Source organism: Streptomyces luteosporeus, assembly GCF_039532865.1.
In the GTDB taxonomy this organism is placed as follows: domain Bacteria; phylum Actinomycetota; class Actinomycetes; order Streptomycetales; family Streptomycetaceae; genus Streptomyces; species Streptomyces luteosporeus.
Genome location: NZ_BAAASL010000019.1, coordinates 1 through 57671 on the forward strand (window position 1 = coordinate 1; position 57671 = coordinate 57671).

At 73.1% G+C, this 57671-nt stretch carries 49 protein-coding genes (1 of these 49 running past the window's edge); 31 read left to right on the forward strand and 18 right to left on the reverse strand.

Going from position 1 to position 57671, the window contains the following annotated elements; genetic code table 11:
• Positions 1-249: 249 nt before the first annotated feature.
• On the forward strand, positions 250-1929 hold the full coding sequence (locus ABD361_RS22935; protein WP_344437397.1) for a bifunctional 3'-5' exonuclease/DNA polymerase: 1680 nt from the start codon (positions 250-252) through the stop codon (positions 1927-1929).
• Between the two features lie 26 nt (positions 1930-1955).
• Positions 1956-2201, forward strand: coding sequence for a hypothetical protein (locus tag ABD361_RS22940; protein WP_344437398.1), 246 nt, complete (start codon positions 1956-1958; stop codon positions 2199-2201).
• A gap of 310 nt (positions 2202-2511) precedes the next feature.
• On the opposite strand, the gene ABD361_RS22945 is transcribed toward ABD361_RS22940, so the two are convergent.
• Positions 2512-2979, reverse strand: a complete 468-nt coding sequence (locus tag ABD361_RS22945) for an RICIN domain-containing protein (protein WP_344437400.1) — start codon at positions 2977-2979, stop codon at positions 2512-2514.
• An 835-nt stretch (positions 2980-3814) separates the two neighbouring features.
• Here ABD361_RS22945 and ABD361_RS22950 point away from each other — a divergent pair.
• Genes ABD361_RS22950 through ABD361_RS22960 form a run of 3 tightly spaced genes read left to right on the forward strand, consistent with a single transcriptional unit; the run spans position 3815 to position 5960 of the window.
• Positions 3815-4405: a hypothetical protein gene (locus ABD361_RS22950; protein WP_344437401.1), complete on the forward strand. Its 591-nt coding sequence runs from the start codon at positions 3815-3817 to the stop codon at positions 4403-4405.
• A gap of 7 nt (positions 4406-4412) precedes the next feature.
• Complete coding sequence (locus tag ABD361_RS22955) at positions 4413-5480, forward strand: RICIN domain-containing protein (RefSeq protein ID WP_344437402.1); 1068 nt, start codon at positions 4413-4415, stop codon at positions 5478-5480.
• Positions 5481-5501: 21 nt separating this feature from the next.
• On the forward strand, positions 5502-5960 hold the full coding sequence (locus ABD361_RS22960) for a hypothetical protein (RefSeq protein ID WP_344437403.1): 459 nt from the start codon (positions 5502-5504) through the stop codon (positions 5958-5960).
• A 159-nt stretch (positions 5961-6119) separates the two neighbouring features.
• Here the strand turns inward: ABD361_RS22960 and ABD361_RS22965 are convergent, their stop codons facing one another.
• On the reverse strand, positions 6120-6545 hold the full coding sequence (locus tag ABD361_RS22965) for a lamin tail domain-containing protein (protein WP_344437404.1): 426 nt from the start codon (positions 6543-6545) through the stop codon (positions 6120-6122).
• 1658 nt (positions 6546-8203) lie between these two features.
• Between ABD361_RS22965 and ABD361_RS22970 the strand changes: the two genes are divergently transcribed.
• From ABD361_RS22970 to ABD361_RS22990, 5 genes are all read left to right on the forward strand, one after another.
• The gene (locus ABD361_RS22970; protein WP_344437406.1) at positions 8204-8545 is read left to right on the forward strand and encodes a DUF6083 domain-containing protein; all 342 of its coding nucleotides are present in this window, start codon (positions 8204-8206) and stop codon (positions 8543-8545) included.
• Between the two features lie 222 nt (positions 8546-8767).
• Positions 8768-8926: a hypothetical protein gene (locus tag ABD361_RS22975; RefSeq protein ID WP_344437407.1), complete on the forward strand. Its 159-nt coding sequence runs from the start codon at positions 8768-8770 to the stop codon at positions 8924-8926.
• Positions 8927-8931: 5 nt separating this feature from the next.
• Positions 8932-9216, forward strand: a complete 285-nt coding sequence (locus tag ABD361_RS22980; RefSeq protein ID WP_344437408.1) for an FtsX-like permease family protein — start codon at positions 8932-8934, stop codon at positions 9214-9216.
• Between the two features lie 27 nt (positions 9217-9243).
• Positions 9244-10050 (forward strand): FtsX-like permease family protein, encoded by an 807-nt coding sequence (locus ABD361_RS22985; RefSeq protein WP_344437409.1) that lies wholly within the window; start codon positions 9244-9246, stop codon positions 10048-10050.
• A gap of 61 nt (positions 10051-10111) precedes the next feature.
• Complete coding sequence (locus ABD361_RS22990) at positions 10112-11497, forward strand: erythromycin esterase family protein (RefSeq protein WP_344437410.1); 1386 nt, start codon at positions 10112-10114, stop codon at positions 11495-11497.
• Positions 11498-11566: 69 nt separating this feature from the next.
• On the opposite strand, the gene ABD361_RS22995 is transcribed toward ABD361_RS22990, so the two are convergent.
• From ABD361_RS22995 to ABD361_RS23010, 4 genes are all read right to left on the reverse strand, one after another.
• A complete protein-coding gene (locus tag ABD361_RS22995; RefSeq protein ID WP_344437411.1) occupies positions 11567-13099 on the reverse strand; it encodes an AMP-binding protein in 1533 nt (510 codons plus the stop codon).
• 90 nt (positions 13100-13189) lie between these two features.
• The gene (locus ABD361_RS23000) at positions 13190-14224 is read right to left on the reverse strand and encodes a M4 family metallopeptidase (protein WP_344437412.1); all 1035 of its coding nucleotides are present in this window, start codon (positions 14222-14224) and stop codon (positions 13190-13192) included.
• A gap of 186 nt (positions 14225-14410) precedes the next feature.
• On the reverse strand, positions 14411-15094 hold the full coding sequence (locus ABD361_RS23005; protein WP_344437413.1) for a UdgX family uracil-DNA binding protein: 684 nt from the start codon (positions 15092-15094) through the stop codon (positions 14411-14413).
• 247 nt (positions 15095-15341) lie between these two features.
• Entirely contained in the window at positions 15342-15872 is a 531-nt protein-coding gene (locus ABD361_RS23010; protein ID WP_344437414.1) for a TerD family protein, read from the reverse strand.
• Positions 15873-16064: 192 nt separating this feature from the next.
• Here ABD361_RS23010 and ABD361_RS23015 point away from each other — a divergent pair, with 192 nt between their 5' ends.
• A complete protein-coding gene (locus ABD361_RS23015; protein ID WP_344437415.1) occupies positions 16065-17096 on the forward strand; it encodes a hypothetical protein in 1032 nt (343 codons plus the stop codon).
• A gap of 51 nt (positions 17097-17147) precedes the next feature.
• The gene (locus ABD361_RS23020; RefSeq protein WP_344437416.1) at positions 17148-18305 is read left to right on the forward strand and encodes a methyltransferase; all 1158 of its coding nucleotides are present in this window, start codon (positions 17148-17150) and stop codon (positions 18303-18305) included.
• A gap of 55 nt (positions 18306-18360) precedes the next feature.
• On the opposite strand, the gene ABD361_RS23025 is transcribed toward ABD361_RS23020, so the two are convergent.
• A complete protein-coding gene (locus ABD361_RS23025; protein ID WP_344437417.1) occupies positions 18361-19353 on the reverse strand; it encodes a trypsin-like serine peptidase in 993 nt (330 codons plus the stop codon).
• 331 nt (positions 19354-19684) lie between these two features.
• Between ABD361_RS23025 and ABD361_RS23030 the strand changes: the two genes are divergently transcribed.
• Together ABD361_RS23030 and ABD361_RS23035 are read left to right on the forward strand one after the other, a co-directional pair.
• A complete protein-coding gene (locus tag ABD361_RS23030) occupies positions 19685-20671 on the forward strand; it encodes a GlxA family transcriptional regulator (protein WP_344437419.1) in 987 nt (328 codons plus the stop codon).
• A 56-nt stretch (positions 20672-20727) separates the two neighbouring features.
• Positions 20728-22062, forward strand: a complete 1335-nt coding sequence (locus ABD361_RS23035) for a flavin monoamine oxidase family protein (protein ID WP_344437421.1) — start codon at positions 20728-20730, stop codon at positions 22060-22062.
• Positions 22063-22256: 194 nt separating this feature from the next.
• Here ABD361_RS23035 and ABD361_RS23040 read toward each other — a convergent pair whose 3' ends face one another.
• Entirely contained in the window at positions 22257-22871 is a 615-nt protein-coding gene (locus ABD361_RS23040) for a TetR/AcrR family transcriptional regulator (RefSeq protein WP_344437424.1), read from the reverse strand.
• 114 nt (positions 22872-22985) lie between these two features.
• Between ABD361_RS23040 and ABD361_RS23045 the strand changes: the two genes are divergently transcribed.
• Positions 22986-23855, forward strand: coding sequence for an NAD(P)-dependent oxidoreductase (locus ABD361_RS23045; RefSeq protein WP_425583297.1), 870 nt, complete (start codon positions 22986-22988; stop codon positions 23853-23855).
• Between the two features lie 197 nt (positions 23856-24052).
• The gene (locus ABD361_RS23050) at positions 24053-25303 is read left to right on the forward strand and encodes a cytochrome P450 (protein ID WP_344437426.1); all 1251 of its coding nucleotides are present in this window, start codon (positions 24053-24055) and stop codon (positions 25301-25303) included.
• Positions 25304-25307: 4 nt separating this feature from the next.
• Here the strand turns inward: ABD361_RS23050 and ABD361_RS23055 are convergent, their stop codons facing one another.
• A complete protein-coding gene (locus ABD361_RS23055) occupies positions 25308-26054 on the reverse strand; it encodes an acyltransferase (RefSeq protein ID WP_344437428.1) in 747 nt (248 codons plus the stop codon).
• Between the two features lie 142 nt (positions 26055-26196).
• Here ABD361_RS23055 and ABD361_RS23060 point away from each other — a divergent pair, with 142 nt between their 5' ends.
• From ABD361_RS23060 to ABD361_RS23080, 5 genes are all read left to right on the forward strand, one after another.
• Positions 26197-26745: a L,D-transpeptidase gene (locus ABD361_RS23060; RefSeq protein WP_344437430.1), complete on the forward strand. Its 549-nt coding sequence runs from the start codon at positions 26197-26199 to the stop codon at positions 26743-26745.
• Positions 26742-27335 (forward strand): TIGR03086 family metal-binding protein, encoded by a 594-nt coding sequence (locus ABD361_RS23065; RefSeq protein ID WP_344437433.1) that lies wholly within the window; start codon positions 26742-26744, stop codon positions 27333-27335. Before ABD361_RS23060 ends, ABD361_RS23065 begins: the two co-directional genes overlap by 4 nt.
• A 118-nt stretch (positions 27336-27453) precedes the next feature.
• On the forward strand, positions 27454-28416 hold the full coding sequence (locus ABD361_RS23070) for a hypothetical protein (protein ID WP_344437435.1): 963 nt from the start codon (positions 27454-27456) through the stop codon (positions 28414-28416).
• 8 nt (positions 28417-28424) lie between these two features.
• Complete coding sequence (locus ABD361_RS23075) at positions 28425-29144, forward strand: hypothetical protein (RefSeq protein ID WP_344437438.1); 720 nt, start codon at positions 28425-28427, stop codon at positions 29142-29144.
• On the forward strand, positions 29125-30018 hold the full coding sequence (locus ABD361_RS23080; RefSeq protein ID WP_344437440.1) for an inositol monophosphatase family protein: 894 nt from the start codon (positions 29125-29127) through the stop codon (positions 30016-30018). The genes ABD361_RS23075 and ABD361_RS23080 overlap by 20 nt, the downstream gene beginning before the upstream one ends.
• Positions 30019-30176: 158 nt before the next feature.
• Here the strand turns inward: ABD361_RS23080 and ABD361_RS23085 are convergent, their stop codons facing one another.
• A complete protein-coding gene (locus tag ABD361_RS23085) occupies positions 30177-31349 on the reverse strand; it encodes an ArsB/NhaD family transporter (protein WP_344437671.1) in 1173 nt (390 codons plus the stop codon).
• A 119-nt stretch (positions 31350-31468) separates the two neighbouring features.
• On the opposite strand from ABD361_RS23085, the gene ABD361_RS23090 reads away from it, so the two are divergent.
• On the forward strand, positions 31469-37468 hold the full coding sequence (locus ABD361_RS23090; RefSeq protein WP_344437442.1) for a WD40 domain-containing protein: 6000 nt from the start codon (positions 31469-31471) through the stop codon (positions 37466-37468).
• Positions 37469-37483: 15 nt separating this feature from the next.
• Here ABD361_RS23090 and ABD361_RS23095 read toward each other — a convergent pair whose 3' ends face one another.
• Complete coding sequence (locus ABD361_RS23095) at positions 37484-38719, reverse strand: glycoside hydrolase family 183 protein (RefSeq protein WP_344437444.1); 1236 nt, start codon at positions 38717-38719, stop codon at positions 37484-37486.
• 200 nt (positions 38720-38919) lie between these two features.
• Here ABD361_RS23095 and ABD361_RS23100 point away from each other — a divergent pair, with 200 nt between their 5' ends.
• From ABD361_RS23100 to ABD361_RS23115, 4 genes are all read left to right on the forward strand, one after another.
• The gene (locus ABD361_RS23100) at positions 38920-39321 is read left to right on the forward strand and encodes a hypothetical protein (protein WP_344437446.1); all 402 of its coding nucleotides are present in this window, start codon (positions 38920-38922) and stop codon (positions 39319-39321) included.
• 239 nt (positions 39322-39560) lie between these two features.
• Complete coding sequence (locus tag ABD361_RS23105) at positions 39561-40094, forward strand: hypothetical protein (protein ID WP_344437448.1); 534 nt, start codon at positions 39561-39563, stop codon at positions 40092-40094.
• A 154-nt stretch (positions 40095-40248) separates the two neighbouring features.
• Positions 40249-40530 (forward strand): hypothetical protein, encoded by a 282-nt coding sequence (locus ABD361_RS23110; protein WP_344437450.1) that lies wholly within the window; start codon positions 40249-40251, stop codon positions 40528-40530.
• Between the two features lie 102 nt (positions 40531-40632).
• Positions 40633-41622 carry an alpha/beta fold hydrolase gene (locus ABD361_RS23115; RefSeq protein WP_344437452.1) on the forward strand — a complete coding sequence of 330 codons (990 nt, stop codon included), beginning with the start codon at positions 40633-40635 and terminating at the stop codon, positions 41620-41622.
• Between the two features lie 6 nt (positions 41623-41628).
• On the opposite strand, the gene ABD361_RS23120 is transcribed toward ABD361_RS23115, so the two are convergent.
• The 7 genes from ABD361_RS23120 to ABD361_RS23150 form a co-directional block, all read right to left on the reverse strand.
• Positions 41629-41778: a hypothetical protein gene (locus ABD361_RS23120; RefSeq protein WP_344437454.1), complete on the reverse strand. Its 150-nt coding sequence runs from the start codon at positions 41776-41778 to the stop codon at positions 41629-41631.
• Positions 41779-41934: 156 nt separating this feature from the next.
• Entirely contained in the window at positions 41935-42579 is a 645-nt protein-coding gene (locus tag ABD361_RS23125; RefSeq protein ID WP_344437456.1) for a response regulator transcription factor, read from the reverse strand.
• Entirely contained in the window at positions 42570-44300 is a 1731-nt protein-coding gene (locus tag ABD361_RS23130; protein WP_344437458.1) for a sensor histidine kinase, read from the reverse strand. Before ABD361_RS23130 ends, ABD361_RS23125 begins: the two co-directional genes overlap by 10 nt.
• A 40-nt stretch (positions 44301-44340) precedes the next feature.
• Positions 44341-45354, reverse strand: coding sequence for an ArsR/SmtB family transcription factor (locus ABD361_RS23135; protein ID WP_344437461.1), 1014 nt, complete (start codon positions 45352-45354; stop codon positions 44341-44343).
• Between the two features lie 99 nt (positions 45355-45453).
• The gene (gene phsA / locus ABD361_RS23140; RefSeq protein ID WP_344437463.1) at positions 45454-47241 is read right to left on the reverse strand and encodes an O-aminophenol oxidase PhsA; all 1788 of its coding nucleotides are present in this window, start codon (positions 47239-47241) and stop codon (positions 45454-45456) included.
• A gap of 101 nt (positions 47242-47342) precedes the next feature.
• Positions 47343-48806 (reverse strand): glycoside hydrolase family 47 protein, encoded by a 1464-nt coding sequence (locus ABD361_RS23145; RefSeq protein WP_344437465.1) that lies wholly within the window; start codon positions 48804-48806, stop codon positions 47343-47345.
• Positions 48807-48933: 127 nt separating this feature from the next.
• The gene (locus ABD361_RS23150) at positions 48934-51249 is read right to left on the reverse strand and encodes an MMPL family transporter (protein ID WP_344437467.1); all 2316 of its coding nucleotides are present in this window, start codon (positions 51247-51249) and stop codon (positions 48934-48936) included.
• 252 nt (positions 51250-51501) lie between these two features.
• On the opposite strand from ABD361_RS23150, the gene ABD361_RS23155 reads away from it, so the two are divergent.
• The 5 genes from ABD361_RS23155 to ABD361_RS23175 form a co-directional block, all read left to right on the forward strand.
• Positions 51502-51882, forward strand: a complete 381-nt coding sequence (locus ABD361_RS23155; RefSeq protein ID WP_344437470.1) for a VOC family protein — start codon at positions 51502-51504, stop codon at positions 51880-51882.
• A 104-nt stretch (positions 51883-51986) separates the two neighbouring features.
• Positions 51987-52382 (forward strand): rodlin, encoded by a 396-nt coding sequence (locus tag ABD361_RS23160; protein ID WP_344437472.1) that lies wholly within the window; start codon positions 51987-51989, stop codon positions 52380-52382.
• A gap of 326 nt (positions 52383-52708) precedes the next feature.
• Positions 52709-54187 carry an amino acid permease gene (locus ABD361_RS23165; RefSeq protein WP_344437474.1) on the forward strand — a complete coding sequence of 493 codons (1479 nt, stop codon included), beginning with the start codon at positions 52709-52711 and terminating at the stop codon, positions 54185-54187.
• Between the two features lie 319 nt (positions 54188-54506).
• Complete coding sequence (locus ABD361_RS23170) at positions 54507-55148, forward strand: hypothetical protein (protein WP_344437476.1); 642 nt, start codon at positions 54507-54509, stop codon at positions 55146-55148.
• A 523-nt stretch (positions 55149-55671) separates the two neighbouring features.
• Positions 55672-57671: the 5' portion of a phosphocholine-specific phospholipase C gene (locus tag ABD361_RS23175; RefSeq protein ID WP_344437478.1), read on the forward strand. The gene runs 58 nt beyond the window's last position; 2000 of the gene's 2058 nt are visible here — the first part of the coding sequence; the start codon lies at positions 55672-55674; its stop codon lies beyond the right edge, outside the window.

The window sequence follows — 57671 nt, forward strand, 5'->3', positions numbered from 1 at the left end:
TCATCCAACGCCCGCCCCGGCCGACGTTCTTCGGCAAGCAGGGCTCCATCCGAGCCCATTCTTCGTTTGATAAGTCACCCCGCCCCACACGGACCGGAACGATCACCACTGCTCGGCAGTCACGCGATCCGTCGGACAGGCCCTAAGGGCGCAGCCCCGCTGGGGGACGGGGAGAGGGCGGGGCCGGGGAGCAGCCCGCCGTAGGCGCATATTCGTGGCGATGTCAGACCCCAGTGCGAAACTCGCCCCATGAGATGGGTGGTGGCCGACGCACGCGACGGGGGCGTGCACCTGTGCCCCGTCGACGACGCAGGGCACCCCGCCGGTCCCACCCTCCGCGAGCCCTCGCTCGCGCAGGCCGTCGGGTCCCGGCCCGCCGTGGAGCGGTGGATCTGGCGGTCCACGGCCGACTCCTACGGCCCCCTCCTCGCCGCCGGCCTGCACGTCGAGCGGTGCTACGACGTGGAGGCCGCCGAAGCCCTGCTGATCGGCCACGAGGAGGGGCAGTCCGGGCAGCCGCGGTCGCTGGCGGCGGCCTGGGCGCGGCTGCACCGCCTGCCCGTGCCGGAGGACGCGCCCGTGCGGACGGCGACGGCCGGCGGGCAGCCGTCGCTGTTCGAGCCGGGCCCGGTGCCCCTGCCGCCCGGTACGGACGAGCTGACCGCCCTGCGCGAGGTGTACGCCGACCAGCTGGCCCGTACCGCCCGTACCGCGCACCCCGACCGCATGCGCCTGCTGGCGGCCGCCGAGTCGGCCGGCACGCTGGTGGCGGCCGAGATGGGGCGGGCCGGGGTGCCCTGGCGTGCCGACGTGCACCACGAGTTGCTGACGTCGTTGTTGGGCGAGCGCTATCCCGGCGGCCAGGAGACCCGGCGCCTGGCGGAGCTGGCCGAGGAGGTCTCGCGGGCGTTCGGCCCGGGGGCGCGGGTGCGCCCCGACCGGCCCGCCGACATCGTGCGGGCCTTTGCCCGGGAGGGCATCGCCCTGTCCTCGACGCGTGCCTGGGAGCTGCAGGACATCGACCACCCGGCCGTGCCGGCCCTGCTGGAGTACAAGAAGCTCTACCGCCTGCACACGGCCCATGGCTGGGCCTGGCTGCAGGCGTGGGTGCACGAGGGCCGCTTCCGGCCCGAGTACCTGCCGGGCGGCACCGTCACCGGCCGGTGGACGACGCGCGGCGGCGGGGCGCTGCAGATCCCGCGGGTGGTGCGGCGCGCGGTGGTCGCCGATCCGGGCTGGTGCCTGGTCGTCGCGGACGCCGACCAGATCGAGCCCCGCGTCCTGGCCGCGATCTCCCGGGATCCGGGGCTGATGGAGGTGGCGGGCACCGGGCACGACCTGTACGCGGGCCTGTCGCAGCGGTTGTTCGCCGGTGACCGGGATCGTGCCAAGCTGGCCGTTCTGGGGGCGATCTACGGGCAGACGTCCGGCGACGGCCTGCGGCACCTGGCCGAGCTGCGCCGCCGTTTCCCGCGGGCCGTGGCGTACGTGGACGACGCCGCGCGGGCGGGGGAGGAGGGCCGCCTGGTCCGTACGTGGCTGGGCCGCACCTGCCCGCCGTCCTCGACCGCGCTGGCCGAGGAGGCGGGCCTGCCGCAGGACGAGGAGCCGGCCGCCCCCGGCGGCACGGCGGGCGCCCGCAGACGCGGCAGGTTCACCCGCAACTTCGTCGTCCAGGGCAGCGCCGCAGAGTGGGCGCTGATCGTGCTGGCCCTGGTGCGCCGGGCGACGGCCGGGCTGAAGGCGGAGCTGGTCTTCTTCCAGCACGACGAGCTGATCGTGCACTGTCCCCGCGAGGAGGCTCCCGCCGTGGTGGAGGCCATCCGCTCGGCCGGCGACCACGCCGGCCGCCTGGCCTTCGGCGCGACGCCGGTGCGGTTCCCGTTCACCACGGCGGTGGTGGAGTGCTACGCGGACGCCAAGGGCTAGGCGGCTGAGCGGCTCTGAATGATCGTTTGGGAGAGATTCGGGAGTACGACCCCGGCATCGAAGCCATCCACGACGCACTGCCGCAAAGCGTCAGCCAAGAACTGTCCATCGCCCTCGCCGCAGCCTCCGACGATCCCCTCGCCGCCACCGACCCCCGCGGCGTCGACGACCCCTACAACCGCACCATCGTCACCGACCACGTGCATGTCCTGCTGTACGTCAGCCACACACGCAAAAGCATCGACGTCCTCCAGATCCACTACCTCGACTGACCTTGGCGGAGTACACGCCTAGCGCGCCTGCGTAGACCCGGCGATTGGAGCAAGCGTTTCCCGGCTCGTCCGCGAAGATGGAAGGTGAACTTCAGCGGCATATTGACGCGGCGGAGAGCCTCTGACACGAAACTGCTTGGCCATACTCACGCTTGCAAGGCCGCGTAGCGGTGCTGGCGCGTAGGAGCGTTGAGCGATGGCCAGAACAGAGCCCCGCACCCTCGGGTGCGGGGCTTTCGGTGTTTCTAGCATGCGAGGCGGACGTAAGAAGATACCGGCCGCCCCTGGAGGCGAGTCGAACCGCCCGGCGTCACTTCCAGAACTGATACTTATTGCCCGCATCGCACGGAAGTGTGCGGACGCTGCCGCTGGAGGTAGCCGACAAGCATCGTCCTGTAGCGACGTTCTTGAGAACCCAACCGCCGTTCCACTGCTCCTCGGACCAGAACTGGTACTTGTTATACCGAGACGCGGGGGTGCACGGATTCAGATAGACGCTTCCCGAGTTGCTGCTGTCGAGACATTTTTTGTAGCCAGAGGGCGTGAAGTACTGGATCCAGTTATTGCTGTGCTCGGGATGAATTTCGTCATACCAGCGCTTAGAGGTGCAGCCGCCCAGGCCCACAGAGTTGTCGTCATACGCGTCAAGGCAGGAGTTCGTTACCTTGTTCTCCCAGTTGACCGGGCCGTTGGCCGCTGCCGGGCTGGCGGTTGCAATGCCGATTGAGGCTGCGGCTGCCGCGATAGCGACGAAACGGCCCACGACGGTTCTTTTCATCTTGCCCTCCAGTCCCCCCGGGCCCACTCACTTCGTGAGCCCTGCCGTCTGGTTAGAAGTGCGACGTCAGTGGTTTGTCGCTTGACATCAATTTTGTGTTCGAGGAGACCTCTTCGTTCGGCGGCTATATCTGACCCGTAGGCGCATGTGCACGTCAACGGTTCCCCGGTTGCCTATGTGCGGGACAACCGGGGAAACCGTGCCTGACCTGCTACTACTGTCGGGCGCTGCGGGGTCTCGGCCGTCTTGGAGTCTTCATGGGCTGAGCCACCTCGCCGACGCGCAGGAGAGCCGCAGGCGCCCCAGGTCGAGATGGCAGCAGGGAATGTCCAAAGGTCGTGCGGTGGCGTCAGCCGGTCCGTGGACGAGGTCGAGTTGGGGCGGGCCGCCGACAGCGAAGCGGTGCAGCAGCTGGATGGTGGCAAAGTGAGGCTGGAGCTGCGTGGGCCGGCTGCGGCGGTCGCGCGGGTTCGTGGGTGGCTGCAGGGTGGCGCGGCCTTCAGCGGAGCCACGATCGATAGTTGGTCGATGTCAGGCATTTTTCAGACGTAAGAGCAGCCCTTCTCGCCTAGCTGATGCTGTTCCCGCTGTGATTGGTCGGGTCGGCGGTGCGCCGGCTGACTTTGGCCAGAAGGGGTGGGGAAGCATGAGACTCGGGAAGGCCCGCTTACGGGTTGGTGGGGTGCTTGCCGTCATGGCGCTGGGAGCCTTGGCACCGGCACAGCAAGCGGCGTCGGCCGACGACTCCATAACGCCCGATCAGAGCGTCGCCACGTTTGTCACGCCGGTGAGTGCCAGGACGCCTTCGCTTGAGGACCTCAAGCGGGGAAGAGGCATGAAGGAGCTCGAAGCGGCCGCCAGAGAAATGGGCTCTGGGCGGGTGCCGCAGGAAACCGTTGGCCCTGCTGCCGCGTATGCGGCGAAGGTGAATTCGCCTTCGGTTACGTCTTCGCAGGTTGGAAAAGCAGGGCAGGGGTTCGCAGTTGGCGCAAGTTATCCAGACCCAGTTCGCGCGATGTCGCTTGATGAGTGCAAAAGTAAAATGGTGGACGGTGTGGTCTACCTGAAGTCACGGTTTGCCGTGTGTACCGCAGTCAAGGTCAATATGGTATGGCTGAAAAAGCGGGGACCAGTAGGGTTCAGCTCTTTCAGCATGTACCTCCGTGGATCGGTACCCGCTCGCGATCGCATGATCGTGTTCGACTACGACTTCGCAGACTTCGTAAGGAAGGACACCACTGAGACTGTGGGGCAGATGGAGACGTTCAAGTACGACATGCCCAGGGTGGAGCCTGCTGGCGCCAAAGTGATCACTGGCGGGAATATGCCGCAGATGCCCATGAGCTTTGATCAGCTGGCTGGCATGGGCGGGGCATATTTCCGTCACACCCTGACGGTGCCCCCCCGGGCAGGGGAAGGGACGTGACGACGTTGTGTTCGGCGTCTACTTGCCTTCCATCAGAACCGACGTGCCGCCTGGCTGGGTTCAGAGCCCGAACAACGTTGCCATGCCCTTCGTCCTGGCCCCGCGTTGGGATGCGGCTCCGTACCTGGCGAATGCTTCGGGACCAAACCGCGGTGGCGCTGCCTTCAGCTTCGAGCCCGAGCTTCGCTTCAGCGCCAGTGACAGCGCGCCGGAGAAGGGAGTAGCCAGGCATATCAGGGACGCCTACGAAAACCCGTCGCAAACGCGGCCCCTTGCGCCCAGTAAGGACATTCCCGGACGAGAGGCTAAGAGGCCCCTCCACCGCCTCTATTACGACAAGGTTCGCAGTGACAGGAATCGTGCAGTAGCAGTTGAAAACTGCAAGGCGTATTTTGGAGAGAATTACGCCAAGGGTGAAATACCTGGCCACAGTAATCACTGTGACGAATTCCCTTTCGCCAGCACTTATGAGGGGGCGGCGCAAAAGGAGTACGAGAGTGCGGCCCCGGTCAACAATTTCTCCGTGAGGTCGATATTTGATGATGAGAATCGGGCCGGAGGGTCGCTTCAGGTAAGCTTCTACAACAAGACTCGACTCCTGGATGGTCAAGACGACGGATTCTTGGTGTCGGTGAGCAATGATCCGTCAGACTATGAATACAAGCTCACCAACCGGGCGAGCGGGAAGTGTCTGGAGATCGAAAACTCCAGCGTCGAAAACGGTGCCCGAGCCCAGCAATGGAGCTGCAACGGCCAGCCGGGTGCCGGGGGGCTCATAAAGCCGGACGGCGGCGACTATCGGATCATCAACGCGAACAGCGGTAAGTGTCTTGAAATCGAGAACTCGCGCACGGACAACGGGGCGCCAGCCCAGCAGTGGAATTGCGTCGACCTCAAGACGCAAAAATGGGACAAGCTGACGCTGCCGGACTCCGAGTGCAGCGTCTTCTACAACGCCAACAGCGGTTTGAGCCTTGAAATCGAGAACGCAAGCGCATCCGACGGTGCGCGGGCTCAGCAATGGAAATACGGTGGGGGAAACGGCGCCAGGTGGCTGCAGTCGACCGTCGACTAAGCGCAACGAGCGAGGAGTAAAATGAAAGGGCCGCTGCACGTCCAAGATCTTGAAGTGCGAGTAGAGTTCCATAGCTTCAGCATCCAAGAGGACGACGACCTGAAAGTCCCCATCCCCTACCCCGACAACAGCGAATACAGGGTATTCCTCAAATCATTCCCAATGCGTCTAGACTTCGGAAGCGCAGGGCACACCCACACCGCGTCCTTGCGCGCTGAAATCTGGGAGCATCAGCCCGACGCCGACAGCCAGCCGAAGTGGGACGAAGTCGCCTACGCCGACATCGAGACGATCACCGGCAGGCTCGGCATCTGGGAAAACGGACGTACACCCGATGTCATCAACCTTGGCGCTCCCGGTGTCTGGACCGTGCGGGCAACGGCACGCGGTCGGGAGAGCGTGCGGCAACTTGCAATCGATGTTGGCCCGGTAAAGGGCGTAGAGCAGTGGCTCCTCCAATTCTGGCCGCTTGAAACATGAATCGGTGACCTGCCGATGAGGGGCTCAGCTCAGACGCTGAAGCCCCTCATCGTTTTCCGCCGTCGCGGTAAAGCTTCCACGCTGGCCGGCGCCTCCAAGCCCTGCATCTCTCTGGCGCATCACCACCGACCGCCACCGACCTGGGAGACCAGGAGTCCCTCACCTCCAGGACTTCGTCCCCACCACCCGCCCCCGACCGTCCCGCAGCGTTGCCGTGTCCCGATCGTTGTTCCACACGTAGGCCCGCGAACCCCAATACACGTCCGACACCGTGTCCCGGCCCGTACCTGTGTGCACCCTCACCGACCGGTGAGCCCCCAACTTCAGGTGGAACCGGTACGTGTGCCGCGACGCATCCGACAACGTCCAGCCAGCCAAGTCGACAGCCCGACCCGAGCCGTTCGTGACCGTCACCCACGCCGCGTTCAACGACGCATTCGGCCGATCGTCCTTCCCCGGACTGTCGTACTGGACCGCACCGAACCCCACGGCCGACGAGGACGCGGACGCCGGAATCGCTGCCGCAGTGGCCAGAGCGCCCGACGTAGCTGCTGCGAGGGCAAGACGTGTGTTGACTCGAGACATGGAGACCCCCTACGGGCACGGCACAACGTGCCGAACCCGTGACTGAAGATCCTGGCGAGCACCGGGACGATCACTCTCGCCGCCGCGCCGCCACCAACACAGGGGATCACTCAGCGTGTTAGCAAACCCCGACACGCACACCACCCCACACACGCCCCGCGCACGCCAACCGGCGCGCATCTTGGCGCCACACAACTGGCACAGATGGCCCAGCGGACACGTCGACCGCCTCCTAACCGTTAGGAGGTGGCCCGGAGGACTCAGACAACGAACGCGCGGTAGCAAGCTGAAAAGAACGCCTATCTGTTCCCCGAAAAGTTGCCTTGGTGGGATGGCGTCTGGCAGCGTGGGGTCGAGAGTTGCCTTTACGGGATTCGTTCCGGCAGGCAGCGCGAAGCCCTCGCCGCGGCTGGCTGCCGCAACGAGGGCCCCACGAGCCGGCCGGGACTGGTGGAGCTGATTCCTCCACCAGTCCCGGCCTACCTCCGGAAGATCGTGGCCGCGGCGCTAGCGGCAATCAGCAGGCGCTCCGCATACGGAACAGCCAGCCGCAACCGCGCACCAATCTGACGGGCCATCAGCTTCCAGCGGACTCTGCTACCCATGAACCCCTCCCCTCGACCGGGGCCACGCCGGATGCGCACCCCCCGAAGCAGGACCCCGAGAGCAACCTCGAAGCCCCGTACCGGGGGGCGACCTCCTGAGCGCCACGCGATGAGGGAAGCAACTGGACGGGCAGAGTGGGCAGCACCGTACTGCACGATCACGTGGCAGCACGATCCGGCCATATGGCAAGGCGAAAGATCCGGGCACCCGATTCCAGCTGCCGTGAAGCAAAACTGCATCCCACGTCAGTGGCTCAGCTCCGCGTATGCAGCTCCACGGCGCCTCATCTGCGACATAGCGTGAGAAAAGTCAATGGCTCAAACACGCCTTCGCCCGCATCAAGAGCAGCGGGGACCGCAACTGCCTGCCGCAAGCAGCGCCTCGAACCGCCCATTCGACGCCTGCGCCCCGCACCTCCATAATCGTCGACACGCCGACCCAAGCGCGAGGGCCCCGGCCAGCGCGACGGCCAGGACCCTCCGACCGAAACTCAGGTGGCGCTGCTCCCTAAAGAGCCCTCACCTCGGTCGAGGTGAGGGCTCCGTCGTTCTCGCTCAGCCAGCAGCTGCCCGCCGCACACACTCCGGACACACCCACCGCTGACCCAGCACCCGCTCCATACGCTTCTCCGGATGATTCGGACACCGCGCCTCCTCGGACGGCCGCCCCAACGTCCGTGCCGGCGTCTTCAGATACGCAGCCATCCAGCGACGGCTATCCTCATCCCTTTCCACCGTCATCACCCTGGCTCTCATCACTCTCGCCACTCTCGTCCTGCTCCGACGCGAAGATGATCTCCTCGTTAGCAGTCGTAGCCGTTGACCTCATCGTTACCCACGACACTCACCCCCTTCCGCACTTCGAAGAACCCCGACCCCCAACAAGCCGGGAAGCCTTTGACAAGACCCCGCCACCAGCCAGCTGCCCTGCACACGACCGAGCCAGGCAATGCCTCGCGGGACGAGTAGCAGCCCCGTCGCACCTGCAGCCACCAGCACAAACGGCCATCCAACCCCTGACCCCCGAAACCCCAAATCGGCAAACTCGCATAGATGGGGGCCAACAACACCACACCAGACGCCGCGTGCCCCGAATGCACGCTCGTCCAAGACCGGTACGAGACCGGACCAGGCCAGCACGTCCTCCTCGAACCTCGATACGAGCCGCCAGCCCACACCATCCCGGCCAGCCATCGCTGGATCACAAACCCAGACCGCAAAGCCACCCACACCGGAGACGCTGAACTCCCAGCAGGAACCTTCTGCCGCATCTCACACAGCATTGTCTGCCCCTGCAACGAAGAACCCTCAGGCCCGCCCGTACTCAAAGCCCTCTGGCGCTACAACTCTGGACTGCTCGCCCATTTCGACCCGCGGGCATTCGAGGCTGGCTGACCCGGCAGCCGCGTCAGTCCCGGCCCCACTCCGCCCGCGCCACCACCAGCCGCTGCTGCAGCCCCCGACGGCCGAGCCTTGCGCAGGCAAGGACGGTACAGTGGGCATGGTGAATGCCTTCTTCGACGAGACGGATCACTGATCCCCGGCCCCGACAAGCTGGGTGACAAGCTCACGGTCCGCGGTGCTCCGGCACTCACCGTCGTCGGCTTCGCCACCAGCATGAGCAAGTCCGCCGGCGCCTGGGTCGCACCCGAACAGATGGCTGCGCTGCATCCGGTCTCCCTCCAGATGCTCTACCGCTTCACCAACTCCTCCACCGACCGCCAGATCCGCGACGGCCTGTCGCGGGCCACCGCAGGACTGCCGACGGTTCGCTGACCACCATGCAGTCCTGCCTCATGCTCAAGCAGGCCTTCTCCGCAGTGGTCGACTCCTACCTTCCGTTCATGACGGTCTTCGGCGTCCTCACCCTGCTGGTCTCGGCCCTGATCGTCGGGAACGTGGTCAGCGGGGTGGTCGTCTCCGGGTACCGGAACATCGGGGTGCTCAAGGCGCCGGGCTTCACGCCGAACCAGTTGGTCGCGGCCTATCTCACGATGGTCTTCCTGCCCGCGGTCGCCGGTTGCCTCGCCGGCACCCGGCTGCCGCGCGCCGTGAGCCTGGGCTAGCCCTTCGCCCGCCCTGGCCGCACCCTCATGACGACGGCGGCCATCGTCCTCGGCGTCACGGTCGTGACGCTGACGACCGGTCTGACCAGCACCATGGTCGCCTTCGGGAAACACGGCCAGAACAACGGCGCCGCCTGGGTGAACGTGGAGGCGGGCAGGCCCGGGCTCGGCCAGAGCGCCCCGAAGCTGAGCGACCGCCAGATCGAGGCCCGGCTGCGGTCCCTTCCCGGAGCGGAGCTGGTGACCGCCCGCGCACTGACCACGGTGCGCCTGGCCGGGTACACGCAGACCGCCTTCGCGAACTTCTACCGCGGGGACACCCGGATGTACGACTCCGAGGTCGTCAAGGGCCATTGGCCGCACGGACTGGGCGAGGCCGCGGCCGCGCCGGCATTCCTGAACCAGCACGGGCTCGCGGTCGGCGACCGGATCACCTTGTACCTGAACGGCAGGCAGGCACGCGTCACCATTGTCGGCGAACTCATCGAAGGCAACCCCCGTGCCGTGGAATCCACGGAACGCCGCCGCGACCTGGGCATGCTCAAGTCGATCGGCATGACGCCGCGCCAGGTCACGGTGATGACCGTGACGTCCGTGGCGGTGCCGGGCGCGGTGGGCGGGCTGCTGGGGATACCCCTCGGGATCGCCGTGCACCGGATGCTCGTGGACCACGTGGGAGTGGCCGCGTTCCCGGAGTCCATGAAGGACGTCTGGCACGCCCCGCAGTTGGCCGTACTGCCCCTGGCGGGGGTCGCGATCGCCGTCCTCGGCGCGCTGATCCCGGCCCGCTCGGCGGCGCGGCTGACGATCGCCACGGTGCTGCACAACGAGTAGGCCGGACGAGCAGCCCGTCCCTGTCACAGGCGCCTCACATGCCTCACGTATAACAGCGTGCATGACACACATGACCTTACGTCGTGCCGCCGCCCTGACCGTTGCCCTGGCCGCCCTCCTCGCGCCGGCCACCGCCACCGCCGCGGCCGTGAGCCCGGCGGCGCCGGCCGCCGCCACCGCCGCGCAGGGCCTCGACCGGGGCGTCGTGGCCGGGTTGGAGCGGTCCGCGCACCCGCTGCGCAGCACCGCACCGGGCGGGTCCGACGCGGACCTGGCCGCGTTCGGCGCGGCGATGCGGGGGGCGCGGATCGTCGGGCTGGGCGAGGCGTCGCACGGCTCGAAGGAGATCTTCACCGTCAAGGACCGGCTGCTGCGGCGCCTGGTGACGCACGAGGGCTTCTCCGCCTTCGCCATGGAGATCAGCTGGTCCGCGGGCGTCCGGCTGGACGCCTACGTGCGCACCGGCGAGGGCGACCTGCGCCAAATCATGCGCGAGGAGTTCGAGGACGGCTACGGCCTGCTGAACACCGAGGAGTTGCGGCAGCTGTTCGCCGGGGTGCGCGAGCACAACCGCACCGCCGCCCGGCCGGTCCGGATCGTGGGCCTGGACTTCTCCGACGCCGACCCCGAGCAGTACGGGCGCATCCTCGCCTGGGCCGGGAAGCACACGCCCGCCCTCGTGCCGGAGCTGGAGCGGCGCTACGCCGCCCTGCGGGCCCTGCCCGGCGGGGTCGGTGCGCGGCTGGCGGCGTACGGCGCCCTGCCGCTCGCCGAGCGGACGGCGATGGCCGGCGACGCCCGGGCCGCGTACCGGCTGCTGGAGAAGGCGGCCGAGCGGGATCCGTGGGTGCTTCAGGAGGCGAGGGTCCTCGCGCAGATGGCCGAGTCCTTCGCCGTCGACTTCGACGATCCCGCCCAGGTCACCGCCGCCAACCGGCAGCGGGACCGCATCATGGCGGAGACCGCCGTGTGGTGGCAGCGCACGATGGGCGACCGCCTGGTGCTCTCCGCGCACGACGGGCACGTCTCCTACGACTCCGCCTTCCCCGCCGTCTACCCCGTGACGATGGGCGCGGACCTGCGGGAGCTGATCGGCAGCGGGTACCTGGCCGTCGGCACCACCGTGTACAGCGGCGACTACCGGGCACGGACGGCGTCGGGGGAGGCGGGAACGTTCAGCGTGCCACCGGCCGCGCCCGGCAGCAACGAGGAGACCCTCGACGCGGTGCGCCACCGTGACTTCTTCCTCGACCTGCGCGCCGCGCGCCGCGATCCGGCCGTGGCCGCCTGGCTGGGCGCCGCCCGGCCGACGTACGTCATCCCCGGGCGCCAGCCCTACGCCACGGTGTCCTCGCTGGCCCTGGGCAGCGCCTACGACATCGTCGTCCACCTGCACCGGGTCCACGCGTCCGTGCCGGTGCCGCTACCGGCGCCGCGGCAGCGCTGAGGCGAACGCCCGGCACTCCGCCACGGGGGCGAGCGGAGTGCCGGGCGGGTCAGCAGAGTTGACGCGAGGTCAGCCCACCGGGAGCTGCTCGGCCAGGGCCCGCAGCTTGTTCTTGTCCGGCTTGCCGGCCTCGGTCAGCGGCAGCGCCTCGGCGAAGGCGACGCGCGCCGGTTCGTACATGGCGCCGCGCTGCTCGCGCACGTAGGCCCGCAGCTCCTTCTCGTCCGGCTCGGCGCCGGGCCGGGGCACGATCACGGCGTGGACCTGCTCCATGCGGTCCGCGTCGCGGACGCCGAAGACGGCGCTGTGCAGGACGTCGGGGTGGCGGTTGAGCAGGTCCTCGAGCTCCGAGGTGTACACGTGCCCGCCCACCACGATGATCATGTCCTTGAGCCGGTCGACGACCGTGAGGTAGCCCTCCTCGTCGACGAAGCCCACGTCGCCGGTGTGCAGCCAGCCGTCGCGCAGCACCTCGGCGGTCAGTTCGGGCTGCTTCCAGTAGCCCTGCATGACGTGCGGCGAGCGGACGCAGATCTCGCCGTGCCGCCCGGTGGGCAGGTCGCTCCCCGCCTCGTCGCGGATGGCGACCTCCACGTCGGGCAGGATCTTGCCGGCCGAGCGCAGCACCTCGGGGCGGTCGGGGTCGTGCTGATCGGGCATCAGCATGCTGATGCCGCCCACCTCGCTCTGCCCGTAGAACTGCATGAGCACCGGGCCCAGGCGCCGGACGGCGTCCGCGATGCGGGCGGGCGAGGCCTGGCAGCCGCCGTAGGTCAGGGACCGCAGGCTGGAGGTGTCGGTGCGGTCGGCGTCCGGGTGGTCCAGGAGGCGGTAGAGCAGCGGCGGCAGCAGGAACAGGTCGGTGATGCGCTCCCGCTCGATCGCCGCCAGCACCGCGGCCGGGTCGAAGTCCTCGTGCAGCACGACCGAGCCGCCGTGGCGGATCGTGATGTCCGTGAACAGACCGCCGATGTGGGCGAGCGTGGTGCACACCAGCTGCCGGCGCTCGTACGGTTCGGGCTCCGGCCGGTAGCCGGTCACCTGGCCGAAGGTGGTGCAGATGCCCTTCGGGTGGCCGGTGGTGCCGCCGGTGTGCCGGATGCTGCAGATGTCCTCGGGCCGCGCCGCACCGGGCAGCGGCTCGGCGGACTCCCCGGCGGCCAGCGCCAGCAGGTCCTCGCCCGTGGCCGCGGGGCCGAGGGTGAGCACGTGCTCCACGGGGGCCAGCGCGGTCACCTCGGCGGTCCGCTCGGCCCAGCGGGGGTCGGCTATGAAGGCGTGGGTCTCCACGTCCTGCACGATGAGGGCCTGGGCTTCCGCCGACAGCCGGTTGTACAGGTGGTTGACCCGGCTGCCCAGCAGGTTCGCGGCGTAGCGGGCGGCGACGATCTCGGGGAGGTTGCCGCCGAGCAGGGTGACGGTGTGGCCGCGGCCTATGCCCCTGCGGCGCAGGGCACGGGCGGTGCGGTACACCAGGTCGCGCAGCTCGCCGGCGGTCGTCCACCGGTCTTCATGCAGTAAAACGTTGCGCTCGGGGCGGTCGTTCAGGGCATCGAGGTTCTCCTCCACGTAGCTGCGGAACGTCTCTTCGGTGGCGGTCATGCGGTGTGCTCTTTCCTTCGGTCGTGATGCGCGGCGCGTTCCATATAGTTTCCTGGGGCAATTATATGGACGGCCTCGCCTGTCGATCAATCACCGGACGTTGACCGCGGCCCAGGCGGCCCCGACCGCCGTGTGCTGCGGGCTGCCGGTGCCGTAGAGGTCCGCGGCCGCCTTCAGCGTCAGGTCGCGCGCACCGTGATACGTGGTGTCGGCGCGCATGTACGTGGTCAGCGCGTGGTACCAGATCCGCGCCGCCGCCTCCCGCCCGATACCGGCGACCGGCTTCCCGTCGTACGTGGGGCTGTCGTAGACGACACCGCCCACCACCTTCCGGCCGCTGCCCTCGGCCAGCAGGTAGAAGAAATGGTCGGCGGGCCCGCTCGCGCTCTGCACGTCGAGCCGCTCGATGCCGGGGTACCAGTAGTCCTTCGACCGCCCGTCCCAGGAGGGCCGGTCCATGCGGCGGTCGACGTGGTCGCCGGTGATGTCGGTGCGTTCACCGAAGAGGTAGTCGCCCGGGTCCACCGGGTTGTTCGCCGCGAACTCCACGGCCGCGGCGAAGATGTCGCTCGTCGCCTCGTTCAGGGCACCGCTCTCACCGCTGAAGGCCAGGTCCGCGGTCGCGGCCGTGACGCCGTGGGCCATCTCGTGCGCGCCCACCTCGATGCGCAGCAGGTCGTTCGGCCGGTTCACGCCCGAACCCCAGACCATGCAGCCTTTGTCGTCCGCCCAGAACGCGCTCGTGTACGCGGCGCCGTAGTGGACCTGGCTGCAGCTGCCCGTGCCGTCACCGCGCACGCCGCGGCGGCCGTGGGAGGTCAGGAAGTAGTCCCACACCACGGAGTTGATGTAGTGCGCGGCCACGGCGTCGGCCTGCTGCGCGCCGTCGCACCAGACGTTGTCGTCGTCCGTGACCAGCACGCCCGGCCCGCCGGTCGCGCCGCGCAGGTCGTACGTGCGGTGGTGGCCGCGCACCGGGTCGTCGAGCCGCCAGCGGCCGGTGGCGGGGTCCTGCGTGGTCTCCAGCGGCACCCGGCCCACGCCGGTGCCGCAGCCCGTGGCGGCCGTACGTGCGACGCCCGTCGCGGGCCGGGCCTCGGCGGGCACGCTCACGGCGCTCGCCATGAGCGCCGCCACGGCACCCGCTAATGCTGCCGCACGGACACGGCGGCGTCTCGGGCGCGGACGGGGCGGATGGGAAGGACGGGACGGACGGGACGAGGTCATGGGGGCTCCCCCTTCGGCAGCGGTGGACGCGGCACCGCCGAGCCTGCCACCGTAACCGACGGGTTGTCAGGAGCAGTGCACGGTTCAAGCGTTCAGCACGCCCGCCGCGACCCGCAGGTCCGCCACCAGCCCCGCGTACGCCGCCGCCCGCGCCTCCGCGTCGGCGCGCAGCACCGCCGAGGGGTGGATCGTCGCCACCAGCACCCCCGCCCCCTCCCCGCCCTCCTCGCCGTCGAGCGCCGGCATCGGCAGCACCACACCGCGCTGCTCCGTCACCCGGAACGACGGGCCGAACAGCGACTTGCCGGCCGTCGCACCGAGCGCCACCACCACTTCCGGGTCGATCAGCCGCAACTCCGCCCTGAGCCAGGGCCGGCACGCGCCGATCTCCCGCAGGCCGGGCGTCTTGTGGATGCGCCGCTTGCCCCGCTCCGCCTGCTGGAACTTGAAGTGCTTGACGGCGTTGGTGACGTACGCCTCCGCCGGGTCGATCCCCGCCTCCTGCACCGCCCGCCCGAGCACCCCGCCGGCCGGCCCCACGAAGGGCCGGCCCTGCCGGTCCTCCTGGTCCCCGGGCTGCTCGCCGACCAGGACCAGCCGGGCCGAGGGCTCGCCCTCGCCGAAGACCGTGCCCGTCGCGTCCCGGTACAGCGGACAGCCCCGGCAGCCGCCGGCGGCCCTGCGCAGGGCGCCCAGGTCGGCGCCCTCGGGGACGAACGGCGAGGCGTCGTACGCCTCCCCGCCCTCCGCACCACTGCGTCGCGCCATGGGTACCTCCCGCACCCAGTGTGCCTCTACCGCGCCTCGGCGGCACGGCGGCGCCCGTAGGGGCGCGGGGCAGTGTCTGATCTGCGGCTGCCGCCGCGCGGGCGCGATCGGCCACCGACGGCCCGCAGCCGACGCGCAACCCGGGGTTCCGGGGGCAGCACGGCACTTCATCCGCTGGCGCGTCGTGGCTTGTCGCGCCCGCGCGGCGGAGCCGCAAATCGACACTGCCCCGCGCCCCTACGGGGCGCTACTGCGGGCGCGTGCCCAGGATCCTGGCGAACGTGGCCGGGTCGGCGTCGAAGCCGCGCACCCCGGGGCGGAACACCCAGTTCCCCGCCGCGTCCCGGGCGAACTCCGCGACGACCGCCGCCGTCGCACCGGCCGCCGCGGACAGGTCGTCCGAGGCGAGCTGCGCATACCCCTCGCGCACCCGCACCCCGGTGCCCGCCACCTCCCCGAACGTCAGGCGCCCGGCGTTCTGCTGGATCATCACGCCCACCACCACGCGCACGTACCGCGGCGCCAGCCGGTCCAGCTCCAGCGTCATCACCTCGTCGTCGCCCAGGCCCCGGCCGTCCGTGCTGTCCCGGTCGAGCGCGATGGTGCCGTCGGGCGAACGGCTGTCGAAGTGCACCAGATAGGCCGGATCGCCGTACGGATCGTCCGCGGTGAACGTCCCCGCGATCAGATCCAGGTCGTGCGCCGCAGCACCCAGCGGGCTCGGGTCCCACCGCAGCGCCACCTCCACGCGCGCGAGGCCCTTGCTCAGACCGCTCACCACAACTCCCCTCCCGTGTACCGCCGTCGGGCCCCATGGTGCCATGCGTCCTGTACGGCGGAGCCTCGTCCGGTTTCGACGACGGACGAACACCGGTGACCGCCGGCGCCCGCACCCCGCACGATCCGAACACCGTCCGCGCACCATCCCGGCCGGCGCCTTCGCCGCACCCGACGTCGCAAGGAGAGCGCAGTGCCCAACCGCTTCCCGCCCGCCCGCCCGGTGGCGCCAGGGGCACCGGCCGGGACTACCGCGGCCGTCGCCGTCTTCGACCGGCGCAGCGGGACGTTCACCGAACTGCTCCACGCCCGCACGCCGTTCCGCTCCGCCTCCGTGGTCAAGCTCCTCATCGCCCTGGACCACCTGTGGGAGCGCGGCCCCGCGTACGCCGTGACCGACGAGGACCGCGCCCGCCTGGAGGTGATGCTGCGCAGCAGCGACGACGGCGCCGCCGGCCACTTCTGGGACCACTGCGGCCAGGGCCGCATCGTGCGGCGCATGGCCGACCGGCTCGGCCTCGCCGACACCGCGCCCCCGCCCGACAGCCACCCCGGCTTCTGGGGCTACACCGCCCTGTCGGCGCAGGACACCGTCCGCGTCTACCGGTACCTGCTCGACGAGGCACCCGTCCCCGTCCGCGCCCTGGTCATGGGCGCCCTGCGCCGGGCCACGCGCTGCGGCACCGACGGCTACGACCAGAACTTCGGGCTGGCCGCCGTCTTCGACCGCCCCTGGGCCGTCAAGCAGGGCTGGTCCGGCTTTCCCGCACCCCCGCGGCCCCGCCGTCCGCCCACCGGCCCGACCGCCGGCCTCGACCTGCACCGCCCCGCCCTGCACACCACCGGCACCGTCGGCCCCGGCGACCGCGCCGTCGCCGCCGTGCTCACCCTCCACCCGCCGGGCACGCCCTACGGCGCCGCCTGCACCGCCCTCGGCCGCATCACCCGTGGCCTGCACCTGCCCGGCGCCACCCGCCTCGCCGGCACCTGGCTGGGCACCCGAGGCCCGCGCGCACCCGTGCGCACCGGCCCGACCGCCCGCTCCGCCGTCCTTTCCGCCCTGCCCGCGGGAGCCGAGGTCCTGGTCGGCTGCCAGCGGCGCGAACAGCCGCCGGGCACGACGAGGGCCACCTGGTGGGCCTACCTGCCGGCCTACGGCGGCTACGTCGCGGCCGAGGCCCTCCACGCGGGCGGCGGCCCGCTGCCGGCCGTGCCCACCTGCTGAGCGGAGGCGACGGCCCGCACCGGGCGCCGCCTCGGCTAGCCTGAGGGCACGATGAACCGTTTGACCACGTCACAGGGCCAGTACGAGCTCGCCCGCTTCCCCGAGGACCCCCGCGACACCCTGCGCGCCTGGGACGCGGCCGACGAGTACCTGCTCCACCATCTGGAGGGAGCCGGCGACGGCGAGCCGGTGGACCTGTCGGGCACCGTCGTGGTGCTCGGCGACCGCTGGGGCGCCCTGGCCACCGCGCTGGCCGCCCACCGGCCCGTCCAGATCAGCGACTCCCACCTCGGGCAGCAGGCCACCCGCCGCAACCTCGCCCGCAACGGCGTCGACGCCGGTGCGGTGCGCCTGCTGTCCACCCGGGACGTCCCGCCCGACCGGATCGACGTGCTGCTGGTCCGGGTGCCCAAGAGCCTGGCGCTCCTGGAGGACCAGCTGCACCGCCTCGCCCCCGCCCTGCACGCCGGCAGCGTCGTCGTCGGCACCGGCCGGGTCACCGAGATCCACACCTCGACGCTGCAGCTGTTCGAACGGCTCGTCGGCCCGACCCGTACCTCGCTGGCCGTCAAGAAGTCCCGGCTGATCTTCGCCACGCCCGACCCGGCACTGGTGCGGCCGGCCAGTGCCTGGCCGCACCGCTACACCCTGCCCGGCGGCCTCGGCGCGGCCTCCGGCATGGCGGTCACCAACCACGCGGGCGTCTTCTGCGCCGAGCGCCTGGACATCGGCACCCGCTTCCTGCTGGAGCACCTGCCGCGGCGCACCGGGGCCGAGCGCGTGGTCGACCTCGGCTGCGGCAACGGCGTGGTCGGCACCGCCGCGGCCCTGGCCAACCCCGCCTCCCACGTCGTCTTCCTCGACGAGTCGCACCAGGCGGTGGCCTCGGCCGAGGCCACCTTCCGCGACAACGCCCCCGCATCGGCCACCGCCGAGTTCCACGTCGCCGACGGCCTGGCGGACGTGCCGGCCGGCTCGGTGGACCTGGTGCTGAACAACCCGCCCTTCCACTCCCACCAGGCCACCACCGACACCACCGCACGGCGCATGTTCGCCGGCGCCCGCAGCGCCCTGCGCCCGGGCGGCGAGCTGTGGGTCGTCGGCAACCGGCACCTGGGCTACCACGTGCGGCTGCGCCGGCTCTTCGGCAATTGCGAGGTCGTCGCGAGCAACCCCAAGTTCGTCGTCCTGCGGGCCGTCAAGGGCTGATGCGCCGCGCGGGTGCCGGCCCCGGGCACGGCCCGGGGCCGGCACACCGCCTCGCTCAGCTGCTCTGCACCTGGTCGTACAGGTTCTTGATCTCGTCGCCGAAGTACGGGCCGAACATCCGGTTCGGCCAGAAGGTGTAGCCGAAGCTGTTGACCGACGCCTGCAGGCCGGTGCCGGTGGACTCGTCGAACGACGCGAACCACGGGCCGCCGCTGGAGCCGCCGGTCATGTTGCAGCCCAGGCCGTGGTCCTTGGTGAGCAGGAAGTCCTTCGAGGACGTCCCGCTGCAGTAGATGAGCTTCGTGCCGTCGTACGGGGACGCCGCGGGGAACCCGAAGGCGTACATGGTGGTGTTGTAGGCGCCGTTGAACTGCACGCCCTGGGCGCCGACGACGTCGGTGAGCCGCTTGCCGTCGAGCGGTGCGACGACGGCCGTGCCGACGTCGTAGTTCATCTCCTCGCTCGCCACCCACTGCGGGGTGGAGGCGGTCTTCGTGGCCGCCCACTTGCCGTAGGGCGCCTGCCCGTCGTGGTAGCCGGGGACGAAGACCCAGTCGGTGTGCCAGGCGCCCTGGTACTTCACGCAGTGCCCGGCGGTGATCACGGTGCTGCCGTTCTGGCTGCTGATGGCGTCGCCGGAGCAGGAGGCGGTGCGGTTCTGGAAGGTGAAGAACACCCGGCCCGAGGTCTTCGCGACGGCGCCGCCGCCGGTCCACGGGCCGCCGGCCTGGGGGTTGGTCCTGGGCTGCGCGGCCGTGCGCACGGCCGGCGCGGTGGGCGGGACGGTCGTCACGGGGCGCGTGGACGCGGGCACCGTCGGGGCGGTGCCCGCGGTGCCCGTCACGTCGAGGGGGGTGGCCGAGCGCATCCGGTCGGCGGTCCAGAAGCCGGCGGCCCGCTGCTGGGCGGCCGTCGTGGCCGCTGCAGCGTGCACGGTGGCCGGTGCGCTGCCGGCGGCGGCGCCGGCCGGGGTGGCCTGGACGCCGGCGGTGAGCAGGACGCCCGCGGCCAGCAGGGTGCCGGCGCAGGTGGCGTAGGGACGTCTCACGCGTACTCCTTCTGCCGAGGGGCCGCGCACGCCGCGCGGCGCGGCCGTGGGGGGCCGGACCGCCGGCAAGGGGGTCCGGGCAGACGAGTGGTGCGGATTCGACAGTGCGTCAGGAAGGGTGCCACGGAAGGGAAGAGATTGACAGGGGCGCGTCAAAATTGTGCGAGGGGGGTGCAGCAGGGGGTCGCAGCGGGGGTCGCAGCGCCCCCCGGGGCACTCCGCTTCCTGCATGAGCGAATTCGCCTGTTCGGCTGCCGATCCGATCAACCGATGGACCACTTGTCGGAGCGTCCCCGTGGCCCGGGCGGAAGGTCGCCTACCGTGTGCGCTCATGGAGACCTGGGTGCTGGTCGCTGACGGCACGTTCGACACCGGGCTCGCCTCGGTCCTCGACGTCCTGCACACTGCGAACGACCTGCGGCACGAACTGCCGCAGCCCCCGCCCCCGTGGCGGGTGACCCGCGTCGGGCCCGGCGGCCCGGCCCGCACCGCCGCGGGCCACCTCGTGGAGACCGTCGCCCCCGGCGACGCCGATCCCCCCGGCGTCGTCATCGTGCCCGGCATCGGCCACCGCCGCGCCGACCCCCTGCTGCAGTGGCTGCAATCGCCCGAGCGCGAACCCGCGTACGCCCTCCTGCGCGACGCACACGCCCGCGGCGTCCCCCTGGCCGCGGCCTGCACCGGCACCTTCCTGGCCGCCGAGAGCGGCGTGCTCACCGGCCTGCCCGCCACCACCAGCTGGTGGCTCGCCCCCTGGTTCCGCCGCCGCTACCCGCTCGTGGCCCTGGACGACGACCGCATGCTCGTCCACGCCCCCGGCATCATCACCGCCGGCGCCGGCACCGCCCACCTCGACCTCGCCCTGGCCCTCGTCCGCCAGGTCTGCCCCGCCCTCGCCACCCTGACGGCCCGCTACCTCCTCGCCGACCACCGCTCCACCCAGGCCGGTTACGCCCTGCCCGGCCACCTCGCCCGCAGCGACCCCACGGTGGCCGCCTTCGCCCGCTGGGTGCGCGAGCACCTCCGGGAGCCCGTGCGCATCGCCGACGCCGCCCGGGCGCTGGGCACCAGCGAACGCTCCCTGCAGCGCGCCGTGGACCGCGCCCTGGGCGTGGCCCCCCTGCGCCTGACCCAGCGCATCCGCCTGGACGAGGCCGCCCACCTGCTGTGCACCACCCGCCTGCCTGTCGAGGAGGTGGCCCGCCGGGTGGGCTACGAGAACGTCACCACCCTCACCACGCTGCTGCGCGAACGCCTGGACACCACCCCCGGCCGGCTGCGCCGCCAGGCGCGGGCCGTGGGGCCGGGCGCCTGCTGAAACGGCGGTCGTCGTACGGTCGTACGACCATGATCCGTGACCCGAGGAGTGCCCCGATGCCCCGCAGCGGCCCCCGCCCTGCCGAGACCACCGACACGCTCGTCGTCGGAGCGGGAGCGGCCGGGCTGTCCGCGGCCCGGGAACTGCGGCGCGCGGGACGGGCGGTGACCGTCCTCGAAGCGCGCACGCGCACTGGCGGGCGGCTGTGGACGCAGGAGTGGCAGGGCCTGCGCATCGACCTGGGCGCCTCCTGGATCCACGGCGTGCGCGGCAATCCGGTCACGGACCTGGCCGCCGAGGCCGGTGCCGCGACGGTCGTCTACGACGTCGGCACCCTGGACTACGCCACCGGCGAGGGCACCGTCCTCTACACGGCCGACGGCCGCCGCGCCGCCGGTGCCGAGGCCCGGCGGATGCGGGACGACGTGCGCCGGACCGGCCGGGCCCTGTACGCCCTCGCCGGGAAGGCGCCCGCCGACCGGTCGCTGGCCGACGGGCTGGCGGAGGTTCTGCCCACCCTCGGCCTCGCCGGCCCGCGCGCCGCGGCGGTGCGCGAAGCCTTCGGCCGCATGGCCGAGGACGACTGGGGAGCGGGCGCCGGCGAACTGGCCCTCGCCGCCCTCGCCCTCGGCGAGGACCACGAGGGCGCCGAAGTGGTCTTCCCCCGCGGCTACGGGCAGCTGACGGACCACCTGGCCGAGGGCCTGGACGTACGGCTCGGCCACGTCGTCACCCACGTCGACCACGGCGGCGCGGACGGCGTCGTCGTGCGCACCCGCGACCACGGCGCCTTCACCGCCCGCCGGGTGCTGCTCACCCTGCCGCTCGGCGTGCTGAAGGCGGGCGACGTCACCTTCGCGCCCGCCCTGCCCGAGGCCAAGCAGCAGGCCGTGCGGCGCCTGGGCATGGGGACGTACGACAAGGTCTACCTCCGCTTCCCGCACGTCTTCTGGGACGACGCGGACCTCATCCGGCAGCAGGGCGGCGGCGCGCAGGGGGCGTTCGCCAACTGGTTCAACCTCCACCGCGTGCTGGGCGCCCCGGTCCTGGTGGCGCTGGCCGGCGGGCCGGTGGCGCGCCGGCTGGAGGCGCGGGAGGATGCGGCGGTCGTGCGCGAGGCGCTGACGGCCCTGCGCGGCCTGTACGGCGAGGCCGTGCCCGAGCCGGTCGCGCACCGCGTCACCCGCTGGGCCGCCGACCCGTACGCCCGGGGCGCGTACTCCTTCCCGGCCGCCGGGTTCCGGCCCGGGGACCACGAGGCGCTGGCGGCGCCGGTCGGCGACCGGCTGTACTTCGCCGGCGAGGCGACCAGCGCCGAGCACAGCAGCACCGTCCACGGGGCCCTGCTCTCCGGCCTCCGGGCCGCCCGGCAGCTTCTGGGCGCCCCATAGGGGCGCGGGGAACTGCGCGATCAACCACCGACGGCCCGCAGTCGACGAAGCACGGCACTTCGTCTGCGGGCGCGTCGTGGCTTGTCGCGCAGTTCCCCGCGCCCCTGACGGGGCGCCGCGGTGGCCGGTCGCGCCCGCGCGGCGGCAGCCGCAGATCGACAGGGCCCCGCGCCCCTACGGGGCACCACGGCGCCCTACAAATACGTGCGCACCAGCCGGGCAAGGTGGCGGCCCGCCGACCGCAGCGGCTCCTCGCTCCTGAGCACCTGCGCCGTCAGCTCCGCGCCTTCGAGCGTGCTGATGACGGCGCCCGCCAGCTCGTGTGCCAGGTCCTGGTCGAGCCCGCCGTCGCGCAGCTTGGCCGCGACCAGGTCCGTCCAGTGCCCGATGGCCTCGGCGCAGGCCCGCTGGATGGCCGGGGCGCGCCCGACGGTCTCCAGGGCGGTGGCGGCGACGGGGCAGCCCTCGGTCCAGTCGGACGCGCGCAGGGCGGTGGCCAGCAGCCGGGTGCAGTCCTCGATCGCGGCGGCGGGGTCCTCGGTGCCGGACAGTGCGGTGGTGAGCATGTCGGCGAACTCGCCCTCGCCGTGCCGGATGGCGGCGACCGCCAGCTCCTGCTTGCCGCCGGGGAAGAAGTGGTAGACGGAGCCGAGGGTCGCCCCGGCCTCGCCGGCGATCTGCTTGATGCCGGTGCCCTCGTAGCCCTGACGCTGCAGCAGCCGGGCCGCTGCCCTCACGATCCGCTCGCGCGTGCCGACGGCGGCGTCCGCCGTGCCCGTCGTCTGCTGTGCCGCCTTGGTGGTGTGCATGGCCGAACTCTATCGGATAGAGCGTTCGTTCCAGATTCTGTGCTACGTTGATCACTAAGTAGAGCGTTCGTTCCAGGGCGGCCCGCGTGGCCGTCCCCGTACCGAGGAGAGACGTTGAGCAAGCAGGCTGTGACCGTCATCGGACTGGGACCGATGGGCCGGGCGATGGTGGGCGCCTTCCTGGACGCCGGCCACCGCGTGACCCTGTGGAACCGCACGCCCGGCAAGGCGGACGACCTGGTGGCCAAGGGCGCCGAGGAGGCCGCCACGGTGGCCGAGGCCCTCGCCGCCAACGAGCTGGTGGTCCTGAGCCTGACCGACTACGACGCCGTGGACGCCGTCCTCGCGCAGGCACCCGGCGCGCTCGCCGGCCGGGTCCTGGCCAACCTCAGCTCCGACACCCCCGAGCGGGCCCGCGCCGCGGCGGCGTGGGCCGCCTCCCACGGCGCCGTCCACCTCACCGGCGGGGTGCAGGTGCCGCCGCCCATGATCGGCAAGGAGGGGGCGGTCACCCACTACAGCGGCCCGCGCGAGGCGTTCGAGGCGCACCGCGGCACCCTCGAGGTGCTCACCGCCGCCGACTACCACGGCGAGGACCCGGGCCTGGCCGCCCTGTACTACCAGGCCCAGATGACCGTGTTCTGGACCACGATGCTGAGCTTCTACCAGGCGCTCGCCGTCGGCTCCGCCAACGGAGTCAAGGCTGCCGAACTGCTGCCGCACCTGTCCGGCATGACGGCGATGATGCCGCACTTCTTCCAGCTGTACGCCATGCACGCGGACGCCGCCGACTACCCCGGCGACGTCGACCGGCTGGCCATGGGCGCCGCCAGCGTCGACCACGTCCTGCACACCGCCGAGGACGCGGGCGTCGACGTCACCCTGCTCAAGGGCGTCCAGGACGTCTTCCGCCGCGGCATGGCCGCGGGCTTCGCCGACAACAGCTTCTCCAGCCTGATGGAGGTCCTCAAGAAGCAGGTCTGACCCCCAGAAGCAGGCGTGGACCCGCCCGCGGCCGGGCGGCAGGCGGGACTCACACCTGCGGGTGCAATCCGGGGGCATTCGCGATTGCGGTGAATGCTCCCGCAATGAGAGGGAACAGCACCCTTGCAGGGGATCCCCACCCGTGCTGCCCCGGCCCCGGCCGGGCGCGCGGGAGCGCCAGACCAGGGAGCGACGGCATGACCACTTCTCTTCCCGAACCGTCCTCCACCGGCGGCGCCTGCCCCGCCCGGCAGCCGGGCGCCACCGTCCACGACTGGGCCGTGGACCCCCTGCCCGGCCTGCAGTTCGATCCCTTCCTGCACCGCCTGCTGCGCGAGGAGCCCATCGCGCGGGTCCGGATGCGCTTCGGCGAGGGGGACGCCTGGCTGGTGACCCGCTACGAGGACGTCAAGACCGTCGCCTCCGCGCCCTCGCTCAGCCGGGCCCTGACGGTCGACCGCCCCGTCACCAGCATGACCCCGCACATCGTGGCGCCCGCCGGCGGCATCGGGCGCACCGACCCGCCCGACCACACCCGCCTGCGCCGGCTGGTGGCCCAGACCTTCGGCCGCAAGCGCGTCGCCGGCCTGCGGCCGCGGGCCCAGGAGCTCGCCGACCGGATGATCGACCGCATGGAGCAGCAGGGCCCCCCGGCCGACCTCACCGAGTGCCTCACCGGGCCGCTGCCCGCCCAGCTGATCGGCGACCTGCTCGGCGTGCCCACCCGCGACATCGACCGGCTCCAGGGCTGGCGCTCGGTCATCCTCTCCAGCAACCACTCGCAGGAGCAGAGCGACGCGGTCAAGCGCGAGATCGCCGGCTACTTCCGCGACCTCGCCCGGCACCGGGCCGAGCACCCCGGGGACGACCTGTTCAGCGCGCTGGTCGAGGCCCACGGGCAGGGCGAGCTCAGCCAGCCCGAACTGATCTCCCTGGCCGTCATGCTCGTGCTCAACGGCATGGACGCCGTGCGCAACCAGGTCTCCAACATGGTCTACGCCCTGCTCACCCACCCCGAGCAGCTGGCCCGGCTGCGGGCCGAGCCCGACCTGCTCCCGCAGGCCGTGGAGGAGCTGCTGCGCTACATCCCCCACCGCAACGGTGTCGGGCTGCCGCGCATCGCCACCGAGGACCTCCAGGTCGCCGGCACCACCATCCGCGGCGGCGAGGTCGTCTACGTCTCCTACCTGGCGGCCAACCGGGACTCCTCGGTCTTCACCGAGCCCGACCGGCTCGACCTCGGCCGCGACGAGGCCCCCAACCTCTCCTTCGGCCACGGCGCGCACTACTGCGTCGGCGCGCTGCTGACCCGGATGGAGGCGGAGGTGATGCTCTCCACCCTGCTCGCCCGCTTCCCCCGGCTGCGACTGGCGGTGGAGGAGAAGGACATGCGCTGGCGGCAGGGCTCCATCAACCGCGGCCCCGAGGCGCTGCCCGTCGCCTGGTGAGGCGTCAGGCCGGTTCCTCGCCGGCCTCCAGCCGGGCCAGCGCCATCAGCTGCTCGGCCGTGATGCCCTCGGGCACCGGCACCGGCGGGGGAGTGCGCAGCGGCGGCTGCCAGCCGTCCTGCGCGTTCCAGGTGCGCACCACGCGCGCCGGGGCCCCGGCCACCACGGCGTGGTCGGGCACCGTGCCCCGGACGACCGAGCCCGCGGCGACCACCACGTTGCGGCCGAGCCGGGCGCCGGGCAGGATCACCGCTCCCGTGCCGATCCAGCTGCCCGGGCCGATCTCCACCGCCTCCCGGCGGGGCCACTGCTTGCCCACCGGCACCTCGGGATCGTCATAACTGTGGTTGGTGGTGGTGACGTAGACGCCCGGGCCGAAGAAGCAGTCGTCGCCGATCGTCAGCGGCGCATCGGCGATCACATGGCTGCCGCGCCCCAGGACGACCCCGTTGCCCAGGCGCACCAGGGCGTCCGGGCCGAGGTCCAGGCCGGGCATCATGCCGGCGGTCAAGGTCACGTCCTGGGCGATGATGCAGTGCTCGCCCACCTCGATCCAGCCCTCGCCGAAGACGGTGCCCTGCGGGAACGCCAGCCGGGTGCCGGCCCCCAGACGGCGGAAGCGGTACGGGCCGGGGTGCGCGGCGGTCACCGCCCCGGCCTCGCGGATCCACCGCGCGGCGCGGTGGACGGCCGCGGAGGCGGCCCGGCGCCGCCAGGTGGCCAGGGAGGTGGCAAGGGTCTGCTTGGGCACGGGCTCACCGTACTCAGCGGCGCGGCCCGGAAAGCGCCCCGGGCCTGTGATCTTCGCCCCAGGAACGGCCCACGATCGGGTGACCCGGGCCGGGGCGTCGCGGCCGCGCGGCGACGGCGTTGCTAGCGTCGGCCGCATCGCCATGCTCCGTATCGCACCCGCCCCGGGCCGCCGCGCCGCCGTCGCCTGCGCCGCCCTCGCCCTGCTCGCCCTCGGGCCCGCCGGGCAGGCGCAGCCCGCCCCGGCCGGCGGCAGCTTCCTGCGGTTCACCAAGGACACCCCGGACGACTCGCGCCTCGCCGTCGTCCGCCACGGGCGGGAGGTCGCCGTCTTCCGCGCCGGCTCCGGCGTCGTCCCGGACGACTGCGCCCGGGGCCAGGGGTGGCTGCCCGACGGCACGTACGTCCTGGGCGCGCACCACACCGCCTACGACGGCACCCTCGTCAAGGGCTACGCCATCGAGCTCGGCAGCAAGCGCTGCCACGACGGCACCGTGCGCAGCCAGCTGTTCGTCCACAGCGAGATGACCCGCACCGGCGGCCGGGGGCGCGCCGAGAACCAGCGCTGGGACGGGGCGGCCGACTACACCTCCCACGGCTGCGTGAAACTCAGCCCGGCCGACATCAAGGAGCTCTACCGCATCCTCGACCGCGACGGCTGGCCGCGCACCCTGCGGGTGGAGCGCCCATGACGGCCGGCGTGGAGTTCGACCTCGGGCCCGCGGCCCGCCGGACGGCCGGCCTGCTCACGGCCGTCACCGACGACCTGCTGACGGCGGCAACCCCCTGCGCCGGCTACCGGCTCGGGGACCTGATCGAGCACATCGGCGGCCTCGCCGCCGGCTTCACCGCCGCCGCCACCAAGGAGGCGCTCCGGCAGGACGCCTCCCCGCCCCCCGCCGGCGACGCCTCCCGCCTCGGCGACGACTGGCGCACCCGCATCCCCGCCCGGCTGGCGGACCTCGCGCAGGCCTGGCGCGCACCCGCCGCCTGGCAGGGCACCACGCGCGCCGGCGGCGTCGACCTGCCCGCCCCGCTGGCCGCCCGGGTGGCGCTGGACGAACTGGTCGTCCACGGCTGGGACGTCGCCCGCAGCACCGGGCAGCCGTACGCGTGCGAGCCCTGGGAGATCGAGGCGTGCACGCAGTTCGCCCTCGCAGTCGCCTCCCGCCCCGCACCGGGCCTGTTCGCACCGCCCGTCGAGGTGCCCGCCGACGCCCCGCCCCTCGACCGGCTCCTCGCACTGACGGGCCGCGGCCCCTCCTGGACGCCGCCGCACTGAGGAGCCGTCACCCCCCCCGCGGCAGCTGGCGCGGAACGTACTTTGCCGCACGTTCGTGCTGGCCGCCCGCCGCTTGTCGCTCCTACGATTGACGTAACCGGGGGAGAGGCTGGGGCACATGGCGCGCGGAGGCGCAAACCTGGGGCGCGGCATCGAGCATGCCGTCGCCTGGACCATCAGGAATCTCGACGGCGTCGTGGCCCTGGCCGCGGCCGTGACCATCGGCACGCTCGACATCTTCGGCAACAACTTCGACGACAACGTCACCTCGGGCGCCACCTTGCTGGTGCTGGCGGCGCTCGTGCTCGGCACCCTGACCGAGCGGCGGCGCCGGGTCGCCGACATCCGCGCCGCCATGGACGGCACGCGGCACGCGCTCGAGGACCTCACCATGGTGCGCTCGCTCTCCGGCGCCGAGCTGGAGTCGGCCCTGGACCGGGCGCGCCGCAGCACCGACCGCTGGGTCTTCAAGGGCGGCACCGGCACCTACCTGCGGGCCGTGACGCTGCCGGAGTGCGTGGAGATCGCCCGCCCCCAGCGGCGCTCCTTCACCGTGAAGATCGACATCGTCAACCCCGCCGACGAGCAGGCGTGCGCGGCCTACGCCCGCTTCCGGCAGACGTTCTCCCACCGCCTGCACACCGTGCCCGGCGGGTCCTGGACCACCGAGCGCACCCGCAAGGAGTCCTACGCCACCGTGCTGGCCGCCTGCTGGCACCGCCAGCGCCTGGACACCCTGGAGATCGAGGTCTACCTCTCCTCCACCGTGCCCACCCTGCGCTTCGACCTGTCCTCCACCTGCCTGATCATCACCCAGGACGACCCCCAGCGCGTCAACCTGATGGTGGAGCGGGACCGCCCGCTGTACGACTACTACGTCACCGAGCTCCACCAGAGCCGCGAACAGGCCCACGTGCTCCAGCTCAACCGCACGCTGCCGCTGAGCGACGAGCCGACGGTCGACGAGACCGTGCGGCTCTTCGAGCAGCTGGGCCTGCCGCTCCCGTCCGCCTTCACCGACCGCGACGTCGGCGACATCATCGACAAAGCACTGCACGCGGAGAATCCCTACCGGAGGTGAGCTCCCCCGTGCGCAGCCCCGTGGACTACCGGCGGATCGCCCACGCCATGGCCGCCGGCCCGGCCGCAGCCGGCGAGCTGTACGAGGCCGCGGCCCTCGCCCTGACCGAGATAGCGGCCGGGCGGCGCACCCTGCGCGCCGTGCGGCACCCGCTCGGCTTCCTGTGCCTGCCCGTCGAGCGGGAGGCGGACCGCGGCGTGTGCGTGCACGTCTTCGACGACGACGCCCGCCGCGCGGCCCCGGCCCTGACCACCTCGCCCGTCCACGCACACAGCTGGGACCTGGCCAGCTGCGTGCTCTACGGCGAGGTGGGCAACGTACGGGCCCTGGTGCGCGAGGACGCGCACGATCCCACCCACCGCCTGTACGAGGTGCGCAGCACCGCCCCCGCCGCCGTCGGGGCACCGGCGTGGAACGACACCCCGGCCGTGGACGAGATCCGGCCGACCCCGCGCCTGGTGCGGTGCACGAGCGACCCGCAGGAGACCAGCACCGCCGGCGAGGTCTACCGGCTGGCGGCGGGCCAGTTCCACGCGACCGTCGTGCCCGCCGGCACCCGCGCGGCCACCCTCCTGCTCGGGCGCACCCGCCCGGGCGGGGCCGACCTGACCGTCGGTCCGGTGCATGGCACGGCCCACCGGGTGGTACGACAGACATGCGACGCCGCCACGACCGCCCGGACGGCCCGCACCGTCCTGAGGAGGATCCATGGACACCACGGCGGATGACCCGACGCCGCCCCGGGGCGCAGGGCGGTTCGCGGCCGAGCACGACGTGGCCGTCGCCGCGGCCCACGAGGCCGGGGCGCTGCTGCGCTCGCGCTTCCACAGCCACTACGGCGTCCGGGCCAAGGGCGCGGACGGCGACGTGGTCACCGACCTCGACCTGCTCGCGGAGCGCCTGGTCGTGCGCCGCATCAAGGAGCGCTTCCCCGCCGACCGGATCCTGGCGGAGGAGGCCGGCGCCGTGCCCGCGCAAGGAGCCGGTGCACCGGCCGGCGGCGCGCGCACCTGGCTGGTGGACCCGCTGGACGGCAGCAACAACGTCGTCATCGGCCTGCCCGCCTACGCCGTCGGCATCGCCCTGTGCGTCGGCGGCGCGCCCGTCGTCGGCGTGGTGCACGACCCGGTGACCGACCGGACGTGGACGGCCTCGGCCGGCGGCGGCGCCTTCGGCCCGCAGGGCCGGCTCACCGGCCCCCGCCGGCCGCTGTCGCCCGTCGGACCGCTGCTGGCCTGGACCCAGGGGCACGCCGTGGGGCGCTGCGACCCGGTGGCCGGCGCGCTCAAGGAGGCGCTGGAGGTGCGCTGCAGGCGCGTACTGCAGCTGTGGGCGCCCCTGCTGGCCTGGGCCATGCTGGCCCGCGGGGACATCGACGGCTTCGTCGGCTACCGCGCCGAGGCGATCGACCTGCCGGCGGGCGCGCTGCTGGCCACCGAGGCCGGGCTGGTCATCCGGTCCCTGGACGGGGGCGCGTTCCGCGGCGGGATGAACGGCCCCGACACCGATCGCAGCTTCGTCGCCGGCCGCGCCGAGGACATCCCCTACCTGCTGGAGCTGGTGGCGGCACGTCAGGACGGCGGACACCGGCTGGTGACGTGAGCGCCCCGTAGGGGCGCGGGGGCAGTATCGATCTGCGGCTGCCGCCGCGTGGGCGCGATCGGCCACCGACGGCCCGCAGCCGACACACCACCCCGGGGCCCGGGCGCAGCACTTCGTCTGCGGGCGTGTCGTGGCTTGTCGCGCAGTTCCCCGCGCCCCTACGGGGCACCCGTGGCGGCCAGAGCCCCCACGGACGCCGCCAGCGCGGAGGCGCCCAGCACCGCGCCCGTCGCCACGAACCGCCCCAGGGACACGCGCACGCCCTGCGCGTGACAGCGCTCGAACCACAGCAGGGTCGCCAGCGACGCCCACGGCGTGATCACCGGGCCCACGTTCGTGCCGATCAGCAGCGCCAGCAACTGCTGGTGGTTGCCCAGCGGAACCGCCGCCTCACCGGCCAGGTACACCGGCAGGTTGTTCAGCACGTTGGCCAGGCCGCCCCCGACCGCCGCGGCCCGGAACATCCCCGCCGTCCCGCCGTCCGGCCCCATCGCACGCGCCAGCAGCTCGTGCAGCCCGTGCACGTTGACCGTCTCCACCACCAGGAACAGCCCCGGCACCAGCACCAGCAGCCGCCAGGGCACCAGCGACAGCCGCAGTACCGACCGCCGCCGCACCGCGAACGCCACCACGACCAGCGCGGTCGCGGCCGCCGAGGCCACCCACAGGGCGACCGCGTCGACGAGTATCGCCAGCAAGAACCCCGCGCACGCCAGGGCGCAGACCCGGAACAGCACCGGATCCCGCGGCCGGTGCGCCGTGGGGGTGACATAGGCATCGGCGCCGCGCCGGCCGCGCCGCCAGTAGAACAGCCACAGGCACCCCATCGTCACCAGTACCGAGGCCAGCTGGGGCGCCCACATCCGCGCCGCCAGGCCCGTGGGCGAGAGCGCCACACGGTCGGCGGCCAGCAGGTTCGTCAGGTTGGACACCGGCAGCAACAGGCTCGCCGTGTTCGCCAGCCACACCGTCGTCATCGCCAGCGGCACCGCGGCGATCCCCACCCGCACCGCCAGGGCCAGCATCACCGGCGTCAGCAGCACGGCCGTCGTGTCCAGGTTCAGCGTGATGGTCGTGACCGAGGCGAACACCACGCACAACACGAACAATCGGGCGTAACTGCCCCGCCCGGCCCGCGCCACCCGCGCCGCCACCACGTCGAACACCTCGGCGGCGGTCGTCAGTTCCGCCAGCACGATCACCGTGCCCAGGAACGCCAGCAGCGGGGCGATGCGCTCCATCGCGGCGCCGGCCGCGTGCGCCGGCAGCAGCCCGCAGGCCACCAGGAGCAGTCCCAGCGCCAACAGCCCGCCGGCCAGCCAGTCCAGCATGTGCAGACGCCGGCGAATCCGGCCGGTCAGCATACGTATGGAGCGCACGTGCATGAGCATGGCACACGATTCCTGCGAACACAGTGACCGCGCGGGAGCCGCTTCCTAGGATGGGGACCATGGTCGCACCCCAGGAAATCGACGGGCAGCACCGGCCGTTGGACTTCTTCGTCAGCTACTCGCCCGCCGACGAACCGTGGGCCTCGTGGATAGCGTGGACCTTGGAGGAGGCCGGCTACCGCACCGTGCTGCAGGCCTGGGACTTCGTCCCGGGCACCAACTTCGTCGACTTCATGGACCGCGGCGTCAGCGAGTCCGCCGCCGTCATCGCCGTCCTCTCCCGCAACTACGAACGCTCCCGTTACGGACGCATGGAGTGGCAGGCCGCCCTGCGCGCCGACCCCGACGCCCCCGAACGCCGGCTGATCACCGTGCGCGTGCAGGACATCCCCGTCGAGGGGCTGCTGGCCACCATCACCTACGTCGACCTCGTCGGCGTCCACGACGCCACCGCCGCCCGCGACCTGCTCCTGACCCGCGTCGCCCAGGCCCTCGAAGGCCGCGCCCGCCCCACCCGCCACCCCGCCTTCCCCGGGCTGCCCGGCGGCGACGCACGCCCCGCCGGCACCCCGGCCCTGCCGCCGCCCCGGGACGGGCACGCACCCGGCACCCCGGGCTGGGCCGGGCGGCGCCGGCCGGCCACCCCGCCCGGCTACCCGCGCGCCGGCGCCGGCGCCCGCACCCGCCAGTCCGTCAGCGTCCTGCACCTGGCCGGACCCTGCTTCGGCCGCGGCGCCGACCCCGCCGACCTGCAGGCCACCGTCTGGAGCGACCTCGTCGAGCTCACCGACGCCGGCGCCCCCGCCCCCGACCTGCTCCTGGTCACCGGCGACCTCACCGCCTCCGGCAGCCCCCGCGAGAGCGACCAGGCACTGACCTTCCTGACCGGGCTGCGCTCCCGGCTGGGACTGGCCGCCGACCGGCTCGTCGTCGTCCCCGGCGGCCAGGACGTCAACCTCGCGGCCTGCCGGGCGTACTTCAACTACTGCGAGGCCGACGAGCTGCAGCCCCGCCCCCCGTACTGGCCCAAGTGGCGCCAGTACGCCCGGCTGTTCCGCGAGCTCTACCAGGGGCTCGACGTCGTCTTCGACAGCGACCAGCCCTGGACGCTCTTCCCCGTGCCGGCCCTGCGCACGGTCGTCGCCGGCCTCAACTCCTCGATGGCCTACAGCCACCGCCCCGACGACCAGTACGGCTGGCTCGGCCACGAGCAGGCCGCCTGGTTCGCCCAGGCCCTGCGCCCCTACGAGGCCGAGGGCTGGCTGCGCCTGGGCGCCCTCAGACACCCGCCCGAGGGCCGCCACCCGCTCGACGCCCGGCCCGAGCCCGACCCGGGCGCCACCGACCGCGCCGGCACCCCCACAGCCGCCGGCCGCGCCCCCGGCACCGGACGGCGCACCGACGCCGGCCCCCTGCGCGACACCGATGTCCTCACCCGTCTCACCGCGCCCCGCCTGCACCTGCTGCTGCACGGCCCCGCCACCGGCCCCCGGCCCGGCGCGAGCCCGGACGCCGCCGGCGCCCTGCCGCTGGCCGCCCGCGAGCTGCCGGTGCTCGGCACCGCCGCCCCCGGCCGCCACCGGCTGCTGGAGATCACCCGGGAAGGGTTCACCCGCTGGCCGGAGAACCCCGGCGGCACCCCGCGCCGCTACGCCGTCGCCTGGCCCGGCACCCGCGGCGTCTTCGGCCCGCAGCAGCCCGCCACGCCCGCGCCCGGCACGGAGGACGCCACCGGGCAGGGCGCCGCACCGGCGGACGGCACGCAGGCGCCCGGCCCGGCCGACGCGGAGGCCCGCGCCGTCGAGGGCCCGCTGGAGTCGCTCGTCTCCCGCGTCGCCGAGGTCTGCCGGATCCGCCACGAGGGCGTCCAGCTGCGGCGCATCCCCGGCAGCCCGCCCTCCCTGCTGGTCACCTGGAGCGAGTCCGGCTTCGTGCGCCAGCAGCGCGTCGGCGTGTGCAGCGGCACCCCGCAGCCCGAGGACGTCGACGCCTTCATCGACCACGTCCACGCCTCCGGCGGCGACGCCGACGCCGAACTCGTCCACGACGGCCCGCCCCCCGAGCGGAACCTGCGCGAACACGCCCGCCGCCGCGGCGTGCTGGTGCGCAGCTTCACCGAGTTCCAGGGCCTGCTCGACCTGCGCGCCTACGTCGCCGCCCAGACCGAGCGGCTGAGCAGCGACCCCCAGTACCTGCCCGGCCTCTACCTCCCCCAGCGCTACCGCGAACTCGAGCGCCCCGGCGGCGCCGAGCGCGACGGCCTGGTCGACGACCTCGTGCAGCTCCTCGGCGCCGACCACGGCCGGTTCGTCCTGCTGCTCGGCGACTTCGGGCACGGCAAGACCTTCGCCATGCGCGAGCTCGCCCGCCGCCTGCCCGCCGAACTGCCCCACCTCGCGCCCCTGCTGATCCAGCTCAACGCCCTCGACAAGGCCCACTCCCTCGACGGCCTGGTCGCCGCCCACCTCGCCGGCCACGGCGTCGACACCATCGACCTGCGCGCCTTTCGCTACATGCTCCGCCAGGGCCGCGTCGTCCTGCTCTTCGACGGCTTCGACGAACTGGTCAACCAGGTCAGCTACGACCGCGCCGCCGACCACCTGCAAGTCCTCCTCGACGCGGCCGTCGACAACGCCAAGATCGTCGTCAGCAGCCGCACCCAGCACTTCCGCTCCCAGGCCCAGGTGCTCACCGCCCTCGGCGAACGCGTCGGCCTGCTGCCGCAGCGCCGCCTGCTGAGCGTCCAGGAGTTCAGCCCCCAGCAGATCCGCTCCTACCTCGTCAACCGCTACGGCGACGTCCAGGCCGCCGACCGCCGGGTGCGGCTGCTGGAGGGCATCCCCGACCTGCTCGCCCTGTGCCGCAACCCCCGCCTGCTCAGCTTCGTCGCCGACCTCGACCAGGAGCGGCTGCGCGCCGTCGCCGGCGCCGGCCGCGCCCTGAGTCCGGCCGGGCTGTACGAGGAGGTGTTCACCTCCTGGCTGCGCCACGAGGAGCACCGCGGCCAGGGCGCCCCCGGCGCCACCCCCGGACTGAGCCTGGCCCAGCTGTGGCGGGCCGTGACCACCCTCGCCCTGCGGCTGTGGGAGAGCGGCCAGAGCGCCCTGCGCCTGGACGAGCTCCACGACGTGGCCGAGGCGCTGGCCGAACTGGCCGACAGCAGGCTCTCCGTGCCGCACGCCGCGCACGCCGTCGGCTCCGGCAGCCTGCTGGTGCGCACCGACGACGGCCTCTTCCGCTTCATCCACGGATCCGTCGTCGAATGGCTCGTCGCCCGCGAGGCCGCGGCCCGCCTGGACGGACGCGACCAGGGCGAGGCCGACCTGCTCGCCCGCCGCCCGCTCAGCCAGCTCGCCGTCGAGTTCCTGTGCGACATCGCCGACCACCGCACCTGCCAGCAATGGGCCGAACGCGCCCTGGCCGGCGAGGGCGAGGACGCCGAGGGCACCACCGGCGAGACCGCCCGCGCCAACGCCGTCAAGATCCTCAGCCGGCTGCGGGTCCCCGCCCACACCGACCTGCGCGGCGCCGTCCTGGCCGGCGAGGACCTGTCCTACCGCGACTTCTCCGGCGTCGACCTCACCCGCGCCGACCTCTCCGGCGCCAGCCTCGTCGGCGCCGACTTCTCCGGCGCCGTCCTGCGCGAGGCCCGGCTGGCCGGCGCCCGCCTGGACGACGCCGACCTCTCGGGCGCCGACCTGCGCGGCGCCGACCTGCGCCGGGCCCGCCTGGTGCGCACCGACCTGCGGGGGGTGCGCGTGGCGGACAGCAGCTGGCAGCGCGCCGCCCTCATCAACTCCCTCACCGAGCCGGAGGCCCTGCGCACCCCCGAGCTGCGCGTCGCCGCCGTCACCCCCGGCCTGCCCGCCGAACCGGGCCTGCGCCCCGCGGCCGTCGGCGTCCCCTACGGCTTCGACATGCGCACCAGCCGCCTGCCCGAGCCCGTCTCCTTCAGCCCCGGCGGCGAACTGCTCGCCCTCGGCAGCGAGGACGGCGGCGTCCTGGTGTGCGACGCCGCCACCGGCACCGCCCTGCGCACCCTGCACGGGCACACCGGCCGGGTGTACGCGGTGAAGTTCCGCGGCGACGTCCTGGCCACCGGCGGCGCCGACGGCACCGTACGCCTGTGGGACCCGGTCTCCGGCACCTGCCTGCACCGCCTGGACGTCCACCCCGACGGCGTCTGGCCCGTCTCCCTCGATCCCGGCGGCACCCGCCTGGCCACCGGCGACGCCGAGGGCCTGGTCACCTTGTGGGACATCGCCTCCGGCGCCGCCGGCCACCGCCTGGCCGGCCACCGGGCCCCGGTCTACACGGCCGTCTTCAGCCCCGACGGCTCCCTGCTGGCCACCGGCGACGCCGCGGCGTCCGTACGGCTGTGGGACACCGCCTCCGGCCGGCTCCTGGGCGAACTGCCCGGCCACCACGGTGCGGTCTTCCGCGTCCGCTTCAGCCCCGACGGCACGCTGCTGGCCACCGGCGACATGGGGGAGAACGGCCGCGGCACCGTCCGCATCTGGGACGTGGCCGGGCGCCGGCTGCGCCACACCTGCGCCGGCCACCCCGGGCGCGTCTACACCCTCGACTTCCACCCCGGCGGGCACCTGCTGGCCAGCGGCGACACCGAGGGCCGCGTCCTGCTGTGGGACCCGCTGACCGGCCGCGCCCAGGGGGCGCCGCTGGTCGTCGGCGGCGCCGTCTACCAGGTGGTGTTCGACCCCGAGGGCTCCCTGCTGGCCGCCGGCGGCAGCGACGGGTCGGTGCGCATCTGGCGCGTCGCCCCGCCCGGCGCGCCGGCCCCCGCCGGGGCCGAGCCCGGGGGCGCGCCGGCGGTGGCGCTGCGTCAGCAGCCCGCGGACCACCAGGGGTCGGTGTGGGCCTGCCGCTTCCGGCCCCGGGCGGGCGCGGGCCCCTCCGAGGGCGGCCCGCTGCTGGTCTCCGCCGGCAACGACGGCGTCGTACGGCTGTGGGAGACCGGCACCGGCCGCGGCCGCAGCATCCTGCGCGGCCACGGGCGCAAGGTCTCGCAGCTCGCCTTCAGCGCCGACGGCACCCAGCTCGCCGCCTGCGGTAACGACGGCGTGGTGCGGCTGTGGGAGCCCGCGACCGGCCGCTGCCTGCGGGAGGTCACCGGCCACAACGACCGCCTGGTCTCCGCGGTCTTCGCCCCCGGCGCCCCGGTCCTGGCCACCTCCAGCAGCGACGGCGACGTGTACCTGTGGAACGCGGCCAGCGGCGAGTACCAGCGGGAGATCGACGCCGAGACCGACCACGTGTGGGCCGAGGCCTTCAGCGCCGACGGCGAGATCCTCGCCACCGCCAACGACGACGACACCGTACGGCTGTGGTACCGCAGCACCGGCGCCCACGTCACCACGCTCTCCCAGCACCGAGGCCGGGTGCGCTCGATCTCCTTCACCTCCGACGGCACCCGGCTCGCCACCGGCTGCGACGACCGCATCGTGCGCGTGTGGGACCTCGCCGACAGCACGCTCACCGCCGAACTCGCCGGCCACGAGGACCGCGTCTACGCCGTGGTGCACGGGCCGGGGGACGCCTGGCTGGCCAGCGCCTCCTGGGACGGGACGGCCATCGTCTGGCGCGGCAACCTGCCCTGGAGACACCTGCGCGGCCACACGGGCCGGCTGTGGACGGCCGCCGCCCATCCCACCCGCACGCTGCTGGCCACCGCCGGCGACGACCGGACCGTACGCCTGTGGGACCCGCTCAGCGGCGAGGAGACCGCCCGGCTGACCGGCCACACCGGCCGCGTCCTCGCCCTGGCCTTCAGCCCCGACGGCACCCTGCTGGCCGGCGGCGGCGAGGACGGCACCGTACGGCTGTGGACCGTTCCGCAGGAGGGGCCCCCGACCGCCCGGGCCACCCTCGTCGGGGTGCCGGGCGGCTGGGCCGCCCTGAACCCCGCCGGCGGCTACAAGTTCGACGGGGACGTCGGCGGCGAGTTCTGGCACGTGGTGGGCATGTGCCGGTTCGAACCGGGCGAACTGGACGAGCACCTGCCGGGGGTGACGCGCCTGCCGGCCGACGCCCCGCTGTGACGGCCGGACGCCGGCTCAGCCCAGCCGGACGCGCACGAAGCGCGGCCGGTAGACGGCGGCCCGCGCGATCACGTCCCGCGGGTCGAGGCTGTTGACGTTGTACGACACCACCAGCTCGCCCGGCCGCTCCAGGTCCGGGTGCTCGTGCGGGTTGTAGGCGATGACGTCCGCGTCGCCGTAGGTGCCCCGGGGTCCCGCCTCGGGCGCGGTCCACACCGTCGCCGGCCGGGTGAACGGCCCGCCCGGGGAGCGTGCCCACGCCAGCTGGATCCGCGGGCTCAGCGCCTCGTCGGCCTGCTGCGTCACCAGCGCGTACCACCCGCCGTGCGCCACGACGCTGAGCTCCTCCGAGACGCGCAGCGGCGCCCCGCCCGGGCCGCGCAGCGGCGCCGCGCGCGTCTCGGCGTTCGACCACCCGCCGCCGGCCGTCCGGTAGCGCCACGGCCCGCGCAGGTCCCGGCCGACCGCCCGGGCCAGGTACAGCCGGCTGCCGCCGCCGGGCACCGCCCGGGTGCCGTAGACGTACGTCCGCCCGCCCGCGCGCAGCAGCCACGCGCCCCAGGCGGTACCGGTCGCGGACGGCAGCGGGGTGAGCGTCCGGGGCCGCGTCAGGTCACCGGCACCGAAGCGCGCGAGGACGTTGCCGCGCCAGGCGACGTCGAGCGGGCCCGGGCCGGTGCGGGCGTAGCGCGCGTAGACCACCGCGGCGCCGCCGCCCTCGGGCAGCCCCGCCCGGGCCCAGTACCAGGGGGCGCCGGGCCGGTCGCCGCCCGCCTCGCGCACCAGGGAGACGGGCCGGCCCGCCCGGTCGTGCCCGGTGAGGGTGTGCGGGCCGCGGGCGTCCCACAACACGAAGCTGTTGTGCACGAAACCGCTGCTGTGCCGGAAATCGCTGCTGTCCGAGAAATTGCGGCTGCCCGGCCCCGGGCGGCCGTCCTCGCCGACGGGCGGCCGGGAGCCGTCCGGGCGGACGGTGCCGAGGAAGGTGTCGGAGAACACCCACAGCCGCCCCGCCCGCACCGGCACCGAGTAGGTGCTGTCGCCGCCGGTCCAGCGCCCGTCCGGCCGCCCCCGCTCCGCGTACGCGGCGAAGGCCCCCGTCAGCGCCGGCAGCGGGCGCACGGCCAGCACCCGCGGCGGCGCGCCGGACGGTGCCGACGGCGGCAGGAAGGCGCAGGTCGCCGCGAGGGCGGCGAGCAGCAGCCGGTGCGCCGCCCGGCGGCGCGGAGGACAGGCGTGCGCGCGGCTCATGACACCCCGCCAACGAGCCGCGAGCGGCGGGGTTGCGGCGGGCGGTCGGCGGGCGGCGCGCACCGCTCGGCCGACCGGGTGATAAATGCCAGCGCGCTCACGCTGAACGGCCGCACCCGCGCGCCCGGGGCGCGACGATGCCGGATGCCGGGATCGCGCACCTGACCCCGGCGACCCCCGTCCCGTCCGTGGAGGTGTCCATGTACGCAACCGAGCTGGCAGTCAAGGCGCTGGAGCCGACCCCCGAGGAGGAGCGCCTGGCGGAGGACTTCGTCACCATCCTCGGGGCGCTCTCCGCCATGGAGCAGGCCCTGCGGGACGGCGCCTGGCACCGCCTGCGCGAGGAGGCCGACGAGCTGATGAGCGCCGCCGAGGAGATGTGGTCCGGCCTGCCCGAGCCGGGCACCGCCGGCGGCGCCCGGCTGCCCTCCCAGGCCGACAGCGGCAAGGTGCGCCAGCTGATCGCCGTCTACGCCGGGCCGTACGCCGCAGGGCGCGCCCTGTACCCCAGCAGCCTGATCGAGGACGAGCAGCTGCGCCGGGCGGTGGAGGAGGAGCGTCAGGAGGCGGTGGTTCCGCAGGCGGCGGCCGCGGCGGACTGACGGACCGGCACGGCGGCGGTGCGGCGGCCCGGCCGGCCGGGCGCGAGGACCCCGGACGGCCGGACGCACCGGCCTCACCACCCGCACCGACCGGCACATCCCGGCCAACTCGTACGCATGTGCCCGTGCCGCATCAGGCCTCACACCAGCAACGGAACCGTGCCGGGCGCGACCGGGCGTGGCCGGTGTCGTTCGGGCGGTGCTGTCGTACGGCATGCGCGTGTCTACTCTCCTCGGCCATGCGCTCTCACAGCCTCAGACGCTTCGGTCTGTCCGCCGTCCTCGCCCTCGCCGCCGGCCTGTCCGGGATGGTCCAGCCCGCCTCGGCGGCGCCCGCGCCCATGACGCTCACCGTCGACAAGGCCAGCGCCACGCCCGGCTCCACGGTGACCATCACCCTCACCTTCACCAACGACCAGACGACGAACACCCAGTTCGTCTACCAGTCGCTGCAGCCGACGTGGAACACCTCGCAGGACCCGGGCCTGAAGTACGCCCTGAAGACCTGCACCGGCGACACCGTCCAGTGCGACGTCACGCCGACGACCGGCACCCTGCGCTACAACGTCCCCGTCGTCCCCGGCGCCAGCCGCACCGCCAAGATCACCTACCAGATCGCCCCCGACTCGGCCTGCGGCCCCAGCCGCCGCATCGACTTCTACTCGTACCTCTACTACGAGTACCAGGGCGGTCAGGCCAAGAAGGACGGCATCTACCAGACCGGCACCGACATCACCTGCCCGGCGACCCCCAAGGCCGCCTCGCACACGTAACGAGCAGCGCACGCCGAAGCACGGCCCCGGCCCTTGGCCGGGGCCGTCGTCGTACCCCGCCCAAACCCGGGCTGACCAGGGTCGATTGTCAGTGCCCCGCAGTAAAATGGACCGTAAGAAAGAGGGTTGCACGACCGCCTCTGGAGGACGCCCAATGGCCGCTGCCCCGACCCCGCTGCCCAACCTGCCGACCCTGCCCACGCTGCCGCCCAAACGCCTGCCCGCCGGGCACCCGCGCGCCTGGTACGAGTCACACAACCGCCAGCTGAAGGCCATGCGCCTGACGATCGCCCTGCTGCACTCCGGCGTCTACACCGCGGACCGGGCCACCGACCGCCGCATACGCGTCGCCGCCGAGCAGATCGGGGTGCACCGCCCCTCCGACACCACCTGCAAGGCCGTGCGCTCGCTCATCCGCCGCTGCCACCGCGGCTGAGCCGGCCGCGCCCGCCCGGGAACACCCGGGGCACCCCGCCTCGTTGGGCACGTGAGGGCCCGGCACCCCGCACGGCCCACGAGGCGGACAGCAGGAGGGCATGTGACCGGCGCGGTCGAGCACAGGGACGTAGAGGTCAACGGCATCAGACTGCACATCGCCGAACAGGGGCAGGGGCCACTGGTCCTGCTCCTGCACGGCTTCCCGGAGAGCTGGTACTCCTGGCGGCACCAGTTCGCCCCGCTGGCCGCGGCCGGCTACCGCGTGGTCGCCCCCGACCAGCGCGGCTACGCCCGCAGTGAGCAGCCCGACGACATCGGCGCCTACACCATGGCGCACCTGACCGGCGACGTCATCGCCCTGATCCACGCGCTGGGGGAGGAGCGCGCCGTCGTCGTCGGGCACGACTGGGGCGCACCGGTCGCCTGGACGACCGCCCTGCTGCGCCCGGACGTCGTCCGGGGCGTGGCGGGGCTGAGCGTCCCGCCCGTCCCGCGCGGCACGCAGCCACCGCTGCCGGCCCTGCGCGCCCTGCTCGGCGACGGCTTCTACCAGATCTACTTCCAGGAGCCCGGCCGCGCCGACGCCGAGCTCGTGCACGATCCCGCCCGCACCTTCCGCAGCCTGCTGGCGGGTGCCTCGGGACAGAGCCCGGCCACCGACCCGCCACGACCCTGGGTGATTCCCCAGGGGCAGACCCTCCTCGACACCATGCCGGAGCCGAAGGAACTCCCCGCATGGCTCACCGAGGAGGACATCGACACCTTCGTGCGGGAGTACGCCACGCACGGCGCACGGGCCTTCACCGGCGGGCTCAACTGGTACCGGAACATCGACCGCAACTTCGAGCTGCTCGCCGCCTTCGACGGCCGCCGCATCGAGGTGCCCGCCCTCTACGTGGCGGGCGACCGCGATCTGGTGCGCTCCTTCCCCGGCATGGACCTCCTCATCGCCTCACTGGACCAGCAGCTGCCCCGGCTGCACCGCAGCCTGACCCTTCCCGGGTGCGGCCACTGGACGCAGCAGGAGCGCCCCCAGGAGGTCAACGAGGCCCTGCTGGACTTCCTGGAGCACCTCCCCGGCGAGGGGTGACCTTCCTCAGCAGCAGACGACGGGCGGGCGTTCCTCACCGGCTCCGGGCAGCGCGCCCGGGGCCGCGGACGCCGGGGCGGACAGACCGCCCAGGACCGCGAGGAGAAGGCCGGCAGCGGCGACGGCACGGCGGACATGGGCACGGACAACGAACATCACACACTCTCCGTCAAGGGTGGGCGGCCCCTGGGGCCGCGAGAGAAGAAGGCGGCGGGGCCAGTGGTGGTCCCCCCGCTCTCACCAGCACGTTCACTCTAGGAACCACCCTGCGGCACCACATCAGGGCAGACCCTGAAGAGGCCGCGCAGCCCCTCAGTTCCGCAGGTACGTCAGCACCGCCAGGACCCGCCGGTGGTCCGTCAGGCTCGGCTCCAGCCCCAGCTTGGTGAAGATGTTCCGCACGTGCGTCTCCACCGTCTTGCCGCCGACCACCAGACGGCGGGCGATTGCCTCGTTGGTGCGCCCCTGGGCCATGAGCTCCAGCACGTCCCGCTCCCGCGGCGTGAGCTCCTCCAGCGCACTGGAGGCGCGCCGGCGGGCCAGCAGCCGGGCGACCACCTCCGTGTCGATCACCGACTCACCGGCGCCCACCCGCTTGACGGCTGCCGTGAGCTCGTAGACGTCGGCGATGCGGTCCTTGAGCAGATAGCCGAAGCCCCGCGGCTCACGGGACATCACCTGCACCGCGCTGCCCGTCTCCACGTACTGCGACAGCAGCAGCACACCCACGCCGGGGAAGCGCTCGCGCAGCGCGCACGCCGCGCGCACACCCTCGTCGGTGAACGACGGGGGCAGCCGTACGTCGATCAGCGCCACGTCCGGCGGGTCCTCGCCGACCACGCGCAGCAACTGCGCGGCGTCCTCCGTCCGCCCGGTCACGGTGAAGCCCTCCTCGTTCAGCAGCCTCACCAGGCCCTCGCGCAGCAGCACCGAGTCCTCGGTCACCGTCACTCGCACGGCAGCTCCGCCCGCAGGCGGGTGCCCGCACCGACCGGGCTGCTCAGCCGCAGCGCTCCGCCGACCGCGGCGAGCCGGTCCGCCAGCCCGGCCAGTCCCGTGCCGCGCGCGGGATCTGCGCCGCCGCGACCGTCGTCGGCTATCTCGACGACCAGGCGCCCCGCCTCGTGGCGCGCGGTCACGCTCACCGCACGTGCCCCCGCGTGCTTGGTCGCGTTCGACAGCGCCTCGCACACCGCGAAGTACGCCGTCGACTCCACCAGTTCCGGGCAGCGTCGCGGCTCCACCGACACCACGACCGGCAGCTCGGCCTGCTCCGCCAGGGCGGTGACGGCCGGCCCCAGCCCCTCCCGGGTCAGGACGGCCGGGTGGATGCCCCGGGCCAGTGACCGCAGTTCCTCCAGGGCCGTCCGCAGGGTGCGGTCGGTCTCGGCGACCGAGCGCCGCACCGCGGGATCGGCGCCCGGCTCCAGCTGGGCCTCCAGCCGCTTCAGGTGCATCAGGGCGAACACCAGCCGCGTCTGGGCCCCGTCGTGCAGGTCGCGCTCCAGCCTCCGGCGTTCGCGGTCGGCGGCTTCGACCAGCCGTGCACCGGCCTGGCGGGCCTGGTGGTCGGCCGCCGAGCGCAGCCGTGCGTTGTCCAGGCACAGGCGCACCGAGGCGCCCACCGATGCCAGCAGTTCCCGTTCCTCCTCCAGGGCCGAGTCGTGTACGAGGACCGCCATCGGCTCGCCGGGCGGGCCCGCCCTGGTGAGGCCGCGTCCGGACCCCGGCCGCGGCAGGTGCACCCGCCGCCCGCCCGGGTCGAGATACGCCCCGGCCCCCGCCTCCCACAGCCCCAACCGCAGCGACGGATCGCCCAGCACGCGGGCCAGGGCCTCCTGCAGCCGGTCCGGCGTCGGGTCGGCACCCACTTCGAGCACGAGGTTGCCCACGGCCGCCCGGCGCAGCCGGATCCGCAGCAGGCCGGCGAGGAAGGCCAGCGGCACCGCGATCTCGCTCAGGTCCGACAACAGGGCCACGGTGTCCTCGCCGGGCCCGAGCAACCCGGGCGCCAGGACGTAGAGCACCTCCCAGCCGACCATGGCCGCGGCGACGGCCACCGCCACCCACGCCGGCAGCAGCGCCCGCCGCCGGGCCCGGCTGCTGCCGCGCCAGTGGCGCACCAGCTCGGCGAGCGTGAGCAGGGTGAGCACGGCGCCCACCCACCGGTACACCAGGTCGATGGCGTCGAACAGCTGCGGATCGGGGTGCACCAGCAGGGCGTTGGGCCCGCAGCGTGTGCAGGCGAGGTACGTGGCGGAGCTGCTCGCCTCCGGGGCGTAGGTCAGCACCCGCACCAGGCCGCCCACCAGCACCAGCACGTACGCCCCGGCCACGACGCGCCGGGCCGTGGGGGTGGTCAGCCGCCCGCCCGGGTAGGCGAGGAACACATGGGCCAGCACCGCGAGGTTGAGCCCCTCCCACCAGGCGCCCAGCGCGAACAGCAGCGGCACGTCGGTGCCCTGCAGGTTGCCCGCGAACCAGCTCAGGCCCTCCGCCAGCATCAGCAGCCCGGTGCGGTTGGCCGGGCGCCGCCACCAGGCGACCAGGCCCGCCCCGGCGAAGGCCCAGCCCACCGCCAGGTCGCGCAGCACGTCGGCCGGGGAGGCGCCCGCCCGGTGGAAGGCCAGGCCCCCGGCCAGGCCCGCGGCCAGCGCCAGCACGCCGGCACCCGTCACCGCGGCCGCCCGGCCCCGGCGGCCGCGGGTGAACGCAACGTCAGACCTGCACGTCGACACCGGCACCGTCCAGCAGCTCGGCACCCAGGCGGGTGATGCTGTGCAGGGCGTTGTTGCGATGCCGGAGGGTGCGGATCAGCCCCGCCCGGCGCAGGACCGTCGCGTGCTCGCTCGCACTGGCCTGCGCCACCCCGACCAGCGCCGCCAGTTCCTTGGTCGTGCAGCCCGGGTGGTCGGCGACGGCACCGAGCACGTGGGCCCGGGTCTGGCCCACCAGCGCCACCAGTGCCGACCCGGGACGGGCCGGGCCGCGCGGCGGAGCGAGCAGGGCCAGCCGGTGCAGCGTCCGGTCGGGACCGGCCGGATACGTCACCACCGGCCGGGGCAGGGCGTCGGCGTCGACGAGGGACCGGGAGCCGAACAACGAGGGCACCAGCAGCAGCCCCTGGCCCTCCAGGTACAGATCGCCGTCCGCGTCGTTGGCCATCCGCACCTCCAGCACCGGGGCCCGCCAGGTGATCCACTGCGGATTGGCCTGCATCAGCAGGGCCTCCACGCCCCCGCCCAGCAACTGGCGCGTGCGCAGGGAGCGGTCGGCCGCGAAGCTGCCGGCGAGCCGCTCCCAGTACGGGCCGAGCAGCCGGTCGAAGAGCTCTTCGAGCCCGTCGCAGAGCTGCCCGAGGAGGACGGGGTCGCCCGGCAGCCGGTGCGCCCAGCGCGGCAGTGGCTGCCGCTCGGCGATCGTGGCCAGCTCGGCCGCCACCACCCGGCGAGGGGTGCGCCGCACCTCCTCCAGCAGCGCCCGGGGCTCACCGGTGCGCGGCAGGTTCAGGAACGTCGGCGAGAAGCCGACCGGCGGGATGAGCGAGAGTGCCATCCTTGCCGGCCCCGAGAGCCCGCCGGCCACCCTGCCCCGCCACGCGTCGAAGAGCAGGGGACGGCTGCGGTCGCGCAGGGTCCGTGCAGCCGTACCCAGCTCCGCCAGCGGCAGGGGCGTCCCGGCGACGCGGGTGCGCGCCAGGTCCTGCGCCGTGAAGTGAATGCGGTAGGCCATGGCCCGTCCCCCCGGCTGACATCGAATGATCGCTCGGGGTACATGCTGGCGACGCTCCGTGGTGCGGACCAGGCCGAAACTGGTCGACGGCCGAGGGATTCAGCCACCGTGACCGGCGTGGTGGGGGTGGCCCTCCGCACCGCCGTGGTGGAACCGCATGACCTCCGGCGGCATCACCACGAACGGCCGCATCATCCCCATGTCCTCGTGCTCCAGCAGGTGGCAGTGGTACATGAAGCGGCCCTTGGCGCCGTGGAAGCGGCCCAGCACGCTCACCATCTGCCCGGCCGGCACCAGGACGGTGTCCTTCCAGCCCGCCTCGGTCTGCGCCACGGGCACCGTGCCGGTGTGCTGCAGCGGGGTGCGCGTGCCGCCCAGTGCCGGGTCGAAGGCGGTGCCCGCCGGGTACAGATCGCGGCGCAGGATCTGGAAGTCCACCAGGTGGATGTGCATGGGGTGGTCCGGGCCGCCCAGGTTCACGAAGCTCCACTGCTCCCAGGCGTCGTGCTCGACCATGTAGCCGAGCGCGTCGTCGAAGGCCCGGGCGCCCCTGACGTACGTGCGCAGCGTGCCGTCGGCGCCCTGCAGCTGGATCACGCCCGTGGCGGGCGCGGTCACCGAGCCGTCGGTCACCGGGTGCATCTCCCACAGCTCGGGGTGGGCGCTGCCGTCCGTGCCGGGCGGGGTGATGACGACCAGCCGGTGGCCGTGTCCGGGAGCGTCGTCGTGGGTGATCCGCCGGAAGGACGGCGAGAGCACCTGCGGCAGCACGAAGGAGTCGCCCGCCGGTGCGGCCCCCACGCGGAACTGCATCACCTGCGGGTGGCGCACGCCCGCGGTGACGTCCACCAGCCGCAGCCTGCGGCCGCGCAGGGCGCGGAAGTCGGCCAGCAGGTCGATCCGCTCGGCGGGCGCCACCGGCAGGGGTGCGTCCAGTGCGAGCGGCCGCGGCAGCAGCCCGCCGTCCGTGCCGATCTGCCACAGCACCCCCTCCACCGGCTGCCCGCTCTCGTCGTCCACCAGCGCCAGCCGGTAGCCGCGCGCGTTCGCGGCGTTGAGCAGGCGGAAGCGGTACCAGCGGGCACCGACGTCCAGGTGCGGCCAGATGACGCCGTTGACCAGGGTGTACGGGCCGGTGAACGCCCGGGTGACGTTCCGCCCGTGCGCGTCCTGCCCGAGCACCACCGTCTTGTGCAGCAGGGCGCCGGTCAGCCGGCCGTCCTCGTCCTGGTCGAGGTTGCGGTCCTGCAGGATCAGCGGGATCTCCCGCTCGCCGCGGGGCAGCCGCAGCGCGTCCTCCTCCTCGTCGCGCACGAGGTACATCCCGGCCAGGCCCGCGAAGACGTTCCAGCGGGTGATGTCCATGGCGTGGTCGTGGTACCACCAGGCCACCGCCGGGTGGTCGTTGGGATACTCCGACAGCTGGCTGTCGCCGGGCGAGACCGCGTTCTCCGCCCAGCCGTCGTTGCCGCCGCCGGTGCGCGCGCCGTGCACGTGCGTGACCGCCCACGGCGGCAGCGCGGCCACGCCCGCCAGCGGCTGGGCGCCGCCGCGGCCGGGCACGTCGGCCGGGTCGGGTGCGCCCGGCGTGGGCTGCACCTCCACGGCCACGACCGGGTGCGGCCCGGTCAGCCGGTTGGTCCAGGCCACGCGCAGCCGCCGGCCGCGGCGCACCTCGATCGTCGGCCCCGGGAAGTGGCCCTCGTAGGTCCACATGCGGGTGGGCGGCAGCTGGGAGTGCAGCCGCACCCAGGTGGTGGTCAGTTCGATCTCGATGCCGCGCAGCGCCTCGGCCCGGCCCGGCCGCAGCACCGGCGGCACGCGCAACGCGTCGAGGAAGGGTACGAGCTCGGCAACGGCTTCCTGTTTGGTGACAGCAGTGGACATGCCACGACCCCCGTGGATTCCCCCGTACCGCCGGCCGTCTCCGGCGGCAGCTCTCGCCCCACAGGACGCCGTCAGGGGCGCCGCGGTTGCCTGATCACGCGTCAGGACCGGCTGCGGCGCAGCCCGCGCAGGACCTTGCCCTCGGTGCTGAGGTAGCCGTTGCGGTAGTCGAAGCGCGGGGTGCCGGAGAACAGCAGGTAGAGCCACTTGAAGTTCTCGGCGAAGACGTACGCGGGGCAGTGGTCGCCCTTGGTCATGGGGCGGCGGGTGAGGTCGGTGACCACGGCGTAGCCGCCGTCGACGCGGTGGTGTTCGCGCAGGTTCTCGAAGTACCGCCAGGCGGTCCGGCGGTAATAGGGGTCACCGGTCTGCCAGTACAGCTCGAAGGCGCAGTTGGCGTACTCCGGGCGCAGCAGGTTGCGCCGGTCCAGCGCGGCGAGCCGGCCGTAGTCGATCAGCTCGGGGATCACCTCGTACTTCTCCAGCACGGCCGTCCACGAGCGGTAGTAGTCCGCGGCCAGGGAGTTGGCGCCGCCCACCGGCAGGATCGCCACGGCCAGGGAGGACTGGCGGCGGCCGAGTGCCTCCCCGGTGCGGAAGTCGACGTGGCGGAACCACAGCCGGCCGTCCACCCGCTCGGCCTGGTAGCGCTCCAGGGAGGCGGCGAACAGGCGGAACCAGTCACGGCAGTCCCGGTCGCCGAACATCTCCCAGGCGCCCCACAGGTATTCGTAGAAGGAGTCCACGGGCGGGTCGACGCCGATGCCCTCGCGGTCGGTCCACTCGCCGGTCTCCACGTTCATGACGGAGGCGATCAGGTCCAGGGAGGAGCGCCGCTCCACCACCGCGCCCAGGGCCCGCTTGGCGGCCCGCCGGTAGCGCGCGTCGCCGGTCAGCTCGGAGAGCACCCCGAACTCCAGGATGTTGGTGCCGATCTCCGCCACCGGAAGGACGGTGCCCGAGACCCGGCCGGTGCGCAGGTTCACGAAGCGGTAGGGCATGCCGGTCGGCGAGCGGGTGAAGGCCGGCAGCATCCGGTCGGCGAGGTCGGCGGCCAGCTCCAGCAGGGTGCGCACCCCGGTGGCGGCGTACCCCGCCAGCAGCCCGCCCACCAGCCGGATCGTGGCCTCGAAGACCTGGAAGTCGGCGTCGAGGTCGAAGTCCAGCCGGTCCTCGATCCACTCCAGGCACTCCTCGACCTCGGCGTCCAGCCCCATCACGTACAGGGTGTCGAGCGCCTCGATGATCGACAGGCCCACCGGCCGGCCGCGGGCGAAGAACTCCTGGTGCCCGCCGGAGAGCGGCAGCAGCTCGTCGTGGCCCCAGGCGTGGCGCTTGTAGCCCTGCCAGGCGTGCACGAACTCCGCGCGGATCTCGCGCGCGCGGTCCGGATCGGGATCCACGGCCCGGGTGGTCATGTGCCCCCGGGTGCCGCCCGCCGGCGGCCCCGGCTCGGCCGCGGCACGCGCCACCGGACCGCCGACCGTGCCCAGACCGCCGGCGGCCGCGAGGGCGCAGAGCAGTCGGCGGCGGGTCGGCCGTGCCGCGAGTGAAGTGCTGATCATGACACGCAGGCCCTCCTGACCACCGGCCCCGGACCGCGGGCCGTGATCGCAGTATGGGGCCGGGGGACGGCCGTCCCCGGCAGGCGCGGCGGATTTCACCCCGTGCAGGCGCTCATCCCGGTGCCGCTCAGCGCACGGGCGTCCGCCCGGGCGCGGGCGCCGGGCGTGCGCCCAGGGCCGCGCCGGGGGCGCCCGGGCCGCCGCGGCGGCGGGCGCCGGGCCACCAGTTGGCGCGGCCGGCCAAGGACATCACGGCGGGCACCAGCAGCGCCCGCACCAGCGTGCAGTCCAGCAGGACGGCCACGGCCAGCCCGAAGCCCATCAGCTGCAGCATCACCAGGTCGCAGGCGGCCAGGGAGGCCATGACGACGGCGAAGACCAGCGCGGCGGAGGTGAACAGGCGTGCGGTGCGCTGCAGTCCGACGGCGACCGCCGTCCGCGTGGGCGTACCGCGCCGGTGCTCCTCCAGGATGCGCGAGAGGAGGAACACCTCGTAGTCCATGGACAGCCCGAAGGCCGTGCAGAACATCACCGCCGGAATGATCACGTCGGTGGTGGGCGGCCCGTGCAGGGGGCCCAGCAGCGCCTCCAGGCGGCCCTGCTGGAAGACCGCGACGATGACGCCGAACGTCGCCGCCAGGCTCAGCGCGTTGAGCAGCACGGCCTTCAAGGGCACCAGCACGCTGCGGGTGTAGACGAACAGCAGCACGAGCGTGGCGGCCACCGTCAGGGCCACGGCGGCCGGCAGCCGGGTGCCCAGCGCGTCCTCGGTGTCGGTCAGCAGCGCTCCCGGGCCGCCGACCAGGGCCGCCCGCGTCGGGGCCGGCTCCCCGCGCAGCCGCTGCGTCAGCAGCCGGCCGTCCGGGGACAGGGCGGAGGCGGCGCTCGGCGTCACCCTCAGCCAGGTGCCGGCCGGGCCGGTGAACCCGGCCGCCCACGGCCCGCCCGAGCCGACGTGCCGGCCGCCGCGGTAGACCCCGGTCGCGGTGCTCACCTGGCGCACGCCCGGCAGCAGGGACACCCGCCTGGCGTAGGCGTCCACCGCCGCGGTCGCGCGTGCCGGCGCAGGCCGGGCCGCGCGCGCGGCCCGCTCCTGCACCGGGGGAGCGGCCCCCGGCCCCGCCACGCGCACGCCCGGCAGGACGACGCTCGCGGCGCTGTCGCCGTCCCCGGCGAAGCCGGTGCGCAGCCGCTGCGAGGCCCGGGCCACCGGCGAGGAGGGGGGAAGGATCCGGTCGTCGTACATCCCGAACCGGGCCTGGGCGCCGGGCGCCGCCAGCAGCCCGAGCAGCAGCAGGGTGCCCAGGGCGACCGCGGCGGGCCGCCGGGTGACCCACATCGCCAGCCGGTACCAGCGGCCCTCGGCCACCGTGCGGTCCGCCCCGCGGCGCCAGCGGGCGAACAGGTCGTAGCGGTTGACCCGCTCGCCCAGCAGCACCAGCAGCACCGGCAGCAGCACCAGGGCACCGGCGGCCGAGCACAGCGCCACCGCCGCCCCGCCCAGGGCCAGCGACCGCGTCAGTGGCAGCGGGAAGACCAGCAGGGCACCCAGGGCCGCGGCCACGGTGGTCGCCGAACAGGCCACCGCGCGGCCCGCGGTGGCCAGCACCCGCTCGGCGGCCCGCACCGGGCTCGCGCCGGCGGCGAGTTCCTCCCGGTAGCGGCTGACCATCAGCAGGCAGTAGTCGACGGCCAGGCCGAAGCCCAGGGCGGTGGCGATGTTCAGGACGAACACCGAGACGGTCGTCACTTCGCTCAGCAGCCGCAGCAGCGCGGTGGTGGTGACGACGGCGAACGCGCCGACCGCGACCGGCAGCAGGGCCGCCACCAGACTGCCGAAGACCCACAGCATGATGAGCAGGACCAGCGGGGCGATGACGATCTCGGCGATCATGGCCCCGCGGGTGCTCAGGCGCTCCATCTCGGCCGACAGCGCCGCCTCGCCGGTGACCGAGACCCGCAGCGCTCCCGCGCGCCCGCTCTCGCGCGCGGTGATCGCCTTGGCCGCCGCCAGCACGGCCTTCTCGTCCCCGCGGAACCGTACGGCCACCGCGGCGCTGCGCCCGTCGCGGCTGCGCAGCTCCGCGAGGGAGTGCGGCCAGTAGCCGCGCACCCACGCGGTGCGCGGGTCGCGGGCGAGGCGGTCGCTCAGCGCCCGGCCCTCGCGGGTGGCGGCGGGCGCGTCGACGCCCTGCGGCGCCGTGGCCACCAGCACCAGGTGCGGCTGGCCGGCGCCGAAGCGGGTGGCGAGGAAGGCGTCGGCCCGGCTGGAGGGCGCGTCGGCCGGTGTCCAGCCGCCGGGGGCCAGGCGCTCACCGACGCCGTGGCCGCCGACGGCGGCGGCGAGGGCCACCAGGCACAGGGCGAGGAGCAGGCCCACGGCGCGGCGCGGAGTGCGCAGGGCGGGGGAGAGGGGGAACCGCTGGGTCCGGTGGAGGAGCATCACGGGCGTCCTTCGCGGATTCGGGCGGGCCGAGGGAGGCGGCGGGGCCGAGGGGGCAAGCGTATTAATAAATGCTCATCAGATCGGCATTTGCCGCATTACGGGCGCGGCGTAGTCGGATCCGCCCTCCGGCCCGGGCGGTCGGGCGTAGGTCCAACGTCCGATGTGAGGGGTCGTCAATCCGCGTAGTGTCATGGGTGCAAACAAGGGGCAACCCTTACAGCAGGGTGACTCACCGATCGAGGAGCAGCCGTGAACGTCCATCTCGACCACACCGTCATCAACAGCACCCACCGCTTCGAGGCCGCCCGGTTCCTGACCGGGTTGCTCGGCGCTGCCGACCCGGAGGTCAACGGTCCGTTCGCGGCCGTGCGCCTGGAGGGCGGCGTGACCCTCGACTACGCCGACCACATCGTTCCGGCCCGGGAGATCGTGCAGCAGCACTTCTGCTTCCGGGTCACCGACGAGCACTTCGACGAGATCTTCGCCCGGGTCCAGGAGCGGGGGCTGGAGTACTGGGCCGACCCGTACCACCGCACGCCCGGCGAGATCAACCACCTCGCCGGCGGCCGCGGCTTCTACGTCCTCGACCCCGACGGCCACAACCTGGAGTTCCTCACGCGCACCCACTGAGGACTGGGGCGAACGAGTGAGTGTTCGGAACCAACACGGGGCGCCGCAGTTGGGCAGGGCGCCTTCCGCCCGGGAGGCGCAGACCTGACGCGAAGGGCAGGGCCGTGCTCCGCAAAGCTCTCACCACCGTCGCCCTCACGGCCACCGCCGTGGGGGCCGCCGCCGCCCCGGCGGTGGCGATCGACGACGACACGCCGGGCGCCAACGCCAATGGCGCCAGGACGGTGCACGGGGGGACGGTGACCGGCGGCGAGCGCAGCCCGCAGATGTCGGCGATCCAGAGCACCGCCGAGAAGCTGTGCGTCGGAGTGGGCGGGGCCGGGATCCAGTCGCTCCTGCTGTTGATCAACATCGGGATCCAGGACGTGCCCGTCCTCACCTCGCAGCAACAGCAGCAGTGCGCGGACAACTCCGAGATCAATGACGGTGACGATCCGTTGTCGCACCTGATCGAGCAGATCCCTGTGATCAGCGGAAACGGCTCCGGCAACCGCGGATGATCAATCGCGTAGCGTAACTGAACAGATAAATCAAGTTCCGGTTAACTCTTGACGCCGTGCTTACGCGCCTCTCACCATTCACGGCATGAACGTGTCCGACATCCGGTGCAGCGCCGCACGCCCGACGCCCTCGCGTCGCCGTGCCGGCGCTGCGGTTGTCGCGCGGTTAGCGCACCCGGCCTGACCGGCTGCTCCGCGTACGTTCCAGCTCCCCGCGAGCGGCATCGCCTGCCGCCCGCGGGTTCCGGGCGCACGAATGATCACCCCCACGATCGCCGCTTCGTGCCGCCCGGTCCTGCCCCCCTCCAAAGAAGGCGAAGCACTACATGAGTGACCGCACCCTCACTGCGGCCGACCCCCAGCTCGACGCGCCCGCTGCCGCGGCGTCCGCGCACGTCGACGCCGGCGACGCGGGCTACAGCAAGGACCTCAAGTCCCGCCACGTCAACATGATCGCCATCGGCGGCGCCATAGGCACCGGCCTCTTCCTCGGTGCCGGTGGCCGCCTCGCCAGCGCGGGCCCCTCCCTCTTCATCGCGTACGCCGTCTGCGGCCTCTTCGCCTTCTTCGTCGTGCGGGCACTGGGCGAGCTCGTGCTCTACCGCCCGTCCTCCGGCGCCTTCGTCTCCTACGCCCGTGAGTTCATGGGCGAGAAGGGCGCCTTCACCGCCGGCTGGCTCTACTTCCTGAACTGGGCCACCACCGGTATCGCCGACATCACGGCCGTCGCCACGTACACGCACTACTGGCACATGTTCAGCAGCATTCCGCAGTGGGTGCTCGCGCTGATCGCCCTGGCCGTCGTGCTCACGGTGAACCTCATCTCGGTGAAGTACTTCGGCGAGATGGAATTCTGGTTCGCGATCGTCAAGGTCGCGGCGATCACCATCTTCATGGTCGTCGGCATCTTCCTGCTGGCCAGCCAGCACAAGGTCGGCGACACCATGCCGGGCCTGTCCAACGTCATGGACCACGGCGGCATCTTCCCGACCGGCATCATGCCGATGCTGATGGTCATCCAGGGCGTCGTCTTCGCCTACGCCTCCGTCGAGCTGTGCGGCGTCGCCGCCGGTGAGACGAAGAACCCCGAGAAGATCATGCCGAAGGCGATCAACTCGATCATGTGGCGCGTGGGCCTGTTCTACGTCGGCTCGGTCATCCTGCTCGCGGTGCTGCTGCCATACACCGCCTACCACGCCGGCGAGAGCCCCTTCGTCACCGTCCTGTCCAAGATCGGCGTGCCGTACGCGGCCGGCGTGATGAACCTCGTCGTCCTGACCGCGGCCCTCTCCAGCCTGAACTCCGGCCTGTACTCCACCGGCCGCATCCTGCGCTCGATGGCCATGTCCGGCTCCGCGCCGAAGTTCACCGGCCTGATGAACAAGGGCCAGGTGCCCTACGGCGGCATCCTGCTCACCGCGTTCTTCTGCGTGCTGGGCGTGGGCCTGAACTTCGTGGTCCCGGCGGACGCCTTCGAGATCGTGCTGAACTTCGCCGCGATCGGCATCATCGGCACCTGGGGCATGATCATGGTCTGCTCCCTGCTGTTCTGGCGCCGCTCCAAGGACGGCCGGGTCACCCGCCCCGGGTACAAGCTGCCCTGGGCGCCCTACACCCAGATCGTCACGCTGGTCTTCCTGGCCGGTGTGCTGGGCCTGATGGCCTCCGAGCCGGGCGCCGGCCGCACCACGGTGCTGTGCCTGCCGCTGATCCTCGCGGCCCTCGTCGGCGGCTGGTTCCTCGTCCGCGGCCGTGTCGAGCGCACCAAGCGCGAGGCCGAGCCGCAGGCCGTGGAGGCCGGCTGAGTCCTCCCCACGGGCGGCGGTGACCCGCCGCCCGCAGGCCGCCCCCGGCGGGGTCCCCCGGCAACTGCCGGCGGGACACCGCCGGGGGCTTTTTCGTTCACCGGGGCAACCGAGTTTTTCCGCAGAATGTGACATTCGCAATTCCTCAATCGCCCGCAACCTGCTTCAATTCAAAGATCGGAATTCCCCGAATTCCCGCTCCGACCTGGGAAGCTTGCGTTTCCGGCCGGATAATGCTGTGGTTAAGGAGCGCCTAAACAAAGGCGTCCCACCTCGTCGAGAAAGACCTTGCCCTTTGCAGGTTGTTTGGAGCAACAACGTGGCCGCTCTGCCGTCGGAATCGTCCCTGACCGTCGTTCCCCCGCTGCGGGCGCCCCGTGCGCTCCGTCCCACCACCGCCCCCGCCGGCCGGCACGCCCGGCGCAAGCTCGGCCTGTACGACTCCTGGCGGACGGTCGGCGCCGCCGGCGCGGCCGTCTGCGTCGCCTGGGCCGCAGCCGTGTGGGTCGCCATGCACCTGCAGGCCGACGCCTCGCTGCACTCCGTGGCCCTGTTCGTCCACCTGTCGACCCTCGTGCTCGGCTTCGGCGCCGTCCTGGTGGCCGACTACTGGGGCCTGCTGTGGATGACCGGCCGCTGCACCCTCACCGAGGCCCTCAGCAGCACCAGCCGCCTGCACGTGCCCATCTGGGCCGGCCTCGCGGGCCTGGTCTTCAGCGGCCTCTTCCTGCACCCGAACCCCTTCGCGACGCCCACCCTGATCAAGATGGTGCTGGTCCTCGTGCTGACGCTGAACGGCCTGCAGGCGGGCCTGCTGGACCGCCGCATGGCCGAGCAGGCCGAGCGGCGCGCCGGCGGCCCGACCAACGCCCTGCTGGCCTGGGGCGGCGCCACGGCCGTCATCTCCCAGATCTGCTGGTGGGGCGCCGTGATCATCGGCTTCCGCAACAGCACCCGCTGAGCGGGCCCCCTCCACCGCACCGAAGGGCAGGCAGGCGCACCGGCGCCCCTGCCCTTCCGCATGCGCGGCAGGGACACGGCCCCGCGCCCCATGAGGGGCGCGGGGCCGTGTCGGTCTGCGGCTGCGGCTGCGGCCGTGTGGACGCGATCGGTCACCGGCGGCCTGCAGCCGGCACGCCGCCGCGGGGTCCGGGCGCAGCACGGCGCTTCGCCTGCGGGCGCGTCGTGGCTTGTCGCGCAGTTCCCCGCGCCCCTCACGGGGCGCCGTGGCCGCGGGACGAAGTCCTGCCGGACAGGCCCCAGGCGCGGCCGCGCCGCACCTCGGCGGCCTGCGCGCCCGCCGCGTGGCCGCGCAGGCGGTCCGGACCAGGCGGGCCAGCCGTCCGGGCCGCGCGCCGCTGATCTCGCTGTTCGCCCCGCGTACCGTGCCGCGTCACACGGCCGATACCAGACCTTCCCCGGCTCCGGATCCCCTTGGAACACTTCGCTGGCTTCCTTTCCTCACCCCAAGAGGTCATCCGGACATGGCAGAACTCAACCGGCGGCGCTTCCTGCAGATAGCCGGGGCCACCGCCGCCTTCTCGGCGCTCTCGGGCAGCATCGACCGCGCCGCGGCCATCCCCGCCAGACGGCGGACGGGCGGCATCCAGGACGTCGAGCACATCGTCGTCCTCATGCAGGAGAACCGTTCCTTCGACCACTACTTCGGCTCGCTCGCCGGAGTGCGCGGCTTCGGTGACCCCCGGCCCATGGTGCTCTCCGGCGGCAAGGACGTCTGGCACCAGAACTCCGGCGGCAAGGACGTGCTGCCCTACCGGCCGGACGCCGAGGACCTCGGCATGCAGTTCATCGAGGGCCTCAACCACGACTGGGCCGGCGGCCACAAGGCGTGGAACCAGGGGAAGTACGACCAGTGGATCCCTGCGAAGTCCGCCGGCACCATGGCCCACCTCACGCGCGAGGACATCCCCTTCCACTACGCCCTCGCCGACGCCTTCACGGTCTGCGACGCCTACCACTGCTCCTTCATCGGCGCCACCGACCCCAACCGCTACTACATGTGGACGGGCCACACCGGCAACGACGGCAAGGGCAAGGGCCCCGTCCTCGGCAACGAGGAGGCCGGCTACGCCTGGACGACCTATCCCGAGCGCCTGGAGAAGGCCGGCGTCTCCTGGAAGATCTACCAGGACGTCGGCAACGGCCTGGACGCCGCCGGCTCCTGGGGCTGGATCCAGGACGCCTACCGCGGCAACTACGGCGACAACTCGCTGCTGTACTTCGACCAGTTCCGCGGCGCCAAGCCGGGCGAGCCGCTGTACGAGAAGGCCCGCCGCGGCACCGACGTCGGCAAGGGCGACGGCTACTTCGACGTCCTCAAGGCCGACGTCGAGGCCGGCCGGCTCCCGCAGGTCTCCTGGATCGTCGCCCCCGAGGCCTTCTCCGAGCACCCGAACTGGCCGGCCAACTACGGCGCCTGGTACGTCTCCCAGGTCCTCGACGCCCTGACCGCGAATCCCGAGGTGTGGAGCAGGACCGCCCTGTTCCTCACCTACGACGAGAACGACGGCTACTTCGACCACGTCGCCCCGCCCTTCCCGCCCGCCTCCGCCGCCCAGGGCCGCTCCACCGTGGACGTCTCCCTCGACGTCTTCCGCGGCAACGCCCACTACGCGGCCGGCCCCTACGGTCTCGGCCAGCGCGTGCCCATGCTCGTCGTCTCGCCCTGGAGCACCGGCGGCTTCGTCTGCTCCGAGACCTTCGACCACACCTCGATCATCCGCTTCATGGAGCAGCGCTTCGGCGTGGCCGAGCCCAACATCTCGCCCTGGCGCCGGGCCGTGTGCGGCGACCTGACCTCCGCCTTCGACTTCAGCCTCAGCAAGCCCCGGCCCGCCTCGCTGCCGGACACTGCCGGCTATGTACCCAAGGACCACCAGCGGCACGACAGCTACGTGCCCAAGCCGCCGGCCACACCGAGCCTGCCGGTGCAGGAACGCGGCACCCGCCCCACCCGCCCGCTGCCGTACGCCCCGCTGGTCGACGGCACGGCGACGCCCTCCACCGGGCGTTTCACGCTCACCTTCAGCGGGGGAGAGGCGGCCGGCGCCTGCTTCACCGTCGCCTCCGGCAACCGCACCGACGGCCCGTGGACGTACACCGCGGAGGCGGGCAAGAAGATCTCCGACACCTGGAACACCGCCTACTCCCACGGCGTCTACGACCTGACCGCCTACGGTCCCAACGGCTTCCTGCGCACCTTCCGCGGCTCCGGCACCACGGCCGGACCGGAGGTCACCGCCCGGCACGACGCCCGCACCGGCGGCCTGGAGCTGACCGTGACCAACGCGGGCAGCGGCACCTGCCGGCTGACCGTCGCCAACGCCTACGGTGGCGCCCGCCGGACCCTCACGGTGCGCGCGGGCGGCCGCGCCGTGCACCACCTCGACCTGCACCACGGCAAGCGCTGGTACGACGTGACGGTCACCTGCGAGGGGGACGCCACGTACCTGCGCCGCTTCGC

What these genes read in the sequence shown, in the direction of transcription:
- ABD361_RS23050 (WP_344437426.1), top strand. Translation starts at nt 24,053, where the DNA reads ATGACCACTTCTCTTCCCGAACCGTCCTCCACCGGCGGCGCCTGCCCC.
- ABD361_RS22975 (WP_344437407.1), top strand. Translation starts at nt 8,768, where the DNA reads ATGAGCAAGTCCGCCGGCGCCTGGGTCGCACCCGAACAGATGGCTGCG.
- ABD361_RS23095 (WP_344437444.1), bottom strand. Translation starts at nt 38,719, where the DNA reads ATGAGCCGCGCGCACGCCTGTCCTCCGCGCCGCCGGGCGGCGCACCGG.
- ABD361_RS23035 (WP_344437421.1), top strand. Translation starts at nt 20,728, where the DNA reads ATGCCCCGCAGCGGCCCCCGCCCTGCCGAGACCACCGACACGCTCGTC.
- ABD361_RS22960 (WP_344437403.1), top strand. Translation starts at nt 5,502, where the DNA reads ATGAAAGGGCCGCTGCACGTCCAAGATCTTGAAGTGCGAGTAGAGTTC.
- ABD361_RS22995 (WP_344437411.1), bottom strand. Translation starts at nt 13,099, where the DNA reads ATGACCGCCACCGAAGAGACGTTCCGCAGCTACGTGGAGGAGAACCTC.
- ABD361_RS22970 (WP_344437406.1), top strand. Translation starts at nt 8,204, where the DNA reads ATGGGGGCCAACAACACCACACCAGACGCCGCGTGCCCCGAATGCACG.
- ABD361_RS23105 (WP_344437448.1), top strand. Translation starts at nt 39,561, where the DNA reads ATGCGCTCTCACAGCCTCAGACGCTTCGGTCTGTCCGCCGTCCTCGCC.
- ABD361_RS23145 (WP_344437465.1), bottom strand. Translation starts at nt 48,806, where the DNA reads ATGATCAGCACTTCACTCGCGGCACGGCCGACCCGCCGCCGACTGCTC.
- ABD361_RS23120 (WP_344437454.1), bottom strand. Translation starts at nt 41,778, where the DNA reads ATGTTCGTTGTCCGTGCCCATGTCCGCCGTGCCGTCGCCGCTGCCGGC.
- ABD361_RS23085 (WP_344437671.1), bottom strand. Translation starts at nt 31,349, where the DNA reads ATGCTGGACTGGCTGGCCGGCGGGCTGTTGGCGCTGGGACTGCTCCTG.
- ABD361_RS23100 (WP_344437446.1), top strand. Translation starts at nt 38,920, where the DNA reads ATGTACGCAACCGAGCTGGCAGTCAAGGCGCTGGAGCCGACCCCCGAG.
- ABD361_RS23005 (WP_344437413.1), bottom strand. Translation starts at nt 15,094, where the DNA reads ATGGCGCGACGCAGTGGTGCGGAGGGCGGGGAGGCGTACGACGCCTCG.
- ABD361_RS23020 (WP_344437416.1), top strand. Translation starts at nt 17,148, where the DNA reads ATGAACCGTTTGACCACGTCACAGGGCCAGTACGAGCTCGCCCGCTTC.
- ABD361_RS22965 (WP_344437404.1), bottom strand. Translation starts at nt 6,545, where the DNA reads ATGTCTCGAGTCAACACACGTCTTGCCCTCGCAGCAGCTACGTCGGGC.
- ABD361_RS22990 (WP_344437410.1), top strand. Translation starts at nt 10,112, where the DNA reads ATGACACACATGACCTTACGTCGTGCCGCCGCCCTGACCGTTGCCCTG.
- ABD361_RS23150 (WP_344437467.1), bottom strand. Translation starts at nt 51,249, where the DNA reads ATGCTCCTCCACCGGACCCAGCGGTTCCCCCTCTCCCCCGCCCTGCGC.
- ABD361_RS23060 (WP_344437430.1), top strand. Translation starts at nt 26,197, where the DNA reads ATGCTCCGTATCGCACCCGCCCCGGGCCGCCGCGCCGCCGTCGCCTGC.
- ABD361_RS23080 (WP_344437440.1), top strand. Translation starts at nt 29,125, where the DNA reads ATGGACACCACGGCGGATGACCCGACGCCGCCCCGGGGCGCAGGGCGG.
- ABD361_RS23110 (WP_344437450.1), top strand. Translation starts at nt 40,249, where the DNA reads ATGGCCGCTGCCCCGACCCCGCTGCCCAACCTGCCGACCCTGCCCACG.
- ABD361_RS22980 (WP_344437408.1), top strand. Translation starts at nt 8,932, where the DNA reads ATGCAGTCCTGCCTCATGCTCAAGCAGGCCTTCTCCGCAGTGGTCGAC.
- ABD361_RS23030 (WP_344437419.1), top strand. Translation starts at nt 19,685, where the DNA reads ATGGAGACCTGGGTGCTGGTCGCTGACGGCACGTTCGACACCGGGCTC.
- ABD361_RS23165 (WP_344437474.1), top strand. Translation starts at nt 52,709, where the DNA reads ATGAGTGACCGCACCCTCACTGCGGCCGACCCCCAGCTCGACGCGCCC.
- ABD361_RS22935 (WP_344437397.1), top strand. Translation starts at nt 250, where the DNA reads ATGAGATGGGTGGTGGCCGACGCACGCGACGGGGGCGTGCACCTGTGC.
- ABD361_RS23000 (WP_344437412.1), bottom strand. Translation starts at nt 14,224, where the DNA reads ATGGCGAGCGCCGTGAGCGTGCCCGCCGAGGCCCGGCCCGCGACGGGC.
- ABD361_RS22950 (WP_344437401.1), top strand. Translation starts at nt 3,815, where the DNA reads ATGAAGGAGCTCGAAGCGGCCGCCAGAGAAATGGGCTCTGGGCGGGTG.
- ABD361_RS23040 (WP_344437424.1), bottom strand. Translation starts at nt 22,871, where the DNA reads ATGCACACCACCAAGGCGGCACAGCAGACGACGGGCACGGCGGACGCC.
- ABD361_RS22985 (WP_344437409.1), top strand. Translation starts at nt 9,244, where the DNA reads ATGACGACGGCGGCCATCGTCCTCGGCGTCACGGTCGTGACGCTGACG.
- ABD361_RS23135 (WP_344437461.1), bottom strand. Translation starts at nt 45,354, where the DNA reads ATGGCCTACCGCATTCACTTCACGGCGCAGGACCTGGCGCGCACCCGC.
- ABD361_RS23090 (WP_344437442.1), top strand. Translation starts at nt 31,469, where the DNA reads ATGGTCGCACCCCAGGAAATCGACGGGCAGCACCGGCCGTTGGACTTC.
- ABD361_RS23070 (WP_344437435.1), top strand. Translation starts at nt 27,454, where the DNA reads ATGGCGCGCGGAGGCGCAAACCTGGGGCGCGGCATCGAGCATGCCGTC.
- ABD361_RS23065 (WP_344437433.1), top strand. Translation starts at nt 26,742, where the DNA reads ATGACGGCCGGCGTGGAGTTCGACCTCGGGCCCGCGGCCCGCCGGACG.
- phsA (WP_344437463.1), bottom strand. Translation starts at nt 47,241, where the DNA reads ATGTCCACTGCTGTCACCAAACAGGAAGCCGTTGCCGAGCTCGTACCC.
- ABD361_RS22945 (WP_344437400.1), bottom strand. Translation starts at nt 2,979, where the DNA reads ATGAAAAGAACCGTCGTGGGCCGTTTCGTCGCTATCGCGGCAGCCGCA.